The organism is Lentisphaera marina (assembly GCF_028745505.1).
Classification (GTDB): domain Bacteria; phylum Verrucomicrobiota; class Lentisphaeria; order Lentisphaerales; family Lentisphaeraceae; genus Lentisphaera; species Lentisphaera marina.
The window spans coordinates 1,903,160-1,960,830 of sequence record NZ_JAQZZL010000001.1; the positions used below are offsets into that span (position 1 = coordinate 1,903,160).

Sequence of the window (57,671 nt, forward strand, 5' to 3'; positions counted from 1 at the left end):
GATCAATACCTAATGAACCCTTTCTAAATAAGTTCGTTAGGCATGATGACCATCTTCGGGGTGATGATCATCACTTAGGTGTTCTTCATCGTATACCGTTTTGTAGTCGATAGAATAAGTACCTGAACCACGCACCGTAAAAAAGCATATAAGGATCAAACTAAAGATAGCGAGATAAGCTTCTGCGGCATTTGCGGCGATATGTTGACTAAGGAGGGCAGGGAGATGGATGAGGAAGACGGCGGCGCCCAAAATGGGCACTTGCAACATTGCTGCCCAACGCGTTCCCATACCACCGATGAGGCAAATGCCACCAAATAAGTGAGCCAGAAAAACGTAATGTAAAGCGGCTACAGGGGTGAACCATATGGGACCAATGTTATCAAAGTACTGATTAAAAACACTTTGATTAAAAAAGAATTCTAGACCTTTCCACAAAAGTAGAAAACCCAAGTAGATTCTGACACCAGCAATAATGGTGTCTGCGGATCTTAATGGGCTATTATCATAATCTGCGAGATGTTTCATAGTGTGCTCCTTTTTTTGCTGAGCCCACTAAGTTAATCGAGCTCAAGTTGAGTCTCGGACCTCTATCTCCTTACGATTTAATATAAGGCAAAGTCTTACAGAAACCAAAAAATGCGGTCATGAATGACCGCATTTTTACTTTGAAGAGGATTGTTACTTATTATCAAGCATGGAGTAGGGGGCATTTTTCTTTGTCTCTTGAAAAATAGCTATATACTCTTTATGGAGTTCCCTTACTAACTCTGGCATAGATTTAGCTAGGTTTTTAGTCTCTTTATGGTCTTCAGCTAGATTGTAGAGTTCTTGACCTTTTTTATTCACAATGAGTTTCCATGGCCCTTTACGCAGTGCTCCCGATCCTTTACCATTTTCCCAGATTAGCGTACGAGCATTTAGTTTTTTATTACTAAAAACTGTGGGGTGGACATCGACACCATCGAGTTTATGATTTGCGGGGATCGCAACTCCCGCGGCTTTAATAGAGCTTACGGTTATATCGAAAGTCATCATCGTTTGTTCAGAAACTGAACCAGGCTTAATACGACCGGGTGCCCAAACAAGTGCAGGTACACGGTGACCACCTTCATACATTGAGCCTTTAGCACCACGAGTATTTTCGCTTTTACTGCCATTACCGCCAGCTGCACCGTTATCGCTTAAAAACCAAACAATCGTATTTTTATCAATATCGAGTTCAACAAGTTTATCGAGGATTTGATTGACTCCCTCATCAACAGGCATGGTAAAATGTTTCATTAGCCAGTTATCGTCGCCTGGAGTGTTGCTGTACTCCATTTTTGGTGCCCAGCTGGGAACTTTTCCTTTGTCGGGGCCACGTTGAATTTTTGAGCCGCGGGCCTGAAAAGGTGAATGAGGTGTGCCATGAGCTACATAGAGAAAAAAGGGTTTCTCTTTATTGCGCTCAATGAAGTCAATTGAGTGTTTTGTGATAAGATCTGAATGATGACCTTCTTCATCTTTTAGCTCTTTGCCTTGCCACCAATCAAAAGTCATCATGCGGTCATAATGTGATTGTGCATCGATGTTGCCACTAATAAAGCCGACAAATTCATCGAAGCCATGATTCATGGGGTGAAACTCGGCTTTGTACCCAATATGCCATTTGCCAAAAATTGCAGTGGAATAACCAGCTGACTTCATAGCCTCCGGTAAAGTCCATTCTTCGTCGCGAATGCCACGAACATGATCGGGGTGTTTGGGGTCGGCGTTAATGACCACATCACAACCACTGCGTTGTTGGTAGCGGCCGGTCATTAAAGCAGCACGAGTAGGACTGCATACGACGCCGTTGGAGTGGAAGTCAGTAAGTTTCATACCCTCGATTGCCATGCGGTCAATACCGGGCGTTTTAAAGTGTTTGTTATCAAATGCGCTTATACCACCCCAACCCATATCGTCGACCATGATGACAATGATATTGGGTTTTGCTGAGTCAGCAAAGAGACTTAGGCCGCAACAAATTAAAAATAAATATTTCAAGATACTTAGTCCTGTACGAGTTGTGGGAATTTAGCGAGGATATCTTTCTTAAAGGGGATGGCACCTTCGTTGCTTTGCTTTGAACCAGGAGTAGAACGACCATCTTTGATTTCTTTTGCTAATTGATTGACGAGTTTCTCAACAATTTCTGGGTGAGCAGCCTGAAGATTGTTTTTCTCCGCTGGATCAGCATCTAGGTCATAGAGCTGAATGAGTGGCATGCCTTTTGTATTATTTGGACGTGGTTCACTCCAGCCACCAGAACCGGCACATAGATTGAGCTTCCATTTACCTTGACGAATAGCAAAGCTACCATTGATTGAGTGATGAATTGTAAAGGAGCGTTTAGTCTTACCTGTTTGAGTGAGGTCAGCATAAAAAGAAAAGCTGTCTTCCGCGATGGTATCTTTTATTGAACTAGTAAGTTGAGATGCGTCTGCGGCAGTCGCAAAAAAGTCAGTTGTGCAGATAGTCGAATCAGATGTTGTCTGACCTTTAACTTTTGCAGGCCAACGAACGAGGAAGGGAACGCGGTGGCCACCTTCAAAGATATCAGCTTTGTGACCACGCCATTTACCGTTAGAATAATGACCTAATGCGATATGTTCTGGAATACTTCCTGTTGGCGAACATCCATTATCAGCTGTAAAAATAATGAGAGTATTATCAGCAATCCCCTGTTTATCGAGTTCAGCCATAACTTCGCCAACAACCCAATCAGTTTCCATGACGAAGTCACCGTATTCAGTTTTTGTGGGAGATTTCCCTTTGAAGTTTTCAGATGGCATAATGGGAGTGTGGGGAGATGTGAGAGGAAGGTAGAGAAAGAAGGGTTTTGATTTATCACCTGCCTGTTGAGCGATGTATTTACGTGATTTATCGGCAAAAGTCATGAGGCAATAAGTGGCATCGAAACTTGGGCCAGTTGCACCAGGACGGTAGGGGGTTGCGAAACCGCGTTCATGAGTCGCCATTTCTACAGCTTTATCATTTTCTATATAAACATAGGGAGGCATGTCTAGTGAGGCAGCAATACCATAGAAATAATCGAAGCCATTATGCACAGGTGTAATAGCGGGCTTACTGTAATCAACTTTCCAAGATTCTGCATGTCGGCTTTTTTTAACTTTGTAGCCTTCTTTAAGAAAAGATTTTTCAGGTTTCTTAGCTTCATCTAACATCTGCCAACCAATTCCCAAATGCCATTTCCCCACCATACCAGTGTGGTAGCCTTGGTCAGCTAGGAAATTAGCGATAGTTACGCGGTCTTGAGGTATAAGAGCAGGTGAAGTACCTCCAAGGACTGATTTTTTTAATTTTGATCTCCAGTTATAACGACCAGTCAAGATTCCATAACGTGTAGGAGTACAAACTGAACTAGATGTATGAGCATCAGTAAACTTCATGCCTTCGTTTGCCATACGATCGAGGTGTGGCGTAGGGATAAGGCCACCTTCGTTACTCATGTCGCCATAGCCCATATCGTCAGCTAAAATAAAGATGATATTGGGTTTGTCTTGAGCACTGAGCTCGAGACAGAATAATGAGAAGAGAAGTAAACTAATTTTTTTAATCATGCGGTCATATCCTTGGTTTTTATTGACTGTAATAGCTCAATACGTGTGAAAGAAGTATACTTGACTTAATGACTAATTTTTTATTCACATTTGTAATATTGAGCTAGAAAATTAGTATGAAATGAACAAGTAAGGTGTTTTTATGTCCGATGAATTTCATACAAGAATGACCCTGTTAGGACGTTTGAGAAATCAGCATGATGAAACTGCTTGGCAGGAATTTGTCTATTTTTACGAGAAATATATTAAGGCCATCTTAAAGCGATTGGGCGTGCCTAGCCAAGAACTTGAAGATCAATCACAAAAAGTATTATTAGCCCTTTGGAAAAAGCTTCCAGATTTTGATTATCAGCCACAGAACTGTAAATTCCGAACTTGGATGAGTCGCATTATACGTAACAAGGTGAGTCATTTTTTTGAAAAACAACAACGTCATAAAAATGATATTAAACGAGCTGAATTAAGTCAACTCAATAAACCTGATAGTGACGAAGTTGAGATTTATCAGATTTATGAACAAGAATGGAAAATACACGTTGCGGATTTGGCTTGGTCAAATTTGCGAGATGAGTTTTCTTCGAGTGCACTTAAATGTTTTGAGGAATTAGCTAAGGGCAAGAAAGCTAGTGAATTAGCTGAGGAATTATCCTTGAAAGTGAACTCAGTCTTTGTTAATCGCAAAAGAGTTCAAGAAGCCTTTCACCGTGAGATTCGTCGCCTCAATGAGGAGTTGAGTTAATGGCGGATGATCGTGCTTGGTTACTAGAGAGTTTTGAAGACGCTTTAGGAGATGATGATGCTTTACTCAAGGATTCCTCTTTAGTTCGAGAAATCCAAGATATCGGTGGTCGTTATGTTCTTGGTTCAGCTCTTGGCCAAGGTGGTCAAAAGAAAATCATTACTTGTCAGGATAAATTTACGCAGCGTAACTTGGCTATGGCTGTCTTGCGAGATGGCGAAAAACTATCTAATAATGAAGCCTTTATTAATGAGGCGAGAATATCCGCTCATTTGGAGCATCCTAATATAGTTCCGCTTTATGATTTAGGTTTAAATGAAGATAATAAGCCTTATTTTACGATGAAATTACTTAGTGGATCAAACCTTCAAGAAATCATTGAGAATAAGAAACAAACACTTAATGAGGGCTTAGAGATTTTTCTCAAGGTATGTGATGCAATGGCCTACGCTCATTCTCAAGGAGTTTTGCATTTAGATTTGAAACCCGAAAATATTCAAATTGATGATTTTGGTCAGGTCTTAGTTTGTGATTGGGGTTTAGCTCAAAAAATTAATCAGGCTAATGAAGAAAATTTGGGCAAAGTTAAAGGCAGTTTAGCTTACATGGCACCTGAGCAACTAAGTGGTACGACGCTAAGTGTATGTAGTGATATATATGCATTAGGTGGTGTTCTATATTCTTTGCTCTTAGGTGAGTCTCCGTATTCTCCCAGCGAATTGAAGAAACGTTTGAAAGCGAATGATTTACAGCCTGAATGTTTGAGCTCAAAAAAACTGGCTAATTTACCTAAAGGTTTACAAGCAGTTTTTATCAAAGCAATAGAACATAAAGCAGAAGATCGCTATCAAAGTGTGACTGCACTATCTTCGGAAATTCGTGCTTATATTGCTGGTTTTGCGACTAATGCTGAAAATCCTAATATACTGACAATTTTGAAAAAAATCATTATTCGCCACAAAGCTCTAAGTTCAGTATTACTCTTATCTATAGCCCTAGTCAGTATTCTCCTTACTTTATCAATTTTAAGAATTAATAATGGGAAAAAATTGGCGAGACAAGCTCAGGTCATAGCTGAGAAATCTGAGTTAAAAACTCGTGTGCTTTTAGCGGACTTAAAAGTTGAAGAGAATAAGAATAAAGCCATATCAAGATCAGCGGCTAAAGCATTTTTTAAGATTGCAATGGCTGACTATACTAAAGGCAAGTACGAAGATTCCTTAAAGGCAGTTCAAGAAGCTTTGAAATTAGATAATCAATTAAAATCAGCCTGGGATTTACGTGGCAAGTTAGAGTTTGGTTATTTACGTTTTAGTCAAGCTAAACAAAGTTTACGTAAAGGTAGTCAGAGCTCTAAGCAACTGTGGTTAATCGAGTTGGCAGATAAAGGGGCAAGTAAAGAAGGGGAAAGCAAACCAAGTGCCAAGCAAATTTATGATGTACGTCGAGAAATTGTAAGAGGGAAATTTAAATTCAGCGGTTTGCATGCCTTAATGTTTTATAATATGGTCAAAAACTACTCTATAGAAGAACGTTGGATGTTTGCCGAACAAAGCTATCGCGATAACCACAAATTTTTTGCAGGACGCGATGATGAAGCAAATTTTAAACGTATAGAAAAAGGTGGTTTATATAGCGTAGATGCGAGTGGTAACGAAGGAACGAGAATGACTATTGTCCTTCATGAATTACCAATAGTTTCTTTGGACTTAAGTTCATCTGGAGTCAAAACCTTAGGAGGCTTGAAGGGCATGCCACTCAAAACATTGGACATCTCCAATACAACGGTATCTTCTATCGAGCCCCTAAAAGCTAGTGCAATAGAAAAGCTGAATTTGTTTAATTGTAATGTTTTTGATTTATCTCCACTGAAGGAAACGAAAATCAAGCATTTAATATTAGGAGGTAGTCCAGTGGATATAAAAGTTCTTAAGCATTGTAAATCACTTAAGAACTTAGAGTTACCGAAAAATGTTTATTCGGAAAAACTATTAGAAGAACTGCAATTAACCGGCAAGGTTACTTACCGTTAAGAGATCACTCACTAATGAGGATTTGAAAAGCATTTTTTTGAGTTTTATAGACTTTTAATAAGTTAAAAAGTATAAAGCCTACAATCAAAGATAGGATGATAAACGGTCTGGCAAGCATACTCATACTAGCAGTGAAAAATACGAATAGGCTTAAAACGATGGGAGCAAAGCCCAGTTTTGGTTTTTCACTTTGCCATGGTTGACTAAGGTTTTTACAAGCAATCGCTTTAAAATCACCCGCATCTGGAAGACCAACAATTTTCACTTTGTCTCCATTTTGGATCATTGATTCACTGCAAGATTTGAAGAGTACTCTTTCTCCATCGACCTTAAAGGAAGCTTTGTGCGTTAAGCCGGATCTTTTGTCGGTACCGCTTACTTCAGTGTTTTTTTCGAGTGCAGAAACTAGACCTTCTAGTGTTTCTAACTTCATTCTTATCTCCGTGAATTATCTTGCAAGATTTTAGTTAAAAAAGGTAATAAATCAAGTTCAATTGATAAAGCATTAAAAAGTTAAACACAGCGAATCTTTAATATGAATCTTAAAGCTAATAGTGGGCTTAACTATGAACAATGTTTATTAATAAATTTTTTAGCATCTTGCTTTATGATTGCCAGTTTATCTTCATCCATCTTCTCCAAGTTTCTATAAGGCATAAATAGTCGATGGTTGGCAGATAACTTTTCTTTATTTCTATCTAAAAAGTCCCAATAAAGATAATTAAATGGGCAGGTATTTGGACCTGTTTTTTCTTTGACATTATAATGACAAGACTTACAGAAATCAGACATTTTATTGATGTAGTTGCCACTGGCTGCATAAGGTTTAGTGGCTAAAAGTCCCCCATCTGCATATATGCCCATCCCGTAAGTATTAGGCAATTCGACCCATTCATAAGCATCAACATAAACAGCTAAATACCATTCATGAACTTCTTTAGGTTCTATACCCATAAGCAGTGCTAGGTTACCAGTTATCATTAACCTTTGTATATGGTGAGAGTAGGCATATTTATGTGTATCCGAAACAACTTTTTGAACACAGTTCATCTTGCATTTTGCCGTCCAATAAAAATCGGGTAATTTATTGTGGGTTTCGAAATAATTACTCTCACTATATTGAGGCATTTTCAGCCAGTAAATACCACGTATATATTCCCTCCAACCAATAATTTGTCTAATAAAAGCTTCGATTGAATTTAAATCTTCTTGATTTGAAATAGTGAAGTGGGCAATAGCGTATTCACATACTTCACGTGGGTTCAATAGACCACAATTAATCAAGTGTGATATGCGACTATGAAACATTAGGTGCTCGTTGCGCAACATGGCGTCTTGATACTTTCCAAAGTTAGGAAGAATGTGTTTAACAAAGTGCTGTAAACTCTGAAGCGCATGACTTCTTGTACATGCTTCGTTGAAGTGATCCATATTTCCAAAACGTTTTGGGAAATGAGTTTTGATGAGGGAGTAGACTTCTTGAGTGGTCTGATCCGCTGCAAAATTTAATCGTTTTGGGATGGGCGTTTCACTATCATATTTTGATCTATTATTTTTATCATAATTCCATTTGCCACCAAGCGGTTTATTATCATCCATCAAGTAGCCTAGTTTTTTTCTCATCATATGATAAAAATCTTCCATAAGTAAAGACTTTCGATTTTCAGCGAATTGAATAAAATCATCACGACTTATGAGAAATCTTTGATCTTCACAAATGGTAACTGGGACTTCGATAGTTTCTTCCCAAGTGGTCATTTCGTTTTGCAAGCGCCATTCGCCAGCTTCGCACACGATGAGTGAATTGATGTTTTTTTCTTCCACTATAATTCGCATGTTTTCTACAAAGCAATGATGGTTGTCCTCAGCATCTAATGGAATATATATCGTTTGATAGCCAGCTTCTTTTAGGGATTCATTGAAGTGGCGCATCGCTGAAAACAAAAAAAGCATTTTACGGCAATGATGAGGCACATAATTAGTTTCATTCTTGATTTCCATCATGACGACCCAATCATGTTCTTTATTAATTTTATTTAAAGAACTGATTTGGAGGTCTAATTGATCTCCCAAAATTAAACATAGTTTGGGCATGTTAATTTAAAGCTTTTTTATAAGTTTCAATGGCGCGTTCACGCGCAAATTTATGTTCGATCATGGGCTCGGGGTAGAGCATTGTATTATATTCAGGAATCCATTTCTTTATGTATTCTTCATCTTTATCAAAACGCTCTTGCTGTGCAGTGGGGTTAAAAACTCGGAAATAGGGTGCCGCATCACAGCCGCAACCAGCTGCCCATTGCCAATTACCGACATTTGCCGATAAATCATAATCCATTAATTTACGGGCAAAGTACTGTTCGCCCCAACGCCAATCTATGAGCAAATGTTTTACTAAAAAACTAGCGGTAACCATACGAACTCTGTTGTGCATGTATCCAGTGGCATTTAACTCTCGCATACCAGCATCTACCATGGGGTAACCTGTTTTACCAAAACACCATTTCTTAAAATTCTCTTCATCATGTTTCCATGGGACGGCGGAATACTTTTCTTTAAATTCATTATTTGCCGAATCAGGAAAATGGTAAATGATCATCATAAAGAATTCTCGCCAAATTAATTCATGGAGATAAGTCACTTCATGTGCGAGACTCTGTTTGACTAATTCGCGAATGCTAATGGTTCCAAAGCGCAGTTGTACCGATAATCGAGAACTTGCATCAAGTGCAGGGAAATCCCGGTTGGTTTTATAGTCTTTTAGCAATGATGTATCCAAATTTTGAGCACCTTGAGAAGCTTCGGATGTTTCAAAACCAAGCTGAGCTAAGCTAGGGATAGGAGGGCATTCCTGTGTATCAAAATTTCTGTGGCTTTCTGAAGGGAAGTTAGTAAGTAAATCTTCAGAAAAGTGTTTTTCCCAAGCTTTACGGTATGGTGTGTAGACCGTGTATGGAGTACCATCAGCTTTTAAAATATCGTCTTCCTCAAAAATCACTTGATCTTTGAAGGAATTAAAATTTTTGCCCATTGTGCGAAGAAGTTCCTCTACACGTAAATCTCGATCAATTGCCCGTGGTTCATAATCACGATTACAATAAATATTTCCCGGAGATTGTTTAAGTAATGTTTGCCAAACTTGATCAACTTTGCCATAATAAACAAAAAGTCCTGAGCCTCCTAATGCTTTAATTTGTTCATCTAATTCAGATAATTTGTTGTGAATAAAACAAAGGCGTGGATCACTAGTGGAGGTGAGTTTATCTAGTATATCTGTATCGAAAATAAATATAGGTCTGACGACTTGTGAGTTTTGTAAAGCCGCATGTAATCCGTGATTATCGTGAAGTCTTAAATCACGACGAAACCAGAAGTAGTTCATCATTATGGGGTCCTTTGTTAAGCCTAAGATTATTCTAAACTTGATTGAAACAAAGTAAAAGTCTTAAAATGTATATAATTTCCTGTATGATATGATGTTTTTTATGGGGCTATTTAGTGGCAAGTTATATATTGCAGCTAAGATATAAGGATATTAGTGAAAGAAGAAAGAACAAAAACTACAGTAGAAACCCCGACCATGAAAATGGAGAGGGACTCTATAAAAGTTTCCTCTACTGATAAAATCATTCCCATAAATCCAATTAGTCAGACCAAAGAACTCGATAAAGATCCTGTAGATACACACGTTTTTTGTGAACAGATTTCTACGACTAATATCTCTTTTGATGAGCATTTGCTAGATAAAGGAGATCACCCAGAACATGTAGATGTCAACTTGATTTATGAAGTAAAAAAAGCCTTTACGGAAGGAGCTCAAGGTTCAATTCATAATGCTGAAGATAAATACCTTGGCCGAGAAGTCGTGGTTAAAAAATTAAAAGAAAACCACATGCGGCGCTCTTTCGTAAAAGAAGCACAACTTACAGCACAATTAGACCACCCAGCGATTATTCCCATATATAGTCTTAATTCAGATGAAGAGGGGGCGGTTTATTTTGCGATGAAGAAGGTCAACGGAGTTACTCTAAGTGAGTACCTAGAACGCGTTGCAGATCTATATTATTTCCAAGGGTTTAAGCAAAAGAACGAAAGTACATCGCTTATTACCCGCTTAGAGCATTTTATCAAAATATGTGAAGCGATTGAGTACGCACATTCAAAAGAAGTTATTCATCGCGATATTAAGCCAGACAATATCATGATAGGGGAATCCCGTGAGGTGTATGTAATGGATTGGGGGATTGCTTATTGCATGAATGATCCGGAAAATAAACGTCCAGAAGTTATTGAGCACATGAAGAAAAATGTCTGTGGATCTCCAGGCTATATAGACCCTCAAATCCTATGCAATCCATTTCCTGATCGCCATACCGACGTTTATTCATTGGGAATGCTACTTCATGAAATGTGTACGCTTCAACGTGGTTTTAGCGGTTTCAATACAAATGAACTTTTTGAGCAAGCAGTTCGTAATACTTTTCCAGAAATAAAACACCGTTTTAGCAAGGGGCTTATTGCCTCAGAACTCAAGGCGATTATTGAAAAAGCGAGAAATCCCAACATTAACTTTCGTTACCAATCAGTTGAAGAACTCGCAGAAGATGTTCGACGCTTACTGCGTAATGATGAACTCAGCTGTTTGCCAGATAAACCGATTAGAAAAGGGATGCGTTGGGCGCAAAAAAACCCCTATAAAATGACCATTCTTATGATGAGCCTTATCGTGAGCTTATCAACAATTGCTATTTTTAGCTTACTCAAACAGAACACATCCATTTCAGATGCTAGACAACGTGAAAATGTCTATGCAGAATTACAAAGTAATGTTGCCCATAAAGCGCATTTAATTGACACTCAAATAACCAAGCTCGAGCAACTTTTGAGTCGTTTGAGTGCGAGTTTATTGAGCGTGCCATCGCTGCGTAATGAAGATATAAAATTATATTCTTCTAATGATTTTATGAGCGCCAAAACAAAACCGCCGGGTACGGTTTATTCCTCGATTTTTGGGAAAGAGGTCAAGGTCAATACTTTAGTCTACAAACTAGCTCCAGGTACGGAATTATCGGAAGTGGAGAAACAATTGGCCTACCTCTTTTCTTTTCGAGATGATTTTGTGCAGATAATGCTCAAGAGTGATCTTGCTAGTCCAAGCCATTTGAGTCGACATGACATTAACGAAGAAAAGATTTTACTAAAAGCTCTGCCAGTGCGCTGGATTTATTGTGGTTTAGAAAATGGAGTTTTTGTTTCTTATCCAGGGAAAGGGGCGTATCCGAATGAGTATGACCATAGAAGTAGACCTTGGTACAAAGAAGCAAAAGGTAAAAGAGGAATTCATTGGGCTGAACCCTATTATGATATAAATGGCTTGGGTTTAGTCTTGCCATGTACAATCAGCTTATATAATAAAGAGAATAAATTTAGTGGTGTATTAGCCTTAGATTTAACTTTAGATTTCATTGCAAGTCAATTGATGTTTAAGCAAGAGGATGACCACAATCAAGCATTAATAGAGTCAGTCATTCTCAATGCAGATGGTGAGATCCTTGTCAGTAGTTCTTTATTGAAGAATAATAAGAAAACTAATGCGACGATCAATAGATCAATTAAGCGGCGTGCATACCCAAATGAAGTCATTCAAGAAGCTGTGAGAACTAATGATGATGATATATTTCGATATAAAGAAGGTGGAGAGGAAGTTATCTACACAATAAACCGTATTCCAACACTAAATTGGTTTTATTTAGAAAAATATAAATCAAAAAAAGTACTAGACAAATAAGAGAGCTTTAATACTTAGTCACTTCTTTGCACAGCGTTTCATATATTTATTTTGATGATAATCTTCCGCAGGGTAGAAGTCTTTTGCGGGAAGTATAAGAGTTAGAGTTTCCTCGTCATCATATTTTAAACGCATCTTTTCAAAGAGTTCTTTTTCTTCAAGTGTATGGTAGAAAAGCCTACCGCGAAATTTTTTACCATGCATTTCATTTTGAACTTTTATTCTCTTTGTAGGGTACTCATCAAAAAAGAATTTCAGTAGGTCTTGGTAATGCTCACTTTTAAAAGTTATTTTGACTGCCTCCACATGACCATCTTTTTTAGCATTTTCATAAGTGGGTGAAGCACTTGTCCCACCGGTATAGCCACATATTGAATCACTAACAAATTCGTGTTGGTCGAAAAACTTCTGGACATTCCAAAAACAAGCTGAAGAGATGATCAAATGCTTCTCATCTTTCTGCGAACAAGAAGATATCAAAAAAATTGATAAATGCTCTGATCCTTTTGCAAAAGTCCTGAATTAGAGTGATTAAAAAGTTCATCCAGGATAAATCTTAAGATCTCGCTCACATGTATCTCGAAATTGGATACATGTGAGTATAAACAAGCCAAAAATGGACGCAAGTTGATCATGACGTATAGTTTTATGTTAGTTGCTAAATAGTCTTGAAGAGTTGGTTTGCTGTTATTGCAATAATGCCAAACATTAGATGAGTCATGACTTTTGCATGTCCTCGTACTCTGATCATCCTACCACCATAGTTGTCTTTTAAGTTCGAAAAGACTCTTTCAACAGATGACCGCTGTTTGTACCGTTCTTTTTCAGGCGGGTCAAAAATCTTTTTCTCCCCAGTTTTTCTAGGATTGTGATCAATAATAGATTTATGTCCTAAAAGATGGCTGAATTTATGGATAGAAGGTGAATCATAGGCTGCATCCATTAAATCATATAAATTAGTTATGCGTTGTGCGCTAATCTGTGCTAAAGGGATTGCCGCTTGGCTGTCGTGTAAAGACGCTGAACTCAATAGGCCTGCGACTGGTATATCTCCATCAATACAATCTAAGTGAAGCTTGTAGCCTTTCCATGAAACTTTATAACCATTACTGTTTTTCTTTGTCCCTTTATTACAGTGCGTTGGGAGCTCTTTTAAGTTTTCTTCAAGTGACCGGTCGACCTGCTTTTCCACTACGGTTTTTTCTTTAATTCGGATCTCACCTTTTTTAGGCCGCCCTCGTTTCTTAGGGGCTTTAGGCTCAGCCCCTGGTTCAGACATGACTTTTTCTCTAGCTTCAATTGCTGAAGAATCTCTACTAATGTGCGGTACTAAGGTGTCTCCACAATGTTTTACCACTAAGAATTCATGGATTCTTTGGCAGAGCTGAGAGGCGGTGATTTCTGCAAATACTCTAGAAAAAGTACTTTCATGAGGAAGCTGTTTTGCAAATTCCCAACCACATAAACGACGTATCTTTGTACTTGATTTGAGAAAGTCTATAAAAGATCTTGTTGTATCGAAGTTATAAACGGATTTGGCTATGTAAGCTTTCACTATATTAAAATGATCTTTCGGAGGTCGCCCAAATCCACACCATTCAAATTCATGGCTGAACTGATCAAGCTCAGTTATTGTGCAGATGCGAACAAACTCTTTCTCTTTGTTAGTTAATTCTCCGCCTAAAAGTTCTTCTAAGCCTGGAAATAAATACTTTTCTATGGTATCCCATAAGCCGGGTAGATTCATGTTTTTTCTCTTTTTGTTTTGGTAACTATTGAGATAACATGTTTCTACTTTTATTCAGCTTGTTTTATGACTTTTGCAAAAGGCTCATGAGGATAGAGTCCCGTTGTTTCTGTAAATTGGTGTTGACCAATTTTAGTTAAACAGACAGATAAACTCTTTTTGTAGCTATCCAGGTTTCATCTAATTCCATAAGAATAGCGGACGCTAATCTAAGCAGTGAAGCTTCATTTGGGAAAATAGACACGGTTCTAGTTCGCCTTAGAATTTCTCGATTCTGTCTTTCAATCATATTGGTGGTTCTCAGTTTTGTCCAACAAGAACGATCTAAATCAAATACAGAAAAGCCTTCAGGAAGTGCGGATTCCATCCATTCAGATAATTGAGAAGCACTGTTTTCATACTTTAAGCAAGTAAGCTTTAAAAGTCTTTCGGCGTCCTGTTTTGAAGGGGTATTAAAGATATCTCGAATGTCTTGTGCAACTTCTGAACGCATCGCTTTCTTAGGCACATAAGCCCCCGCATTCTGCTGTAAATGAAATTGACACCTCTGCCATGGGATTGACCCAAAGACAGTTGTTAAAGCGGCTTTCAGTCCCGAATGACTGTCGCTCGTGATCATCTTAAGACCATGAAGTCCTCGAGCATTCAATGATAGGAAAAAGTTTCTCCAATGAACCTCAGCTTCACTTAAAGAGACACTTGTACCTAAAACTGAGCGTTTTCCTGATTCATCTATCCCATAAGCAATTAACAAAGCACAATCTCGAACAGTCTTATCTACTCTAACTTTTTCGTATCTCGCATCCACCAAAAGGTAATGATATTTCCCTAAAGGACGGTTACGCCACTTTTCTAAGCTTTCATCTAGCTCAGATACAACTCGTGACACCTGTGATTTACTCACGGAAAGACCACACATTTTCTCTAGAAGTTTCGTGACTTTTCTTGTCGAAGTTCCCTGAATATAACTCTCGGCCATAGCTGTCATCAAAGCTCGCTCACTTCGTAAGCCTTTTTCTAAAGAACTTGGATAAAAATCGATTTCACCTCTGACTTGAGGAATGTTGAGCTTCATTGCTCCAAGTCGAGTGTTTACGGTTTTGTTTTTATAGCCATTAGCATAACCTAAGCGATTTTCATTGCGTTCATATGGAGCAGCATCAAGAGAATTACTTCTCTCTACTTTCATCGCTTCATTTAGTAATACTCTCATAGCTTCAAGCATTCCGCTTTCGCCGTTTTCTGTGACTTGGTGGATCATTTCTAATAAGACACTACTGTTCTCGTGTGTAGAGTGGTGCATAATAATTCCTTGTGGGTTGTTTTGGTGCAACACCACTCTGCATCTTCTTTACCCCGAGTTACAAACAACTTCCTCAATTTCGCTCCGACGAGAAAGTTCCCATTCTCGCGAAGTCTCGGAAGCTATTCATAACTCTTAAAGTAGAGCTATAGCAGAATTTACAGAAAATTTGGGACACTACCAGTTATTGCCCGATTTTAACTGCTTAAGCACGTCGTTTACTTAAAGAAAATTTAAATAGCTTATGCAAAACTAGGTATAGAACTGCAAAGCTTATTGTGCCTGCGAGAGATACAATGGCATTATCAATAAAGTTAATGGAACTTGTGAGGTGGCTTAAATAATTGTTTATAAGGCTATCTAAAAGTATGAATGTTAAGAAAGCTGATAAGAGAGACGGTATTGAGTACTTTGTGATCTCATTTAAAGATACAAGATATTTTAATTTCTTTGCCTGTATAAGGAGAAGGGAGAAGTTTAAAAAAGCAGTGATGGAACTGGCCATAGCTAGGGACCCATGGCTTAAGAGAGGGATAAAGCTTAAGCCTAGTATTAAATTTAAGCAAATCATGGCTAAGGATATTTTTAATGGTGTCTTGGTGTTCTTATTCGCATAATAAAGCGGCAATACGACCTTGAGGGCAGTAAAAAAAGGTATACCTGGTAGAAACCAAACGAAAGCTTTTAGAGTGAAGTTTAGGCTCTCAACATCAAAAGCGCCTCTCAGAAAGATGGCTTTCAGAATACTGTCGCCACATAAATAAAAAAGAAAACTGCATGGGATGGATAGAAATAAGGCCTGCGACAAGGCTTTGTGGAAATCTCTTTGAACGTCTTGCTTGTTGCCTTTGGCTAGAGATGAGGATAATGATGGTAAACAAACTGAGCCTAGTGATACACCAAAAATCCCAACTGGTAAATAAATTAGCAACTCACTGTAGCTAAGAGAACTAACAGCATGGGGGCCTATCCATAAAGCAATAGTTTTATCAAGTAAAGTTGATATTTGCTGTGCCGAAGCACCAATAACAACAGGGAGAAAACTAATCCAAAAAGATTTTAATTCAGGTGCTTTTAATCGGCATGTCTTAAAACGAAGTTTTATAAATTTACCTGATGCATGTAAGAGAATAAAGACCTGTAAAACACCAGAGAAGACTAAACTTACAGCTAATAAATAAATACTTTGTTTATCAGATAAGTTAGCAAAAATAGCAAAACTAGCACTAGCAATTAAGCATACATTCATAGCAGAGGACATAAGTGCTGGCTTTGAGTATTGACCATACAGGTTCAGAATACTTCCAAGTAGGCCAGCTAGACATATTAGTGGTAGATAAGGCAACATAATACTGCCTAAATAAACTAGGTCCTGGCTTTCTTGAGATAGCACCTTTAAATAAGACAAAGAGAATAGTATGCCTATACCTAAAATGGCTAAGAGTGAATTAAAAATAGTTGTGAGAGTTAAGATTTTAGAAGCAAGGTCATTGCATCTTTCTCTATCGTCATTTTTGGCTTCTGCAAGCAGGGGGATAAAGGCATTTGCCAAAGCACCTTCACCAAATATTCTTCGAGCTAAGTTAGGCAAAGCTGCGGCATATTTGAAGTAGCCAATTAATGGCGATGTACCAAATAGGTAAGCATACAAAACTTCCCGCAAGAGACCGCTTAATCGTCCTGCTAGGTTTCCAGCCCCAGATATGAGCGCGTTGATAGTGTTTTTTCTAGACATCTACAGTTAGGGAGCTAGAAGGATAGCGTTTTTTGAAATTCAGAAGTTTTTCATTTCGTATTTTGATGAATTTTTGATTTTCGTGGCTTTGTGGATTGTGTATTTTATGAGAGCATAGCTTTTTGATTTTTGTGGCTTCAATAAAGTATTTGTGGGAATTGTCATCAAATGCTGAGCTTATAAATTTATCCATTATCAACTCAGTAGCTTCATCGCTAGGGTGGGTCATGTCAGTGGAATAAAAACGGTAATCTCTTAATTCATCCATCATAATTTCATAGGAAGGGAAGTAAAAGCAATTTTCTTTTGTCTTGATGATTTCGTCAATCGCTAAATGCAGGGTTGACTTGCTAATCTGATTTTCGCGAAAGTCATCACGAAGGTGACGCACGGGGCTAACTGTGAATAAAATTTGAAGTTTTGGATTGGCTTCACTTAGTTGATTAATTAAGTTAGACCAGGAGCATGAAATGTCATTAACGCTCAAGATTCTCCTTTCAAATAATTCCTTAGGAAGTTTGTGGCAATTTGCCACGACTTGATCGTTTTCTCTAAGGTGATAGGCCCATGCGGTTCCAAAAGTGATGATTAAAACCTGATCGGTTTCTAGGTGTGAATGCAAATCACCTTGACATTGATGAATAAAATCAATAGGCTTAGGATGTTCACCTTGGATATATGGCAAGATATTTACCCCTTGTTTGTCGATGCAATCACTTTTAGTCCATTCTTTTAAGTCAAGACTGTTTTGAATTAAGTCTGCAATGCTCTGTGGATTGTAGAGTACTCCAGTTGGGTTTGAGCAAATCTTTATTCCTTTGCTTTTTAGTTCTTGTGCTACTTTATCGGCAAAGCAAGATCCAAGTGAGGTGAAAGAGTTCTGCCAATTGATTTTCTCGGAAAATATTTGTTTTGGAATAATTTCTGTTCTGAAAAGTTTCATGCTTTTTTTAAGTCCCGAGTGAAAGTTAGCAAGTCAGCTTTATCTTAGAGGCATTTTTCAGAGAATAAACTCAATTTTAGGTAAGGTAATGAAAATACTTGATAAAATCAATGCCCCTGTGAGCAAAGTCAAACCCTATCAGCCAGGAAGACCTATTGAAGATGTAGCTAGAGACTTTGGTTTATATCCAGAAGACATCGTAAAATTAGCTTCAAACGAAAGTGTTTTAGGTGTGTCTCCTAAAGCTCAAAAAGCACTGATTGACTGTATTGCAAATTTACATCGTTATCCAGATGCAGGTGCTTGGGAATTGCGAGATAAACTTTCTCAAAAAATGGGTATGGATACGGATCAATTCATTTTTGGTGCTGGATCGAATGAAATCTTGGTTTTTTTAGCACAGGTATTCTTAGCTCCTGGCAAGTCAGTTGTGGCATCCGCACACGCTTTTGTTATTTATAAAATCTTGAGCGCTATGATGGGGGCAGATTTTATTGAAGTCCCCGTTAAAGACGGTTTAGAACACGATTTAGAAGCGATGGCAAAAGCTATAAGGCCAGAGACTGCTTTAGTTTTTGTATGCAATCCAAATAATCCAACTGGTACACTGATTTCACAGGAAGAGATTGAGCGATTCATGGACCAAGTTCCCGATGATATTTTAGTTGTATTCGATGAAGCCTATGCAGAGATTTGTTTAGGAGAAATGCCAGATACACTATCTTTCGTTAAGCAGGGAAAAACTTGTATCGTATTACGTACCTTTTCAAAAGCCTATGGTTTGGCAGGGGTTCGTATTGGTTATGGAATGGCTTCTGCTGAATTGATAAGTGAATTAAATAAACCTCGCCAGCCATTTAACGCTAACTTAGCAGCTCAAAATATGGCCTTAGCAGCTTTAGATGATGATGAATTTTTACAAGACTCGATAGCCGTTTATAAATTAGCTAAGCAGTATTATGAAGATCTGTGTGATGAATTGAATTTAGAATACATTCCTTCCTACGCTAATTTCATTTTAATTAAAACTGGAAATGGTGGCGATGTGACAAATAAGTTAATGTCTTTAGGCGTTATCGTACGTCCAATGCAACCCTATTTATTAGACGAATGGATTCGAGTTAGCTTTGGTACTGCTGAAGAAAATGAAGCCTTTGGAGTAGCTATTAAAAAATTACGTCAAGAAAATAATGTTTAATTATAAATATATAAATAGTCACGAACCCAATTCCGAGTTTCAGTTTGATGGCCATAGCGTTTTTTTGAAAGCAAAAACCTATGCAGGAGACTTTATTTTTTCTGAATTAGGCGACGAACACGAAGATCTGTATGTATTAGTTGACAAGGCTAATAAACATCCAGCCTTACACTTTCATGTTCATCCAGAATTACCCATGGGGAATCGTTCAGACTTATTAGATTGCCCCTGGATTTTCGATAAGGGTGATTTTGAATCTGATGTTTTTGCCGAAAGTATTTATAACCAGATTGAAAAACAGAACTTCACTTATAAAAAGCAGGACGAATCTCGTGGCATAGGTAAGATTGATAGTTGGGAAGGAGAGGGGGAGTGTCCCTTTGCTTTCGCACTTTATTTCTGTGAGAAAAGTCAGAGTTCTCCTTATTTTATCATTTGCGAATATGGCGATGGAGCCGAATCACAAATTTGCTGTATGATTGGTGATCATATTGTTTCACCATAAACTTCTTTTTTTACGATAATTGAATATATTAGCAGTAGCATTTGAACCTCGGCAATTATGAGTTAAGTAATGCACCTAATTTTAGATAGAATTAATAGATTTATGCAAGAATTAAAAGATATAGATAAAGCTTTACAAGAAATCAAAGCAGGCCAATGTGTCATCGTAGCTGATGAAGCTAATTACTTCCTCATGTTTGCGGCACCCGCATGTACCTCAGCATATGTAACTTTTATGATGAACGAATGTAGAGGGCAAGTACAAATTGCCTTAAAGAAATCATCGCCTTTGAACTCAACATTAAATCGTCAAACCTTTGAACTTAATTCTAGCTTAAAAACGGGAATAAATGCCAACGATCGTTGTCATGGCATCCTACGTATGTTGGATGAGAATGTAGTTGCAGAAGACTTCGTAAGCCCTGGTTTTTTTAAAGTTAATTGGATATCTCACGGTGCAGTCTTGGTTAAACCTGGTATTGCGGAAGCCGCATATGATTTAGCTCGTTTAGCAGATTATCCAGAAGGAGCCGTTTTTTGTCAGCTTCTCGACGATCAGGCAAATAGTTTGAGCAAAACACAAGTTAAAGACTTTGCTAAAAATAATGACATGGCAATAACTGATTTAAATGACATCATCGAATACCGTTTAATAAAAGAGCCTTTAGTTGAAGCTTTAAACATAGTTAACATGCCCACAGATTACGGTGATTTTCGTTTGCATGTTTATAACGTAATTTACGATCCTGCTCGCGGAATTGATTTAGTATTGACTTGTGGCAAAGATAAATTTGAAGAAGATGAGACAGTCTTAGTTCGCGTTCATAGCGAATGGTCCATAGGCAATATCGTTAATAGATTAAAAAATGAAGAGGGCTCATCTCTAAATAGAGCCATGAAGCAAGTAGCTGACGAAGGCTGTGGAGTCATTGTATTTCTTAGGAATACCCCCGAGCAAGCAGCTAATTCAGGACTCTTCACTAAATCGAAAAGGCCCACAGATATTTGGATAGAAGACGGAGAAGTAAAAACTTTAAAGCCACAAGATGGTATGGCTTATGGTCTAGGTGCTCAGATTTTACGTGATTTAGGTGTGCGCAAAATGAAATTGATGAGCAATAGTCCTGCAAGTTTTACTGGCATTAATAACTACGGTTTAGAAATTGTGGAGCAAGTGAATTACTAATGAATCAATTAAAAGATAGACTTGAGAAAAAGCTAGATCACTTGCGCAGAGGTGAAATCCTTTTTTACAAAGCAGAGAATGAAAATGAAATTTATGCCTTTTGTTTTCTAAGCAATAGCTCCGAGAAAAACTTAGCTGAATTGATGACTTATGGTGGTTCTTTAGCTTTGTTAGTCAGTGATCAAAGTCAGATTTGTAAATCACGCGAAGTTGTGGAGTCTTGTTCAGTTTTACCCTGTGATTTCACTCCCAAAGGTTTGAATTCAGTATTAGAAGCAAGTTCACAAGAAGCTTCCGACCGCATACTCCTAAGAATAGTTGGAAGTAAAAATATTTTGACTGATTTGTCGATCGAAGGAAGGATAGTTGAATTCGCCTCAAATCTTGAGGGAGAAGAGCACTGCTTAGTCTACACAAAGATGCATAATGATGTGAATTTTGATTCAAGCTTATTGTTAAATGAAGAAGACGTTAAACTCTCTCGCTTTTTTAATCCTCGTTTAATTGAAATGACAGGAATGGCCGAAGTTGAACTCCAACAAGGGAACTTCAAACTCTACTCTTTTTATTCCGAAATAGACGCTTGTTATCACTGGGCATTTGTCTGTGATGACAAAAAGAGCGAAAAGGAAATACCTTTAGTCAGAATTGAGTCAGAGTGTTTAACTGGACATGTTTTTGGATCCTTATTATGCGATTGTGGTGATCAGCTGAGTAAAGGCTTAGAAGAAATTAAAGAGTACGGCTATGGATCTTTAGTTTATCTTCGACAAGAAGGTCGTGGTATCGGCCTAAAAGCAAAGTTAGATGCCTATTACTTACAGCAATTTCATGGTATGGACACAGTTGATGCCAATTTAGCGGTTGGAATGCCTGAGGATGCTAGAGACTACTTGATTGGTGCGCAAATCATCAACTATTTGAAATTTGAACCTCTCAAACTTTTGACTAATAACCCTGCTAAAATCACTGGTTTGAACCGCTATGGTTTATCAGTAGAACAACAAGTTTCACATATTATCCCACCATCGAAGCACAATAAGCGTTATTTAGATACCAAGCGTGATCGCATGGGTCATAGAATTTAGTTTTTTGAACTCTTTCTGGAGGTAGTCTTGTTTAATTCCTTTCGTGATGATTTTAATAAAACGCTAAATTACCTTCCTCAAAAAACGGAATTAAACTTAGCTGATGAGGAGTTATTGAATCTAGCTCTTATGAGTCAGTTCAAGAATCAACCAAAAGTCATTTGTGTTTTTGAAACATCTACGAAAGCTGAGTTGTGCTATAATGAGTTTAAGAAATATAAAACAGCCTCCTTATTAGCTGATACCTACTTACTGCATTACCCAGAAACGAATTCGGATCAAGTTGAGTATGATATTGACCTAGAGCGCTCACGTGTACTCAATCAATTGTTAAATTACCAAGATGGGCAGCAGTTATTGATCTGTTCAGTTGCGTCTCTCTTAAAGGCTGTTACACCACCGGACTTATTGAACTCGCAAAGTCTTAGTTTGTCTGTGGGAGATGAAAATTTTTCTCCTGAACAACTTTGTCAGATTTTCACGGAAATGGGTTTCGATAATGAAATGCAGGTCAGTTTACCTGGGGAATTTAGTTTGCGCGGTGGAATTCTAGATGTGTTTTCACCAGACCAGAAATTTCCCGTGCGCATTGAGTTTTTTGACAATGAAATTGATTCTTTGCGTTTGTTTGACGTAGACTCTCAAAAATCAATTGCGGATATAAAATCTTATCAAGTTTGCCCCCTAGAGAAAATCGGTTTAGATCCAAAAGGAATTCTAGAGTATTGCCAAGGGTTTAAACTCTGTTTGATTGATGAAAATGCCATTGAAAAACATCTTGAATCATATCAGAATTTTGAACAAAATGAGCTTTGGTTGGAGCTTAAATCATCTTTGGAAACAATTGCTAAGATCAATTATTCTGCAGAATTTGGGATAGAAGATTTTCCTGCAGCGGCTCTGGCTCCCGTGTATCGGAATTCCTTAGCTGAAGTCGAACGCAGTATTAATCAGGCCCAACAGAAATTTTTAATTGATCGTATAAAATCTTGGCTGAAACAATCTTGGAGAGTCCATGTTTTCTGTGGAAGTGAAGCTGGAGTCGAACGCTTAACAGAGGTTTTGGATCTTAAGAAAAAGAATAAGCTTTTACTTTATCCAGAATCATTGCATTATGGCTTTATTGTTCCAGGCATAAAATGCGCATTTCTTAGCGAACAAGAACTTTTTGGTCGTCCCATAGAAGAGTTGAAAGATGTTTCTTATAGTTCTCAATTACAGAAAAACTTAGAGTATGAGCCTGAATTAAACGAAGGGGATTTTGCGGTTCACGCAAACCATGGGATTTGTAAGTACTTGGGGATTGAGATTAAAAATGCGCAAGAGTTTCTTCTTTTAGAGTTTGCTGAAGATCGTAAGCTTTACCTTCCACTGGATTCATCACATTTGTTAATGCGCTATATCGGTGGTAAAAAATCAATTCCAAAACTAGCGCGTTTGGGGACGGGTTTCTGGCAGAAATCATTAGATAAAGCAGAGGGCTCTGCAAGGGATTATGCAGCGGAATTGCTACGTCTTCAAGCAGTCCGTGAACACAGTCAAGGGATTGTCTTTCCAAAGGATAATCATTGGCAAAACCTCTTTGAAGAAAGCTTCCCATATGAGGAAACTCCAGATCAATTGAAGGCGATTGAAGAAGTTAAAAAGGATATGGAAATGGCAAAACCAATGGATCGCTTACTTTGTGGTGACGTTGGTTTTGGTAAAACAGAAGTGGCAATGAGAGCGGCATTTAAGGCAGTTATGAGTTCATATCAAGTAGCATTAGTTGTTCCTACAACGGTCTTGGCTCAACAACACTTTCATTCTTTTGTACAGAGGATGTCAGACTTTCCCATAAAGATTGCCACTTTGAGTCGTTTCATTAGTAAAAAAGAACAAAAACAAGTTCTGAAAGAAATGGCGGCAGGAGATGTAGATATTGTCATTGGTACTCACCGCTTATTACAAAAAGATATAAACTTTAAGAAGCTTGGCTTACTCGTAGTGGATGAAGAACAACGTTTTGGGGTAGAGAGTAAAGAGTCTCTTAAACGTATGCGTGTCAATGTTGATATACTATCTATGTCGGCGACGCCGATTCCACGTACGCTTTATTTATCGATGACGGGTTTGAGAGATTTTTCTACTATTTTGACCGCTCCTCATAATCGTAAACCCGTACGTACTATTGTCAGTAAAGAGGATGATGAGATTATACAAGTTGCGATCAACCGTGAGCTCGAACGAGGTGGGCAGGTTTATTACCTACATAATCGTGTGGGCACCATTGAAAATGTAGCGTTGAAATTGAAGCGCCAATTCCCCGATGCGAATATCTTAATTGGCCATGGTCAAATGGATGAAGAAGAGCTCGAAATGGTGATGAACGAATTCACTGATGGTGATGGGCAGATATTAGTTTGTACGACTATAATTGAGTCAGGCATGGATATTCGCAATGCTAATACCATGATTATTGATAGAGCGGATCGTTTTGGTTTATCCTCCCTTTATCAACTAAGAGGACGAGTAGGGCGTGATTATCGTCAAGCATATTGCTACTTATTAATGCCACGTGATGAAATCATTGTTGATAACGCTAAAGAGCGCCTTAGCGCACTTCGCAAACACACACATCCAGGAGCCGGTTTTAAATTGGCCATGCGTGATCTAGAAATTCGTGGAGCAGGTAATATGCTAGGCTCTCAGCAAAGTGGTCATATTGCCGCAGTAGGTTTTGAGCTTTATTGTCAATTATTAAAAAAATCTGTGGAAGATTTAAAAGGCGATATAAGTCAAGAAAGCACTGTGTCTTTCAGCGCCAGCTTTATCCATTATGGTTTTCAAATAATAGATAATAAAGTCCCGGTGGCATTGTTGCCAAGTTATATAGAATCAGATGATGTGCGACTGGAAATGTACAAGCGTTTTTCCAACTTAAGCAAGTTTGAAGAATTACTTCAACTGGAAGTGGAATTAAAAGATCGTTTTGGTCAATTCCCAGTGGAAGTGAAAGCCTACATAACAATTCATAAAATAAAAAAACTATGTGCCTTACTTAATTTCCATTCTTGTGAAATTAAAGACTCATCTTTGTATCTTGAGGGGGATGAGGGCTTGTTCCGGATAAATCGAAAGCTTCCAAAACTAAAAAAACAGTCTTACGAAGCCTTAGATGAGGCGGAGTTATTCCTAAGAAACTTAGCTAAACGCCAAAACTTAAAGATTTAAATAGTGTATTTCGATACCTAAATTCAAATGATGACTATAAAGAAAGTTTCTGATACTCCGGGATAGTGGGAAGCTTTATATTTTCATTTTCTAGAGTGAAACGACAAAAGTACATTTCTTGACTGTGGCGTTTTAATTCCTCAAAACTACAATCCCGGACATCAATGCCAAGGCGTCGCCATGAAAAGTGTTTGAGATCAATTTTCAACTCATCTGCGGCATCGAATAAACAGGATTTTAGGCGAATTGGGCAATGGTAGATGATGTGTTCACAATCTTTATATGTTTCACTATTTAAACGTTGAGAAATTTCATCGAAAAAAGCTTCTGATTCTCGAAGGCGTAGACGTGAACCATAGCGAGATTTACCTTTAGTTTTCAGATGGTTAAGTTGTGACTTTCCCTGTTTCTTTCTGACCATGTATTTACGGATGTTTTTATGGTCAATAACTTTACCACTTTCAAAAACTCCTATGGCAGCCCTTCCACTCTCCATTAATAAGAGTGTGTATCTTGGGACTTCATTGGTGATTTTAATTCGTTCTAGATATGACCAAAGAGCCTCTTGTTTTAAAGGGCTAGGGTAAAAAGGAGGTAAGCGAAAAGAGAAAATTTTGTTTCCATTTTCAATACATTCAAAGCTATGCTTTTCATCATCACCTAGAATAAGCAATTCTAATTTGACGAGTTCGGCAAAAAAATTAGCACATAAGTGGTGTTGAAATTTATAGAGTCGACTCATAATTCTTGTTGAAGGCAACAGCGTCTGAGTATTTAATTTGTGTACCACCAAAAATATCCAAAGCACTACCAATGGTTAAATGTACGCGATTGTTACTAATAGAGCTTATATCTTCAAGGTCTTGAATGGACTTGGCACCTCCAGCATAAGTAGAAGTTAAAGGTGAATTGTCAGCGAGGAATTTGACGAGTTGCATATCAACTCCTTTGCACATGCCCTCGACATCTACGGCGTGAATTAGGAATTCATCACAATACTGAGAGAAAAAGTGAAGGCTTTCAGCATTGAGTTCTGTTTCCGTAAACTTGGTCCATCGGTCAGTAACAATCCAATATTTCCCATCGCGGATTCTACAAGACAAATCAAGAATGAGCTTGTCTTTTCCCGTGATCTTTACCAATTCATCTAATTTGTCCTGGCTAAATTTTCCATTTGAAAAAACATGTGAAGTTACAATCAAATGAGAAGCTCCTTGATCTAACCAATAAGAAGCATTCTGATCATTAATACCACCACCTAGCTGCAAACCACCTGGCCATGCGTTTAAAGCCTTCTTCGCGGCATTATCATTGCCTGGGCCTAGCTTAATCACATGTCCGCCTAAAACTTGGTCCGACTTATATAGTTCGGCAAAATATGCGGAATCATTTTCCGATACAAAATTGGTATCGGGATTTTCGGAATCGTCGAGTGTACCACCGACAATTTGTTTAACTTGTCCGTTATGAAGGTCTATGCAAGGTCTGAACATTTTCTATATCCATGTCGTATCGTGTTATATTTTCTTGGCTAGGAGCATTGTAAAGAGGAAGAAAAATAAAAAACTCAGTTCCCTTATCCAAAGCACTCTCAAGGTGAATCCATCCGTTGTGACTAGAGGCAGTACCGAAAACCATAGATAATCCCATGCCTGTGCCTTTACCTACTGGCTTTGTAGTAAAAAAGGGTTCAAAAACTTTACTCATTATATCTTCAGGGATACCGCTACCGTTATCCTTTACTCGAACACAACAGTAATTACTTGCGGATAATTCTTCTGCGGCATGTTCCCAACCGGGCAAGTTTTCATAGGCAATTTCACATCGCATGGTGATTTTTGCCGAAGAATGACCTTCCAAGGCATCGCGGGCATTGATCAGCAAGTTGAGAATCATTTGCTCGAGCTGTGTGCGGTCTCCGCGAATATAAATAGGATCTGGAGAATTGAGAAATTTAATTTTTATACTTTGAGTACAACTAGGTTTAAACAATTCCCAGCTTGAGTTTAGTACATCATCTATTTTGAGTTTTTTAAGTTCAAAATTTCCTTTTTTAGCAAAACTAAGAAGTTTGGAAGTTAAGTCGGAAGCACGACTAACTGCGTGGCGAATATTGCCAACGATTCGATCTTTTTCCGCAATGTCAGATTTGTTGTCAAAGGAATCTAAAGATCCTTGAATAGAATGGAGCAAATTATTAAAGTCATGAGCTACACCTCCTGCTAAGCGTCCTACAGATTCCAGCCTTTGAAGGTGGGACACTTGATCAGTCAGCTGATCTCGTTGATGTGTTAATTGATGACGAGCAGTTGTTTCACGTCCAGTAAGAAGAATAAGTTTTGATTTACCTGCATAGAGAATTGAAGCAATGAAATCAATAGAGATAAACTCATCATCGGAAGATTTTATGATAGACTCGAAATTAAAATCTCGCATTTCAGGGGATTCTTCTGTTGCGGACCAAATTTCATCAAAACTCATGCGTTTTTTTATGATATCTTCAAAAATATCGTCGGGGCACTTGTCTTGATCTAGTAGGATATCATCCATATGCGTTTCTTGCAGTTCATGGAAAGGGTGTCCAGACCTTAAAATGAGCCTTTTATTAACATCAGTAGGGTAGCCTTTGTCATTAACTAAAAAGATTAGGTCAGGGCTGTTTTCCACAAAAAGAGCAAAGCGGCCCTCCCAGTCACGTGAGTGTTGGCTAATTAAGTTTCCGTAGGAATAAGTACTTAACACCGCACGTAAAAAGTCCATGGGGTTACGATCTTCTTCACCTTTCTTGCCATATTCATTTAAACGTAAATAAATTGTCACAATAACGCTGAGCCAAATAATGATGAAGGCTCTCGAAATAAAGAGCTGATTCATTTTTAACCAAAATTGCTCGGAGTGGTAGTTAGATATTAAACTATAAACATAAGTATCGACTACTTGCGTCAATAGAAAGGAAATGACAACACTGAAGTAAGTGCCAAAGTTACGGTTTTTAAAGATCTGAAAAACTACGGGTAAAACCAATAAATCTGCGACAATCGCACCCAAAGTTGCCGCAGTATTAATCCTAATTTTTTCAAAAAAATCAAAAAAGAATTGACGTTTATCTTCTTCTACGACGAAGCCAAACCATTGCGTTTGAGTTTGGCTTATAGTATTGAGCAAGAAAAAACTTCCCGAGACCACAACGGCAGCAACAGTAAGACGTTGAGCGGCAATAGGACCATCTAGGGTATAAGTGATTAAGAGTGACGCCATAAAGGTAGTGAGCAATAATGAAGAAGATATATTCATTTGTATATCTAAGAACTCATAGACCAAACTAATGTCTGCCGCATTAATAAGTTGAGCGAAAACTAAAATAAAGCTAACGACCATGTAATAAGAGGTAAGTCCAATGACTTTTCTCAAGGAATGCATAGTGATAATTAAAACGGCAAGGAAACTTAATTCCAAGAAACAAAGCGCAAGTGCTGGAAGCATTTCAGTTAGGTGAGAACTCATTTTTGACATCCTGGGCAATAAAAACTAGAGCGTCCCGCTTGAACAACTCTCTTGATTAATTTATCGCATACGTGGCATTTTTCGCCAGTACGGCCATACACATTGAGTTCTTGGTGGAACCATCCTTCAGAGCCGTCTGGCGCCTGAAAATCAATAATCGTTGTTCCACCAGCAGCAATGGCACTTTTTAGTACTTTTTGGCTTTCTACAACTAAATTAAGACAATCCTTTTTCTTTAGTTTTTGCGCTTTACGCAAAGGTGAAACGCCACAGCGAAATAAAGTCTCACTCGCATAAATATTACCAATACCACAGACTGTTTTGGGATCCATAATGAAGTTTTTTACAGGCTTAGTTTTATTACGAGATAAATTCCATAAATAAGCTTGCGAATAAGCTTCGTCAAAAGGCTCTGGACCGAGGTGGGCAAGTGCTTGTGGATCATTATCTCTATTTGTGGGAGCGCTTATGATGCGAAATTCCCCAAAGCGCCTTGGGTCGCAGTAGCGTAGGTCCTTTCCATCTTCTAAGAGTATAGAAATATGCTCATGTTTTTTTCGTTCTTCCCTTGCAGGACATAAACGCCAACTTCCCGTCATACCTAAATGAGAAAGGATCCATTTTTGATGATCAAATTCGAAAATAAGGTACTTTGATCGTCTTTTTAAACGGGTGATCTGTTTACCTGAAAAAGCCTTGTTAAATAAATCTACATCTAAAAATTGACGCAATCGCTCAGTATAAAAAGATATACTTTTTATAAACTGACCCTCTAGATGTGGTGCTAAGGCGTTTTTAACTGTTTCAACTTCAGGAAGTTCAGGCATCGATTAATTACTTCTTTAATGAATCGGGAGGAAAATGAAGTAGCATTTCATTTACGATTTTATTAAACTTTTCCTGTGAAAAGGTAATCGCATTAAAGCCATAAGAGGTGGCCTGCCAAACGACTTCATTTTTCTTGCTATCGACAAACTCAACTACTAAATAACGTTCTTGGCTCTCAACAAAATAAAAGTCGGTTCCTGCGTAATAACTGCGGTGATATAGGCCACCATGAGCCGTAACCATACGTTCTCTATTCACGATTTGGTAGCGAGGTTTAATAACTAAATCTGCTGGATCGGCAGCAAAGGCATCCGCTTTAAATACTAAGCCCTTTAGTTCAAGACCATCAATCAGCGAAGCCTCTAAACGTTGACGGTTGAGGCTTTTGCTCTTGGTATTGGGCACAAAGGAAAAACTTTTGTATTCAGTAAAGTCGACCCCAGGTTGGTAGTCATACTTTACTGAACTACATGAGCTCAACAATATAAAGCTTAGTATTAAAACTAATTGTTTCATTTTTTGCTGAGAGGCTCTCCTAAAACAATTCTAAAACCAAGTACAAAATACTTAGAATCAGGTGGGTTGATGAATCGAGCAGAAGGGCGACAAGCAGCTGGGTCTAAAAGCCAGCAACCACCCTTAGCAATCTTGTTAGCACCATCTTTATTAAATGGGTTTACTGCATCATCAATATCAACTTTTTGTAATTGATGGGCAGGATTCTCGTAGTATTCGAGTTCTTGGAAGTCACAGCCATCCATAACCCATTCCCAAACATTGCCCTGCATATCATAAAAGCCCCAGTTATTAGGCTCTTTTGTTCCAACTACATGCGCACGTTCATTGGAGTTTTTGAAGTACCAAGAAATCGTTTCGATATCTTCAACAAAATCTTCATCAGAACCACCGCGACATACGTATTCCCACTCAGCTTCAGTTGGTAAACGGTATACATAAGGTTCTGGTAAACGACCCGCTTCACGCTCAAGTTCAGTTAGTTTTTTACAAAAAGTTACGGCATTATCCCAGCTTACTTTCTCAACGGGGTAATTGGCTGAACCTTCTTGATCTTTGAACATACTAGGGTTCTTTTTAATGACTTCTTGGTACTGAAACTCTGTAATGGGGTGGATACACATCCAAAAAGTTCTTGTCATGTGAACACGGTGATGCGGACGCTCATTGACATGGCCATCGTCTTTACCTTTGTAGTATGAACCAGGCAAAATTTTCTTCATTTGGATTTCTACATCTTCCATTTCGAAAAAATCACCAAAATCTTCTCTGGGGTAATCATCAACAATTGAGGGGCCAACTGGACCTGTGTTCTCTAATTCCATCATTATTTTTATCCTTTTTATTTTGAAATCTGCACACTTTAGCACGACTTATTAGCAAACCAAATTTCTTAATTGTATTTTAATCAAATAAGGGGTTAACCCTACTTAAAAAATATAAGCCTAAGATTTTTTTATACCCTTGCGTCCATAAATACTACAAATTGGGCAAGCGACTGGATCATGGCCGCGTGCGGGACAGAATTCACGACCAAAATAAATGATCTGCAAATGAAGATCTATCCATGTTTCTTCTGGGAATAAACGCTTTAGATCTTTCTCTGTTTGTTCAACGGATTTGCCGGTTGATAAACCCCAACGATAGGCTAAACGATGGATGTGAGTGTCTACGGCAAAGGCGGGCACTTCGAAAGCTTGAGACATGACTACTGAAGCAGTTTTATGTCCAACACCAGGGAGTTCTTCTAAAGCATCAAAGTCACAGGGGACTTGTCCCTTATGTTTCTCTACTAAAATACGCGACAACTCACTAATGGCTTTGGACTTTCTTGGCGAGAGTCCACAAGGTCTAATGATGGCCTTTATATCCTCTACATCCTTGTGCATCATATCCTGAGGATTATCTGCTAGTTCAAAGAGAGCAGGCGTAACTGTGTTAACACGTGCATCGGTACATTGAGCCGATAAAAGTACGGCTATGAGTAAAGTGTAGGGGTCTTTGTGGTCTAATGGGATAGGGGGCTTAGGGTAAAGTTTTTGCAGTATAGCGAGTATATCAGCGACTTTTTCGGATTTCTTCATTTGGCAAAGATAGGTAATTTTTCAATTATAGGTGCACGCCCACTAGCTTCAACAAAATCTCCAGAGAACTCGGGGTCTTTTAAATAATGATAACCAAGGCCAGCAATCATGGCGGCGTTGTCGGTGCAATATTTTGGTGGAGTAAGAATAAGTTCTTTGCCACTTTTGATGGCCATTTTATGGACACGGTCACGTATCGCACTATTACAGGCGACTCCACCGCAGAGCAATAGGGTTCTAGCTCCGTAACTTTCGGCTGCCATAATTAATTTTTTAGAGAGGACATCAACAATGGCATCTTGATACGAAGCTAATAAATCAGGTAAATCCTCATCGGGAACCACACCATCTTTCCAGTTCTTTTTAACCATATTCAAGAGTGAAGTTTTGACGCCAGAGAAAGAGAAGTTGAGTTTGTGTTCCTCGCTATAAGAGCGTGTTTTGGGAAGGAAGGAACGTGGGAATTGATATTTGTCTTTATTTCCCGTTTTTGCTAATCGATCAATGATGGGGCCACCTGGATAGGGAAGGCCAAGTATTTTTGCGGCTTTATCAAAAGCTTCGCCTGCAGCATCATCTATTGTCGCGCCCGCTAACTCACAGTCGCCGTTAGCTTTGATAATGAATAACTGAGTGTTTCCACCGGAGATTAGCAAAGCACAAATAGGGAAAGAGTTAAGATCTTCAAGAACATCTTGTCTTTCAATAAGTCCTCCATAAATGTGTGCGGCGAGGTGGTTTATCCCACAAACTTTCTTGCCCAAAGAGAGGGAGAGGCCGTTGGCAAAACCTGCGCCAACTAAGAGCGCGGGTAGTAGGCCAGGTTGTGCGGTGACCGCAATACCATCAATATCTTCTAATTGTAGATCTGCTTTTTCTAAAGCTTCATTGAGAGTGGGGCGAACATTGTTTAAATGTTCACGAGCAGCTAACTCGGGGATGACACCTCCATAGTTAGCGTGATCTTTAATCTGAGAAGATATGGCATTAGCCAAGACTTCGTGACCGTTTTTCACTAGTGAGACAGCGGTTTCATCACAACTGGACTCGACTCCTAGAATAATCATTTTTTTCCCTTAGTAATAATATATCTTGCAAGATATAAACAATTACTCATGTGTCAACAAACTTACTTATTTAGAAAAAAGAATAAAAAGTCGACTTAATACGTGAAGATTAGTTTTTAGCGAGTCGATATTTATTGACATTAGTCCTGCAAGCTTCTAGTGTTGCTGAGTCTAAAAAAATGCGGAATTACTGTGAACAAAACTTTAGCTTTTATTATTTTATTTTTATTTAATTTCTTTGCCTTCTCAGAAACGCCAGAATCTATGTGGCGCCATGCCTTTAAAGAGTTTGACCAAGCAGAGATTCACTTCAAGAAAGCAGAGTACTCAAAAGCTGACTCTGCTTATAGTACTGCTTTGGCACAATTTCTGAAAATATCTGTTGACTACCCAGACTGGGAAACGAGCTCTGTAAATTATCGTGCCAACGAATGTAAGGATAAGATTAGTGAGATTAAAAACCTTCAGACGGGCAAGGAGAAAACAACAAAAACAATTTCAGTTCAAAATGAAGATTTATTAAAAATTAGAGCCGAAAGAGATAAGTACGCGAAAGCGATGCTGAAGGTGTATAAGGAAAATAAGAAGAACATTCGTGAATTAGAAGTCACTAAAGCCCTTTTGAAAAGAGCTCAAATGTCTGCTGGGCACTCATCGCAAATGGATAGCGAACTTGAAAAAACTATTTTAGAGAAACGTAAATTAGAGCTTACTATCAAGGGTCTAGAAAAAGTATTGGAGGAAGCCAAGAATCAAAAAGCCAACTCTAGCAATCAGGAGATTAAAAAGCTCCAAGTAAAAATTGATGATATCTTATTAGCCTCTCAAAAGAAACAAAGAGAGTTGGAAGCAACAATAGAAAATAATAATAAGGACTTACTCGAAAAAAATAATTCATTGATGGATCAAAAACGCCTTTATGCTGAACTCAAAAAGATTTCATCCGATAGTGAAATCGAAAAGAAGAAATACCTAGATCAAATCAATAAACAAAACATTCAAATCACCAAACTTAATAAAGATTTAAATAGCCTTAAAAACACCACAATGAATTTGCGGAGTTCCTTGAGTATCGCGCAAAAATCAGCAAGTACCAGTGTTGATAGGGAGAAAACTACAAATGCAAAATTATTTAAACAAATCGAGGCACTTCAAACTAAAAACATTGGACTCGAAGGCGAAATTCAAACTCTTAAACAGAGAATGATAAAAAGTTCTGATGATACAGATAAAACCGTTCTAAAAAGTGAAATAGACAAAGTTAACAAAAGCTTAGATCTAGAACGTAAAAAATCCGCACAAATGAAGACTAAGCACGACAAAGACTTACTGGCACTCAAAAAAATAGCAGACAAGACAAAGACTGAGTACGCAGAGCTAGAAATTAAAGTTAATAATCTCAGTCTTGAAAATAAAAAACTTCTTGTGGAAACAAGCAAAGCACGTACAGAAAAAAATACCTTGGCATTGAAAAATACTCAGTTAAAAGAACAGCTTATTGAACGTGAAACTAGCTTTGTCAATCAACTGAAAACTAAGTCTGCTCAACAAGCTGAAGAAATCAAAAAACTTAATAAAGATTTAAAAGAAAAAAGTGACTTAAATAAAATTTATGAAGCGCGTTTAGATTCTTCTAACATAGCTATGGCGTCACTTAATGCAGAACTTAGTAAGTTAATGAAGACTTCGAGTGCAGCACCATCTAATAAAGAGAATGATGCAGAAAAATTAGAGTTAATCACGAAATTAGAATCTAGCGAAAAATTGAACAAAAAGTTGAATAAAGAAATTATTTCTTTACGACAACGCTTTATACGGTTAAATGCCATGAGTGGGCAGAAAGATGATGAAATCATTTCTCGTTACGTGAAGCTCAAAAAGGCTCATGAGGAGTTACAAAAAGATTTTAAAAATTTAGTTAATCGTATCCCTCAAGAAGGACAGGTAAATAAAGGCTTTACTGATGAATCTACAGAAAATATTACTAGAAAAGTAGAGACATTAATTTACGATGCCTATAAAGCCTCAAATGAAGGGAAACATCAAGTCGCACTTGGCCTTTACTCACAAGCATTAGAATTGGATAGCAAAAACCTAGATGCTTTGATGAGAACAGGTGTACTTTATTATCAGCTGGGACAACTTTCTGAAGCAGAGCGTTACCTAAATCAAGCATTTTACCAAAATCCTGATGATGCCAATATATTAATCCCTCTGGCCAAGTCTGTGTTAGATAAGGCCGATTATCACCTTGGGATATCTTTACTGAGTCGTGCAGTAGCACTCAAACCAGATAATGATGAACTTAGAGTGAACCTAGGTGTTGCTTTACAGGCTTTGGGCTGGGAAAAGGCCGCTCTAGCAGAAATGGAAAAAGCTTATGAGATCAATGATAAGAATGCGCAAACTGCACTGAACTTGGCTGTTCTATATTTATCGCAGACACCCAAAAAAGTCAATCAAGCAAAAATAATGTACGATAAAGCCTTGGCCATGGGAGCTAATAAATCTCCACTACTTGAAGAGCTCTTAAAATAATTAAACATTCAAGTGTTGTTACACTTTTGTAAGATTTTGTATATTTTTACACAAAAGGTAAAAATTGACTTAAACTAGTAGGTCGATGCGGTTGATTTTATGACAAAACTTTATATCTTACAGGACTTTTTAAATCTAAGACAATTCGAGGAGAAATAATGTCTGAATCAGCAACGCTAAACCTCGCGGGTAAAACCCTAAATCTACCCATTTTAGAGGGTACTGAAAACGAAAAAGCAATTGACATAAGCGCACTTCGCAAAGAAACAGGCTTTGTCACTTTTGACCCCGGTTACGGAAATACATGTCCGTCTAAAAGCTCAATTACTTTTTTAAATGGTGAAGCAGGTGCTTTGCGTTACCGTGGCTACACAATTGCAGAACTTTGTGACAAGCACACTTTCGAAGAAGCTTCTTACCTTACTCTATATGGTGAACTACCTACAAGTGAGCAGTTAGCTGAATTTACAGCTAATATCAATGAAAACTCCAAGATGCCAAAGCAACTAGAAAAAATCTTTGATGCTTACCCTGATTCAATTCATCCAATGGTAATGATCAACGTTTTAGTATCTTCACTTTCAGCTTACTACCCAGATTCAACAAGTATTTCTGATCCAGCTCAGGTTGAGAAAGCTACTCAGATTGCTCTTGGTCAGATGTTAACTTTTGTTGCTTTCGCTTACAGAAAGAGTATTGGCGCAAGCTTTGAATACCCAACTGAACCTTGTTCTGCGGCAGCTGGCTTATTAAAAATGATGTTCGGTAATGACTACGTAGTAGATCCTGACGTTGAAAAGGTAATTGATGAATTACTCATTCTTCACGTTGATCACGAGTTTAACTGTTCAACATCTACAGTTCGTTTAATCGGTTCATCACAAGCTAATTTATTCGCATCGATTTCTGGTGGTATTTCAGCTCTTTGGGGACCTTTACACGGTGGTGCTAACCAAGCTGTAGTTGAAATGCTTCAATACATCCACGAAAACGATATTGATCCACAAGAGTACCTAGAAAAAGTTAAGCGCAAAGAAGACGGTATTCGTCTAATGGGCTTTGGTCACCGCGTTTACAAAAACTATGATCCACGTGCACGTATCATCAAAAAGACTTGTGACCGCGTAATGGCGAAGCTAGGCCAAGAAGATCCATTACTTGCAATCGCACAAAAACTTGAAGCGGCAGCACTTTCTGATGAGTACTTCACAAGTAGAAAACTTTACCCTAACGTAGATTTCTACTCAGGTATTGTTTATAGAGCCATCAAAATTCCAACAGAGATGTTCACACCTTTATTTGCTTTAGGTCGTTTACCTGGTTGGATCGCTCACTGGAGAGAGCAAAACTCTGATCCAGGTGCTAGAATTGGTCGTCCTCGTCAAATCTACACAGGCGAGACACAGCGCTAATCTTTATTTAAAGATTCCCAAAAGGCCAGCTTAAAAGCTGGTCTTTTTTATTTTAAGGATGAGTGGTTTGCTCAACAAAAATCATTGTTAAACAAAAAAATAGCCTGTGCTTAACAGGCTATTAAATTTTTCTACTTAACTTTAAAGTAAGTTGAGAAAGTCAGGGATGCGACCTATGTAGTAGAGGTAACAAAGAAATACCATGATGCAAAAGAAAGTGTAGACAGCAAATCCGAGTCCACTATTTTGTCTTCTTATGGTTTTGTTAGCGGCTGCTGTATGCTGGACAGTCGCCTTATTGGCTTTGATGGCATTTTTCTTTTTCTCGGGAGTTTTAGTTTGCCTAGTAGGCTTGTCAGGGTTTTCACTATCAAGAGCTTTATCCAAGAGTGAAATGAGTTTCTCCCAGCTTTCGTAGCGATCTGCGGGGTCCTTAGCAGTCATTTTACCGATGATAGTTTGCATTTTATTAGAGAATTTTTTACCTGAAGACAGAGACTCCAAGCTTGGAATAGGGGAGGAAACTTGCATTTGCAAGACTTCTTGTGGAGTTCCTTGGTAAACTCTTTTTCCTGTCAAAGCATACATCATAACTAAACCTAAAGAGTACATGTCAGTTCGAAAATTCACTTCTTTCATGGTAGCTTGTTCGGGGCTCATGAAGTCAGGTGTACCATTGATATAACCCGAATCATCTATACCACCTTGCATTGCAAGGCCAAAGTCCATAACGAGGTAGCGACCCTTACTGTTATAACGAATGTTTTCTGGCTTAATATCACGGTGAATCATGTTGTGATCGTTCCATGCGTAAGAGAGTGCCTGAGCAATCTCTTTAGCTAACACTAGTGTTGCTGTTTCATTTAGAGTATGATCAGCAGTAACTACGTCGGATAGGTCTTGCCCATCAACATATTGCATGGTGATAAAGAAAATATTATTTTTACAGCCCGCATTATATGTCGTTACAATATTGGGGTGTTGTAATGCGGCAGAGTTTTGTACTTCTTTAATGAATAGATCTACAGTGCCTTCCGCGTGTAATTGATCGGGACTAATTGTTTTAAGAGCAACTTGTCGATTCATGAGTAAATGTTCTGCGAGGAACACAAAACCCATTGATCCCTTTCCTATAAACTCCTTGATGATATGATCATCAATAATATTACCAACCTCTAATTCATCCTGGAGCGGTATTTGAAACTCAGATGAACAACTTGGGCAATTAACTGCGTGACCGCATTCCGCGCTATCAGCAGCGAACATTTCTGCACATGCAGGGCATGATACTTTTATGAGCATATCCATTTCCAAATAAGTGTTTAAATCCGTATAAATTTTAGCACCATCTAACAAAAAAACTATTAAATTTGAATTCAATTTATTCTAAATCTAGAATAGCTAGTGCATAATTAATACAAAAACTGATTAAATTTTATGCTCTTTGAATGTTTAGATCTCATTATGTTTCGTAATAACGTGTCCCCATAATGGCACTACCTATGCGCAAAATATTCGATCCACTGGCAATAGCTTCTTCATAATCTCCCGACATCCCCATGCTTAGTTTTGCTTTTGAAGGAAAGAATTTTTCATATTTATCAGCCAGCTCTTTAAGTTCTTGGAATACAGATAAGTTTTCTTTTTTACTTGCACTCAATGGCCCCATAGTCATTAAGCCAACAAGTTTTACGTTTTTAAGTCCAGAGCACGTCACTATGAGTTTTTCTAAAGATAAAGAACTCACACCACTTTTTTGAATTTCTCCAGTTAGGTTGAGCTGTATAAAGATATTTATGACTTTGCCTTCTTCAGCAGCAATGCGGTCAATTCTTTGCGCTAAGGCAATATTATCAACAGAATGAATTGTTTGTACTACTTTAACTGCCTGACGTACTTTGTTAGATTGCAGTGGACCAATTAAATGCCAATGAATATCATCGGGTAAAACTTGTGATTTTTCAATCATTTCTTGAACGCGGTTTTCTGCAAATTGCCTCTGCCCGTGTTTATATAGAGCGTAAATTTTATCGGCGGGATGGTTTTTTGTTACCGTAAGGACTTGTACTTCAGAGCTGTCACGTTGGTGGTCTTTTGCACAAGTCGCAACATGATCAAGGATGTCATCATAGCGCTTGGGGATTTCTAGGTTGCTATTCATAGTCTCTAAAATATGTTTAACCATATAACAAGAATTTTCTGCAACTAATGGCAGCAAGCTATTAAAGTCACAAGCAGCATTTCCATCTGCGCGGTCTGAAATTGTACGAATAACTAAAAAAGGAATTTTATGTCTAGAGGCAACAAAGGCTAAAGCCGCACCTTCCATTTCCACTGCATCACCAGCTAATTCTTCAGTAAAGTAGGGTTTTACATGCTCATGAGTAATAAACTGATCACCCGTTAGGATACGCCCCTTGAAAATCTTATGTTCATCCGTTGTAAAACTTTCGGCGAGTTGAGTTAAAAATTGACAAGAATGAAAGATTTTTTCATTGGTATACGGTATCTCGCCACGTTCAAATCCTAGAGCATTTAATTCTAGATCATGCTGAATGAATTCAGTACCGATGACAACATCGCCCGTATCATAGCTCTCGTTTAATGCTCCAGCGACGCCAGTAAAAATAAAATAATCAGGCTGCCAAGTATCAGCAATATGTTGGACTAACATCGCAGCCTGGACTTTGCCAATGCCAGAAAGACTTAATAAGCATTTTATATTTTTATACGAACCTTCTTGGTATTGAAAAGGACCATTAGAGATATCATTAAGGTCAGTGAATTGCGGTCTTAATTTTTCTAATTCTTCTGGTAAGGCACCTATTATGGCAATGCGTACTTGCTCGAGAGACATGGATCATTCCTATAATTTATTTTTTCGATATTATAACCTCATTTCCACATAGCGAAAAAGCATAAAAATTATTAGTTCAACTTTATCCTTTACATTGTTTATTTGGTGAAAGGAAATTGATTTCTGTGATTACTTTAGATTTAACAGTTTTTTGTGTCTTATAAGTAGGCAAGATAGGCTGAGGCTATAGTTTTTAAGACAGTTAATTTAATTAAACAATGGAAAAAGATAATGAGTCATTACGAAAAGATTTGGTGGTTAGAAGATAATAAAATCGGTGGAATGCCTAAGCCACCAGTTGAAGAAATAGCTAATCTAAAAAAATCTGGATTAGGGGCAATAGCTTCATTTTTGGAAGGTCAAGATAATTTAGAAGAATACAGAGAAAATGGCATTGAGTTCTTTTGGTCTCCAATTGTAGATGACGAAGCACCAACAAAGGAGCAGGTTGCAGAATTTGTTAAGTTTGTGGAAAAGACTCTGGAGCAAGGCTTATCACTTGCGGTTCACTGCAAGGGAGGAAATGGACGTGCGGGAACCATGTTAGCGGCATATTACATGTCTAAAGGCAAAAGTTCCGAGGAAGTACTGAAGTTCATGAGAGGCATCAACCCACGAGCAGTTGCCACAGAAGTACAAGAGCAGTTTTTGAATAGCTTGAACTAAGACCTAGTAAAAATGATTTCTTTTCTATACAAAAAAGATATAGCCGTTTTTGGACCTCACAAAAACTGCATGCTTGGGTCATCTTTGGCTATAGAAAAGGATATTCAGCAAAGTAGTAAACTCCCAAAGAATTATCAGCTGATTCCAACTTTCAGCGATAGTCATGAAGCCTATGTTTCTATGCCTAAAGTCAATGAACATGGAAGTTTTCCTGTGCGTCAACGTACGAGTTTCCCTAGATTAATTGATTATGATTTTTATGGTACAGGGGAACAGTTGGGGAAACTGAGGAAAAATGACTCTGTCATTCCCGTATATAATCGCGATAACTTTATGTATGAACAGGGGGATAACCTATATCAATCTCACCCTTGGGTTTTAGCTGTAGGTCCCTGTGGGAAAAGCTATGGCTTTTTAGCTGACACCAGCTATCGCGGCGAGATTGATTTGCGGAATCAGCAAATATGTTTTGAGTTTGAAGGCGAGGGTCATAGAGTTCTTGTTTTGGAAGGAGAAAGTCCACAAAAAGTCCTTCGCTTATTATCTGAATTAATTGGCACTATAAGCCTCCCTCCAAAGTGGGCATTAGGCTATCAACAATGCCGTTACTCTTACATGAATGAGCAAGAGGCTAAATCTATTATAGATAATTTTCGCTCACGTCAATTACCCTGTGATGTCATTTGGTTTGATATTGATTACATGGACCAATTTAAAATTTTCACCTTCGATAAAAAGGCTTTCCCTCAGCCCAAACGAATGAATGATTATGCTCATCAAAACAACTTCAAAACAGTATGGATGGTGGATCCTGGAGTGAAACTAGAAGAGGGCTACCATATTTATGATGAATTACGCAAAAATTCTTACTATCTAAAACAAGAAAGTAATGACTCAGCAAGCCATGATATAAAAGTTTCACTTAAGGTCAGTTCTAACAAAGAGCAGATGGCTAATCTCATTGATGGCGATATGACCACTGTGTGGTCTGCAGAGCATAATGATGTAAAGCCGTCTATAATTTTGGATCTGAATTCATTAAGTGAAGTATTGAGTATTGATTTGTTTTGGCGACAAAATTTCCCTGCAGATTACAAAGTCCACATCTCAACAGATCAGCAACATTGGCAACTGTTTGCTCAAGGTAAAGACTTCATTTCAGCGGGTCATCATTGTTTGAAATCAAATAAACAAACTCAGTGTCGTTATATAAAAATTAGCTTTTTATCTCCAAAACAAACTTATGCCTTAGAGCAAATTATGCTTAATGGTGAGAGCTTTCATCCTCTTAAAGATATTGCGGAAGCAGACATGTATATTGGCAATGTATGGCCGGGTAGGTGTGCTTTTCCAGATTTCACTAGTCAAGCTTGCCAAGATTGGTGGAAGCAGCTTTACCCAGACTTTATTGCATGTGGAATTGATGGGGTATGGAATGATATGAATGAACCTGCTGTATTTGGTGGAGGTCCACTTATGACTATAGCAGATGAAGTTCAGCACGCTGGTGGGCTCAGGATTAATGATAAGGTTTTAGATCCAGGCCCCCACAATAAGTATCACAATGCTTATGGAATGCTCATGGCTAAAGCTACTCGTGAAGGAATGTTATTAGCTCAACCCAATAAACGTCCCTTTGTGCTCACTAGAGCTAATTACATAGGAGGTCAACGTTATGCGGCGACTTGGACTGGGGACAATAAGTCTACCATAAAGCATATGAAATTAGCCACGCCAATGTGCTTAAATTTAGGAATGTCAGGGCAGAGTTTTGTGGGTCCCGACCTCGGTGGTTTCGCAGGCGATGCTCGTGGGGATTTGTTTGCACAATGGATGGCAATTACGGTATTTTACCCATTCATGAGAGCCCACTCATCAAAAGGGACAAATAGAAAAGAACCATGGTCTTTTGGGACGAAAATAGAAGATTCTTGTAGGCGATCACTACAGCGACGTTACCGACTTTTGCCCTACTTATATACGCAATTTTACTTATCATCAACTATGGGGCAGCCCATCATGCAAGCGGCTTTTTTTGCGGATCTCGCAAATAAAGCACTGCGCCAAGAAGAAAATAAATTTCTATTAGGCAATGATCTACTCATTGTACCACCGTGGGATAAAACAAAACGTTTTCCGCGAGGCAATTGGGCTTTAGTGGAACTCTTAGGAGATGATTACGAAGATGAATTCCAGGTCAAAGTATATTTAAGAGAAGGGTGCATTTTAGCTTTGGGAAATAAAGCGACATACGCAGAAGAACAAAACCCTTATCAACTAGAGCTGATTATCAACCCAGATAAAAATGGTGAGGCTAATAGTTCTGTGTATATAGATTCTGGTGATGGGTGGTCTTATAAAGATGGTGATTATGATTTAATTTCAATCACTTATCAAAATGGGCAATTAGAAACACCTAATAAGAAAGTAGACTTATCTGTCCTCGATATTATCTCTTGATTCCTAAAAAAGATATTTGGTTTACCTGAACTTAATCACTTGGAATTAAATTGTTTACGGTACTCACGAGGAGTCATGCCTTTGATTTCCTGAAAGCGGCGATTGAAGTTAGAGAGGGTGTTGAAGCCTGAATCGTAGCAGATAGTGGAGACACTGTCTTTTGATTCTGTGAGTCGACGACAGGCCTGGGCAATTCTGAGCTCATTGACGTAATTTACGAAGGTTTTACCTGTGTTGCGCTTAAAAAAACGAGAGAAGGATTTAGGGCTCATCATACAGATTTCGGCAGCATCATCTAAACTGATGGTCTTTTCGAGGTTGTTGGAGATATGACGGGTTATGAGGTCAACCTTGTTGACGGTTTCTTTATTGAGACTTGGTGAGTAGAGCGGGCTCACCAATTTTTTTCTTTCTGAGCGTGGAGCCTTTGACATCAAATCAAGTATTTTTAAAAGTTCTGTGTAGCATTGAAAATCATTTAGTTCATTCATAGCAAGCATAATCTGATGAATTTTATTTCTTGATTTGCCGAAAAATTCAAATGACCTTGAGCAATCATTAAGGAACTTATTTATATGCATTAGTTCAGGCCTCTCGAAAAGTTTATCACCCATGGATTCTCGTGAGAATTGAAGTACTGCCATAGCTGGCCTATCAGGATCGTTTTCATTTGCTTCAAAGGGGTGAAGGGCATGAGGGAGGTTAGGTCCAGTTATGATAAGTGTGCCTGGTTGAAGTTCTCCAATATAATCGCCGTTAATATAATGACCTGTATTTTTTAGAGTTAGAAGAATATCGTACTCAGGATGATGGTGCCAAACAGGCCACATATTGGTATCTAATTTATAAATGAATGAACGTGTTTGTAAATCGCTGAGTATTTCAAGCTGTGCTTCCATAATTCTTCCTTTAATACAAAATCAACTGTAATATAAAGTGTTTGTTAATTGTAACGGGCAGTGTCCCAAATTTTCTGTAAATTCTGCTATAGCTCTACTTTAAGAGTTATGAATAGCTTCCAAGACTTCGCGAGAATGGGAACTTTCTCGTCGGAGCGAAATTGAGGAAGTTGTTTGTAACTCGGGGTAAAGAAGATGCAGAGTGGTGTTGCACCAAAACAACCCACAAGGAATTATTATGCACCACTCTACACACGAGAACAGTAGTGTCTTATTAGAAATGATCCACCAAGTCACAGAAAACGGCGAAAGCGGAATGCTTGAAGCTATGAGAGGATTACTAAATGAAGCGATGAAAGTAGAGAGAAGTAATTCTCTTGATGCTGCTCCATATGAACGCAATGAAAATCGCTTAGGGTATGCTAATGGCTATAAAAACAAAACCGTAAACACTCGACTTGGAGCAATGAAGCTTAACATTCCTCAAGTCAGAGGTGAAATCGATTTTTATCCAAGTTCTTTAGAAAAAGGCTTACGAAGTGAGCGAGCTTTGATGACAGCTATGGCCGAGAGTTATATTCAGGGAACTTCGACAAGAAAAGTCATGAAACTTCTAGAGAAAATGTGTGGTCTTTCCGTGAGTAAATCACAGGTGTCACGAGTTGTATCTGAGCTAGATGAAAGCTTAGAAAAGTGGCGTAACCGTCCTTTAGGGAAATATCATTACCTTTTGGTGGATGCGAGATACGAAAAAGTTAGAGTAGATAAGACTGTTCGAGATTGTGCTTTGTTAATTGCTTATGGGATAGATGAATCAGGAAAACGCTCAGTTTTAGGTACAAGTGTTTCTTTAAGTAAAGCTGAGGTTCATTGGAGAAACTTTTTCCTATCATTAAATGCTCGAGGACTTCATGGTCTTAAGATGATCACGAGCGACAGTCATTCGGGACTGAAAGCCGCTTTAACAACTGTCTTTGGGTCAATCCCATGGCAGAGGTGTCAATTTCATTTACAGCAGAATGCGGGGGCTTATGTGCCTAAGAAAGCGATGCGTTCAGAAGTTGCCCAAGACATTCGAGATATCTTTAATACCCCTTCAAAACAGGACGCCGAAAGACTTTTAAAGCTTACTTGCTTAAAGTATGAAAACAGTACTTCTCAATTATCTGAATGGATGGAATCCGCACTTCCTGAAGGCTTTTCTGTATTTGATTTAGATCGTTCTTGTTGGACAAAACTGAGAACCACCAATATGATTGAAAGACAGAATCGAGAAATTCTAAGGCGAACTAGAACCGTGTCTATTTTCCCAAATGAAGCTTCACTGCTTAGATTAGCATCCGCTATTCTTATGGAATTAGATGAAACCTGGATAGCTACAAAAAGAGTTTATCTGTCAGTTTAACTAAAATTGGTCAACACCAATTTACAGAAACAACGGGACTCTATCTTTTTTGCTAAATATTGTACGTTTTTTTACAAAAAAACATCATTGGCTTACAATACTTAATCCGTCCTGTAAATACATTTAGATATAAATAGAACTGAGGTTTCTTGTTACGGATACCTTTAGACCTTAAAATTTGTATCAACACTTAATTAGGATTTTTTATGAAAGCAACGCTGTTTAGTTTACTTATCTTGTTGTCTCATTGTCTGTACTCGAGAGGGGTACAAGCCGATCGAAAAACACCTTTAACACCAGAGCAGCAAAAAGCAGCGTTTAAGTTAGCCGATGGCTTTGTCATTGAGCTCGTTGCCTCAGAAGAAAATGGTATTATCAATCCCATAGATATGACCTTTGATGATAAAGGTCGTTTGTGGACACAAACCGCCAAGATGTATCCATTGGACCCTGTGACTGGGATTAATTTTGGCAAGGCAATGGCGATGATGAAAGATACTAAGCTTATTAACAATGATCCTCGCTTTAAGAAAATTAAAAAATTATACACCTTGGAAGAGCGTGGAGAAGATAGCATTCTCATAATTAAAGATCCCACCCAAAGGCTTAAAGGAGAAGCTCATAAATGGGCTGAAGGTTTAACGATTCCTCAAAGCATAATGCCTTATGAAAATGGTTGTTACGTAGCTCATGGTTCTGAATTATTTTTTCTAAGTGATGAAAACGGCGATGGTAAGCAGGACACAATGACACCTGTTTTGAGTGGCTTTGGATTCTTTGATACTCATACAATGTCTCATTCAATTGTTCGAGGACCTGGTGGCTGGATGAATTTTTCTCACGGTGCAATCAATTCAGGTGTGGTGAAAGCGGTAAAGTCCGGTCAGGAATTGGAAGTCACCTATAGTAAGAATGTGCGTTTTTCTACAGATGGAGAAAAAATTGAATTAGTTAATTGTCATAGAGATAATAATTGGGGCTACCAACTTCGTGCTAATGGTCAGTGGTACTCAACGTCTGCCAATGACGGAGGACAATCAGTTTTTCCATCGGAACCACAAAGTAGTATCTCTGGAATCGGTAATCAAAAAATCCGTTCTTATTCGCCATTCCAACCACCACTTCATTCTTTTCGTGTTGGTGGTACAGGGATATCCGGCTTAGCATTTTCCGAAGATGGAGAGAATGGCTTTCCTGCTGAATGGAAAGATGTTGCTATTCTTGCAAATCCAATTACAAGTTCCATTAACTGTGTTAAAATTGTTAGAAACCCAGATGGGTCAGTAGAATCAAAGCACCTAAGTGACCTTCTTAAGTCTGATGATAAATGGTTTCGCCCCGTAAATATAGAGTTTGGTCCAGATGGTTGCCTCTATATAGCCGATTGGTATAACAAAATTATTTCACATAATGAGTTATCTACCGATCACCCTGATCGCGATCGAAAGCACGGTCGTATTTGGAGAATTCGTCACAAGTCTCAAAAAGGCTTTGCTATTACAGATATGACGAAAGTTCCAAATCAACAATTAGTCAATCATTTGCTAAATGGAAAAACTTTATGGGAAAAGCGTGCCGCCTGGAGTCAAATTGAAGCTCGTAAGGCAAAAGAATTGGCACCGGAATTATCTAAGTTAGCCTTAGATACAAAGATAAATAAAAGCAGCCGTATTTTAGCTTTGTGGTCTCTGGAATCACTGAAACTTTTCGACAAAGCTTTAATGCAGAAGTGTATCAATGACCAAGATGGGGATGTCCGTAGAGAAACTATTCGTTCTTTAGCTTCATTTAATTTGGAAGCTAAAGTAGTAGGGCAGTTACTTTCTTCATCAATTGAAGATTCCAATGCTATGGTTCGCTCCCAGGCTTTAAGGACGCTTGATGAAATTAAGAAGGCAGATCAATCGACTATTCACTTACTACTTAAGGCCTGTAAAGAAGCGGCTCCTAATAATCGTATGGGTGGGAATTATGAACGTAATTTTGAACGCTTTCTAGCTCGTAAAGCTTTGGAGAACTATCCCGATGAATTAAAGAAGTTTTTGGCCAGTTCTGTAGCTGCAGATATAGCAGTTAGTAATGTTTTGTGGGGGATTCAGTCTTTGCCACAAAAAGACCTTAGTGAAGCCTTTGTGAAAATTTGGACTAAAGCTTCATCTGGAAAAATCGATGGCAATACTTTTGTGGCTATTAGCCATATTCTTAATAGCCCTGACGTGAGAAAAGTGGTCACTCCAACTTTTAATACTCGTCAAAAAGAATTCTTCGAATTGGCTATTGAAAACATCGATCAAATCAACATTCCTAATATCACGAGCTTTTATATTCAAGACATAGAGGAAAAACTCAAATCGGATTCACTTCTTCAAAGAAGTCGAGCTCTTGATGATATTCTGATATTAAAATCGCCTCATCACAATGCAACTATACTTAAAATTCTTCAGGGAGAAGATAATGGAGATAATAAAGACAAACTCCTTCAAGCACTCGGTCACAGCGACCATTTGAAGTTTGATGATTATCGTCAGCTATTTTATCAGGATGAGTTTAATTTTTCGCAGAAACTTTCGATAATGACGACTTACGCTATTAAAAATCAAAAGTTAGCAATGAAGGATTGTAAAAAATGGATGTCTCATTTGAATGAAAGTCAAAAGCGTCAGTTAGTTCAGCGCTTATCTCCTTCAATACAGGGGAGCAGAATATTGAGTGAGCTGTGGGAGATATCCTATATAAACACCTCACACTGGGACTATAAATCTGCTCAATTAGTTATGAGGTTTAATCAAAGAGACTGGCGGGCCAAGGAAATATTTGCTGCTATTAATAAGATTCATAATAAAGAGATTCATAAGCAGAAAATACAGGTCGAAAAATTGGTGCACGTTCTACCAAAAATGAAGGGGGATGCACGAGTAGGTAAAGCCATATTTCAAAGCTGCCTAGCTTGCCACAAAGTGGGAAGTAAAGGACAGACCATTGCACCGCCTTTAGATGGTTCGGCTAATCGGCAGCTTGAGCATTTGCTTACAGCAATTGTAAAACCAGATGAGGCAATTGAAGGCGTGTACGGGCTCTATTATGTTGTTCGCAAAGATGGATTATACAGAGAAGGTTACTTAGCTAAGAAGGGTGAGCATGGCTTTACTCTTGCCATGATGGGAGGGGAGAAAGTCTTCATACCTAAAGCGTATATTATGTCTCATGGATCAATTCCCAAAAAATCATTTATGCCTACTGGCTTTGGCGAAATGTCCAAGCAAGCCATGGCTGATTTAGTCACTTATATAAAAACACTTAAGTAAAGGAAATGGGATGATGACATTAATATTAAATACACTACTTATACTTTCTTTTTGTACTTTAAATGCATCTGAGCAATCATTATTTGATGGTAAATCTTTAGATGGTTGGGTTCCTGTTAATAAGAATAATGCCAAGTATTGGTCGGTAATTGATGGTGTGATTACTGCAAGTAATAATGGTAAAAAGATGCCTGTTAATACCTATCTTGCAACAGAAAAAATGTATCAGAACTTCGAGTTTAAATGTAAGTTTCGTTTGAGTGGAGATCACAAAACGGGCTTGATAAACAGTGGTATTCAGTATCGTTCACTCATGAAGCGCGTCCAAGGTAAGAATGACGTACATAAAATCATTGGTTATCAGGCTGATATAGGCAAAGGCTGGTGGGGAGGTATTTACGACGAACATCGCCGAGGTCTTTTAGGAAAAGGCAATACCAAAGAACTCTTCAAAAACTTTAAAGAAGATGCCTGGAATGAATACATCATTAGATGTGTTGGCAACAAGCATGAACTTTTTATTAATGGTCACAAAACGATTGAGTATATTGAAAAAGACTCAAACATAGAGAGCTACGGTGTTATAGCTTTACAACTGCATAGCGGTGGAATAGCGAAGATGGAGTACAAAGATATTAGCATAAAAAAACTGCCTCCCAGCGACATGAGTCTACCACTTTTTCTTGGGCCTCAAGAAACTGAAATTAATGGTAAAACTTTAGCACGTCGTGGAAATATGATCGTTTCCTGGAATAAGACAAATGAGTTTTTGGAATGGAAAATTCCAGGATATTTTAAGAGTGGTCACTACAAAATTATTTTCCACTACATGAATGATAAAAATCGTCAGGGTTCGGAAATGAAGTTCACAGGTGGGCTGCAAGAAAAAGTTTTTCTAACAAAAAGTCAACGAAGCAAATGGGGGCCTGAACAAGAAGAACTTGGTGTTTTTTTACTTCAGCCAGGCAATAGGCTTCAACTCTTCTGTACAAAGTTGAAAGCAGACTGGGCACTGGATTTTTTGCGTTTGGAATTCATCTCAGTCAATAAGGGCGAAACTTCTAAACTTACTTTTTCTATTCATGATACAAAAATTCATGGTCAAACTCTTAAAAGAGCGAGAGGGATGATTGTATCCTGGAATAAAACAAATGAGTATCTCGAATGGGTCTACCCCGAGTCATTTAAGAAAGGCTCTTACAAGATCACCTTGAAGTATATGTGTGATAAAAACCGTCAGGGTTCGGATATGGTGTTTAGCGTTGGCTCACAATCCCTTGAATTTAAAACAGAGAGCGCCCGAGATCAATGGGGAGAAGGACTTAAGAGTTTAGGTAAATTTCAACTGAATCCTGGAGACAAAATACAGCTGCGTTGCAAAAAACTCAAAGCCGATTGGGTACTCGATTTTCTCAAGCTTGAGCTGCAATTCAAGCCATTAATTAGGATATGATAAATGAATAAATTAGGATATGATAAATGAATAAATTAAAAAAGTTCACACTCATTGAATTGTTAGTTGTTGTTGCCATTATTGGCATATTACTTTCGTTGGTTTTGCCTGCTTTAGGGAAAGCTAGAAAAAAAGCCTTTCAAGCCCAATGTTTGAATAATCAGAAACAATTACTTAATGCACAAGCCAATTTTCTCACTGACTCAGAATATTTTCAAACTGCATGGCATAATGGTCACCTGCCTGAGGTGGAACGCCCCGCAGGTATGACCGCAGATGCTAAGATTCATGTTTGGTTATGGGCAGTATATCCCTATTTCATCAACAATGGTGATATGTCCAACTTTCATAGTGATACCCTGTTTTGTCCTTCACGTGAAAACGGAGAAAGCTTACATAGTAATTATGGCTGGAACTGGATGGGGGAAAATGAAGATACAGTGTGGGACGGCATGGGACTTTCGTATAATGGTCAATATAATCGTGGTGCGGCTGTGGCCGTAAGTGATGTAGGGAAACCGTCTAATACTATTTTGTTAAGCCCATCTTGGTCTAGAGCTCCAGCTGGTAACCTTGATGACTGGGTGGCGGTTCCGAGAGACAAGCTAAATGACACTCCAAGTACAGGCGGAAGCTTCACACCCCATAAAGGTGATAGTTCTGCTAATATAGCTTTTATCGATGGTTCGGCTCGTAGCTATACAGTAGAAAACCTTAGTTCAGATGAGACTTTGTGGAATAGAGATAAATGAAATTATAGAGAAAAAGCTATAATAATACTTCAGCTTAAACTGTCGTTATTTTACATAAATGTGTATGTATTGAACAATATTTTTAGTCCTAAACATGGTACACTGAGTAAAAGTTTTACTTAAATGTGAGTTTTTAAGGACTTTCTTACTCGCAAAATTTTACATATTATTTTCAAATTAGATAGAAGAAGGAGTTTTAAATGCCAAATCCATGGACTGGACAGGGGAATCCCTACACAAGAACTGAAGTGCTTGAACGTTTACATGATACACTGGGACGCAATGAACCCATTATTGTAGGTGGAGCAGGTACTGGCATTAGTGCCAAATTTATTGAAAAGGGTGGTGCGGACCTCATAATTATTTATGCATCTGGGCGTTTTCGTATGGCTGGTCACGGCTCGATTGCGGGCATGATGGGCTATGGTGATGCTAATGCCATTGCGATGGATATTGGAGAGTATGAAGTTCTTCCGGTAGTGAATGAGATTCCTGTGATTTGCGGTGTTCATGCTTCTGATCCCAGAAGGCGTATGTGGCACTGGCTCGGTAAAGTAAAAGATATGGGTTTTTCAGGTATTAATAACTTCCCAACTCACACGATTATTGATGGCAACTTTAGGACCTCCCTAGAAGAAACAGGTATGGGTGTTCAAAAGGAAATTGACTGTGTAGCGCTAGCTCGAAAAATGGACATGTTTACCATTACTTATGTCGCAACAGCAGAAGAAGCGAAAAAGATGGCTGAGGCTGGTGCCGATGTTATTATAGCCCACGTAGGTTGTACTGTTGGCGGTTCTATTGGTGTAGATACTGCAGCCGATTCCCTCGACTATGCTGCACAGCGAACACAAGCCATCATTGATGGTGCAAAATCGGTGCGAGATGATGTGATTTTTCTTAGTCATGGTGGCCCAATTGCGACTCCCGCAGATGCCGCATACATCAATGAAAAAACAGACACAGTGGGGTTTGTCGGTGCCTCGAGTATTGAGCGCTTGGCTGTTGAAACGGCGATCACAAATCTAACTAAAGAATTTAAATCAATTCCCGTTAAATAAGACAAGGAAAACATTATGGCAAAAGTAAGACATTTAGGTTTTTTTAAATTTAAACCAGAAGTTACTCAAGAAACTCTCGACGAGTCTTTTGAGTCTTTCTTAAAGATGCAGGAAGATATACCGGGCGTTATTAGGATTGAATATGGTGAACACAATTCTGATGAAGGTTTGGATGATGGCTTTACCCATTCTTTTTTAATGACTTTCGAGTCAAAAGAGGCCCGAGATACATACCTTACTCACCCAAAGCATTTGGAAAGAGTTGAGATCTTTCAAGCACTTCTGGAACGTGTCATTGTTATGGATTTTACTGTTGATCCAAAAAAATCTATTGGTGAAACTGGGCACGTTCACTTTTGATATAAGTCATTAGACGTAGATATTTTTAAATTAAAAAAATGGTAAAGAGCCAAAATCTCTCCAATTAATAAAGGTAATAAATCATGGCGACTATAGCAGTTTTAGGGACATTAGATTCCAAAGGTTTCGAGCACGAATACGTGGCAAATATCATCCGTAAACGCGGTCATAAGGTAAAGTTTATTGACTTGGGTACGGGCGGTCCTGCTCAAATTCAACCGGACTATAGTCGTTTTGATGTGGCAGAATCTGCAGGCCTTAATTTACAGGAATTCATGGACAGGAAGGATCGCGGAGAATGTGTAGTCGCCATGTCTAAAGCTGCCCCCGTTTTCTTAGCGAAGCTCGTTGAAGACAAAGTGATTGATGGTGTTATTTCCCTAGGTGGCGGCGGAGGGACAGCTCTCGCCACTTCCGCCATGCGAGCACTTCCCATCGGTTTTCCTAAGCTTATGGTATCCACACTCGCCAGTGGTAATACCGAGCACTATCTAGGTACGAAAGATATTGCTATGATGCCAAGTATTGTAGATGTTGCTGGCTTAAACAGTATTTCTAAAATGATTTTTTCACGTGCCGCAGGTTCTATCTGTGGTATGGTTGAAGCTGAAATTGAAGCAAATGAAAATAGCAAGCCACTAATTGTGGCGTCTATGTTTGGAAACACAACTGAATGTATCAATATCGCTTCTAAAGTCCTCGAAGATGCAGGTTATGAAGTTCTCGTTTTTCACGCTACAGGCACTGGTGGTCGTACAATGGAAGACCTTATTAACACAGGTATGGTCACTGGAGTTCTTGACGTAACTACCACAGAGTGGGCTGATGAACTCCTTGGCGCCACACTTTCTGCCGGACCAACACGTCTTGATGCAATGACTAAAGCAAAAGTTCCAGCTGTTGTTGCTCCAGGTTGTTTAGATATGGCGAATTATGGTGAACTTGAAACTTTACCGGAAGAATTTAAAGACCGCAATATTTATATCCACAACCCGCAGGTGACTCTGCTTAGAACAAATGCAGATGAATGTGCTAAACTCGGTGAAATTCTTGCTGAAAAGTCAAATGCGAATTCAGCACCAACTAGCATTCTTTTACCAACAAAAGGCATTAGTGTTATTTGTCAGGAAGGTCAGTCTTTCTATGATAAAGAAGCCGATGATGCCTTATTTGATGCGATTCGTGCAAATGCTGAAGTAGAAGTTCTTGATTATGAGGTGGATATCAACTCTGAAGTTTTTGCTAAAGCTGCAGCTCATAAACTGCTTGAGCTTATAAATAATTAGTGATTTGAATTTAGCTGTTTAATAAATTTACCATAAACTCAGTATTTTATAAACTGAATAAGAATTTTTTAGCTATTATTTAAAATTGATAATCTGTGTTAAATAGTAGTATTATTGATGAATTGTTTGTAAATTGAATTTGAATCTGTAGACCTAGATTTTAATTATATTTATAAATATCAAAGTTGGAATTCAATTTTTATGGCTCGCCAAACATCGGATATAGAAAATTGTGTATTATCACAAAGCTTTCTCAGTCTATTTGAGGACATCAAGAATGTTTTATTTTTTGTGAAAGACAAAGAAGGAGCGCTTGTTCACGGTAATTTGCGATTAGCAAAACATATGGGCTTTTCTCATCCAGATGAAATTATCGGTAAAACCGATTTTGATATATTTCCTGTAGAAATGGCTCAAGGCTTCCGTAATGATGATGCTATGGTGCTTGAGTCAGGAGAAGAAAAAAAGAGTATTATTGAACTATTTCCCAATTATCTTGGCGACCCTTCTTGGTTTAGTACTCACAAAATCCCTTTATTTGACCGCAAAGGAAAAGTTTGGGGACTGTGCGGTATTTTACAAAGGTATGAAGATTCTTTAAAGCTTATGCGTCCTTTTGATGACATTCAATCAGCAGTTGATTATATTAATGATCATTTTAAGGAGAAAATAAGTAATATTGAGCTAGCGCAAATGACTGGTATGTCTGTACGTCAGTTCGAGCGTAGGTTCAAAAATGTTTTTTCTACGACGCCTCACAAATACGCTATCAAACTTCGAATATTTAAAGCCTGTGAATCTCTAATAAACAAGAATGTCACTATTGCTGAGCTCGCATTGGAGCTTGGCTTTTATGATCAAAGTGCGTTTTCCAACACTTTTAAAAAGCATGTCGGACTTTCTCCATTGCAGTACGTTTCTAAAAATCGTAAATAAGTTAACTTTACAAAAGTACACTTGAACTTGGCAAAGCGATTATATTTTTACTTGTCTAGATTACAACTGTACTGCTACTGGCTAATATAAAAAGCAGGGTGTTTGCCGTTATTTTGCATAAAAACGTTCTTCTTTAACTATTTTTTCCCTTGATGAGTTCATATATTTAAGTGATTTTATTACTTAAATTCGGAGAATAGAATGAAGTTGTTCCTGTTATTGATATCAATATTTCTTAGTACGATTTTAGCTGATGTTAAAAATGTGCATATCATCTACGGTAAATCGAGCCATGGTAAAGATGCTCATAATAATACTGAGGTAGCTAAATTGATTAAGTATAAACTTGAGCGATCTAAGTATACTGACAAGTTTAACGTGACAATGAGTTTTCATTATCCTAAAGATGAATCATTAGTCGAAAATGCAGATTTACTTATTCTTTCCTGTGATGGTGGTGATCGTCATGCCCTCGCAGTAAAAAATGACCTTACGAGAGACACAAAAAAAATTGATGCGATAATGAAGAAAAAGAAGACGGGGCTCATAGTTATTCACTGGGCAACCGATGCTCCCTCAGAGGGAATGGGGAAATATCACACAGAAAATGATGCTATGTTTATTGACTGGATTGGCGCCGTCTATTGCTGGGGCTGTGATCACAAAAAGCATTTACCCTGCAAAAGCTGGACATTAAAGCCTGTGCCCCTGAAAGTAAAAACTAATAAAGATCACCCTATAGCTAATGGGGTGGATCCTGAGTTTGATTTTATGGATGAAGTCTACCTCAATTTCTTCACTCCGGGAGCGGATTCAAGAAATCCAAAAACTGATAAAGTGACCTACATCCATAAAGCTTTGACCCCGAGACATAAGTCTGACATCAAAAATAAAGAAAAGTGGACTGAACAATCTTTCTACTGGTGCTTTACTCGTGAAAATGAAGGTAGATCCGTTGCTATGACATCGGCCCATTACTATAAAACATGGACTGATCGAAATTTTTTTCAGACTTTTAGCAATAGCATCTTTTGGACTTTAAATATGGAGATTTGCAAAGAAGGGGTTGATATTCCTACTCCTACACAAATGGAACTCGATCAAATGAGAAAATAAAATTTTAGTCGTATGCGTATAGGTCGTTATCAACTTAAATATCTTATTTAAAGTTGTTTATGGTTATTTTAATTTGTTTATAGTAATAATGGAAAAAAAAATGTTTTATAAGATAAATACTTTAATATTAATTTGCTTTTTACTGAGTTTTAAACTTTCTGCAAATTCGGAAAAACCCAATATAATTCTGATTAATGCGGATGATTTGGGCTATGGTGACTTGAGTTGTTATGGTGCAATAAAAGTTCAGACGCCAAATATTGATGATTTAGCTAAAAAAGGTCGTCGTTATACAGATGCTCATTCACCTTCTGCAGTTTGTTCACCATCCAGGTATGGCCTTCTTACTGGAAAATATCCCATCAGAAAAAATTTCTGGGGCCCTACGCCCAATACTCAGGCGCTGACTATTGAACGAGATCAGGAAAATATTGCCAGTTTAATGAAAAAGGCGGGCTATGCAACAGCGGTGATTGGAAAATGGCATTTAGGTTTTGGAGAGAAACGCTGCGACTGGAATAAGCCATTGAAGCCAGGGCCATTGGAAATTGGTTTTGATTATTATTTTGGAATGCCCACAGTCAATAGTGGTTCACCTTATGTCTATGTGGAAAATCACTCTGTAGTGGACTATGATCCCAAGGATCCTTTTGTAAAAGGTAAGCCAAAGACTCAAAAATGGCCTGAAAAGGGGATGGGTAATATAGGAGGTGCAGAAAAAGCTCACTTACTATATAGAGATGAGTATGTAGGAACAACTTTTGCTGAAAAAGCAGTAGGCTGGATTAGAAAGCATAAGTCAGAGAAAGCAGATCAACCTTTCTTTATGTATCTGGCAACGACTAATATTCATCACCCATTCACACCACATCCGCAATTTCAGGGAACGAGTCAATGTGGTATATATGGAGACTTCATCCACGAGCTTGATTGGATTGTGGGTCAAGTGACTCAAACTCTAGATGAATTGCAGTTAGATAATACCTTGATCGTTTTTACGAGTGATAATGGTGGAATGCTCAATCAGGGTGGTCAGCAAGCCTGGAAAGCAGGGCATAGAATTAATGGTAATCTCTTAGGTATTAAGTTTGGTGCTTGGGAAGGTGGTCACCGTGTACCATTTATCGTTAAGTGGCCTGGTAAAGTACCAGCTGGAACGGTGTCTGATACTTTAATAAGTCAGCTCGATTTATTTGTTACTTTTGCGGAGATCACAGGAGTAACAATCCCTGAAGGTAATAAACATGATAGTATTAATCAACTTCAAGAACTTCGCGGTGAGTCCACGAAACCATTACGAAATGAGCTTCTCATATGCCCCAATAGTCCAAAACATTTATCGATTCGAAAAGGAACTTGGGTTTATATTCCTCATCAAGATGAAGGAGGCTTTCAAGGAAAAAAGATTGGAGAGCATTTACTAGGTGGAGCCGCTGCCCATAAATTGACCAAACAGATTAATAGTGATGTAGAGAATGGCAAAGTAAAAACTGATGCGTCAAAGGCTCAACTCTACAATTTAAAAGAAGACCCTTATCAATCACGTAATGTTCATGATGACTACCCTGAAAAAGTTCAGGAATTGAAAGCTTTACTCAATAAATGGAAAGGTGAAATTCCGAGTACCCCAAGACTTGGCTGGATTAACCTCAAACAAAAATAAGTTTTGCAAAAAATTTTAATGCTTGAGTCCAAAAAGGAAGTTTGTTTGCGTTAAACATTTAAATGGGCCCCGATTTGAGCTAAACTAAGCATGAGTCAAGGAGACTTGTTGATAATAATGAGGTAGTAAAAGTTTATGAATCAGACGCGGCAGACTTTAATAGAGCGTTTACGTGATAAGCATGATGAGGAGTCTTGGCAGACTTTTACCGATATCTATCAACGCTATATCTACGTAGTTATTCGGCGCATGAATGTAAGTCATTCGGAGACGGAGGATTTAGTTCAGGAAATTCTTTTTAAGGTTTGGAATAAACTGCCTGAATTTAACTACAATCCGGATAAAGCGCGTTTTCGAACCTGGCTGAGTACAGTTATCAAAAATAGGGTGGTGACTTATATAAGATCAGCTCAAAGCCATGCAAATAAAATTGACAAGGCTTCTATGGAGCCGGTACAAGCTTATTCAGAACACGATATGGATGAGATTATGCAGAAGGAATGGGAAAGTTATATCACCAACATGGCGATGAATCGAATTAAGCAGAACTTTCCGGGGCAGGCTATAGAGGTATTTGAAATGACTCTTGAGGGCAAAAGTGTGAGTGACATTGCTCAGGAATTGGGGCTTAAGGAAAATAGTGTTTATAAGTCCAAAAACCGAGTGAAGGCGCGCTTGATAGAAGAAGTTAAGGTTTTACGTCAGGACTTGGAGTAAGCCTAGGAGATTTTTTATAAAATTCCTTGAAATCAAAATCATTAATCTCTTCGACTGATAAGCTTGTGTTTTTATCCTTATCAGCAATAAAATGAAAAGCTCTTAATTCGCGTTCTCCATAAGCATTGGACGAATTTAGTAGTTCACTTAAAGAGAGTTCACCACTTTTATCTAAGTCCACGGCTTCGAAAGATTGGAGCAGCCT

The 57,671-nt window shown here is 38.2% G+C and carries 46 protein-coding genes (1 of these 46 cut by a window edge); 23 read left to right on the forward strand and 23 right to left on the reverse strand.

Annotation, left to right across the window (positions count from 1 at the left end):
* Positions 1-36: 36 nt before the first annotated feature.
* From PQO01_RS07850 to PQO01_RS07860, 3 genes are all read right to left on the reverse strand, one after another.
* Positions 37-528 carry a DoxX family protein gene (locus tag PQO01_RS07850; protein WP_274313469.1) on the reverse strand — a complete coding sequence of 164 codons (492 nt, stop codon included), beginning with the start codon at positions 526-528 and terminating at the stop codon, positions 37-39.
* A 153-nt stretch (positions 529-681) separates the two neighbouring features.
* Entirely contained in the window at positions 682-2,028 is a 1,347-nt protein-coding gene (locus tag PQO01_RS07855; RefSeq protein ID WP_274313470.1) for a sulfatase-like hydrolase/transferase, read from the reverse strand.
* Between the two features lie 5 nt (positions 2,029-2,033).
* Entirely contained in the window at positions 2,034-3,605 is a 1,572-nt protein-coding gene (locus PQO01_RS07860) for a sulfatase family protein (RefSeq protein WP_274313471.1), read from the reverse strand.
* Between the two features lie 142 nt (positions 3,606-3,747).
* Here PQO01_RS07860 and PQO01_RS07865 point away from each other — a divergent pair, with 142 nt between their 5' ends.
* Together PQO01_RS07865 and PQO01_RS07870 are read left to right on the forward strand one after the other, a co-directional pair.
* Positions 3,748-4,344 carry a sigma-70 family RNA polymerase sigma factor gene (locus PQO01_RS07865; RefSeq protein WP_274313472.1) on the forward strand — a complete coding sequence of 199 codons (597 nt, stop codon included), beginning with the start codon at positions 3,748-3,750 and terminating at the stop codon, positions 4,342-4,344.
* A complete protein-coding gene (locus PQO01_RS07870; RefSeq protein WP_274313473.1) occupies positions 4,344-6,377 on the forward strand; it encodes a serine/threonine-protein kinase in 2,034 nt (677 codons plus the stop codon). The genes PQO01_RS07865 and PQO01_RS07870 overlap by 1 nt, the downstream gene beginning before the upstream one ends.
* Before the next feature lie 4 nt (positions 6,378-6,381).
* Here PQO01_RS07870 and PQO01_RS07875 read toward each other — a convergent pair whose 3' ends face one another.
* From PQO01_RS07875 to PQO01_RS07885, 3 genes are all read right to left on the reverse strand, one after another.
* Positions 6,382-6,810 carry a hypothetical protein gene (locus PQO01_RS07875; RefSeq protein WP_274313474.1) on the reverse strand — a complete coding sequence of 143 codons (429 nt, stop codon included), beginning with the start codon at positions 6,808-6,810 and terminating at the stop codon, positions 6,382-6,384.
* A 131-nt stretch (positions 6,811-6,941) separates the two neighbouring features.
* Complete coding sequence (locus PQO01_RS07880) at positions 6,942-8,471, reverse strand: cryptochrome/photolyase family protein (protein ID WP_274313475.1); 1,530 nt, start codon at positions 8,469-8,471, stop codon at positions 6,942-6,944.
* 1 nt (position 8,472) lies between these two features.
* Complete coding sequence (locus PQO01_RS07885; protein ID WP_274313476.1) at positions 8,473-9,762, reverse strand: cryptochrome/photolyase family protein; 1,290 nt, start codon at positions 9,760-9,762, stop codon at positions 8,473-8,475.
* Between the two features lie 153 nt (positions 9,763-9,915).
* Between PQO01_RS07885 and PQO01_RS07890 the strand changes: the two genes are divergently transcribed.
* Positions 9,916-12,165: a serine/threonine protein kinase gene (locus PQO01_RS07890; protein WP_274313477.1), complete on the forward strand. Its 2,250-nt coding sequence runs from the start codon at positions 9,916-9,918 to the stop codon at positions 12,163-12,165.
* Positions 12,166-12,183: 18 nt separating this feature from the next.
* Here the strand turns inward: PQO01_RS07890 and PQO01_RS07895 are convergent, their stop codons facing one another.
* The 5 genes from PQO01_RS07895 to PQO01_RS07915 form a co-directional block, all read right to left on the reverse strand.
* Entirely contained in the window at positions 12,184-12,609 is a 426-nt protein-coding gene (locus PQO01_RS07895; RefSeq protein ID WP_274313478.1) for a peptide-methionine (S)-S-oxide reductase, read from the reverse strand.
* A 214-nt stretch (positions 12,610-12,823) separates the two neighbouring features.
* Positions 12,824-13,912, reverse strand: coding sequence for a transposase (locus tag PQO01_RS07900; protein ID WP_274313479.1), 1,089 nt, complete (start codon positions 13,910-13,912; stop codon positions 12,824-12,826).
* 136 nt (positions 13,913-14,048) lie between these two features.
* The gene (locus PQO01_RS07905) at positions 14,049-15,215 is read right to left on the reverse strand and encodes an IS256 family transposase (RefSeq protein WP_274312071.1); all 1,167 of its coding nucleotides are present in this window, start codon (positions 15,213-15,215) and stop codon (positions 14,049-14,051) included.
* A 205-nt stretch (positions 15,216-15,420) separates the two neighbouring features.
* Positions 15,421-16,950 carry a murein biosynthesis integral membrane protein MurJ gene (murJ, locus tag PQO01_RS07910; RefSeq protein WP_274313480.1) on the reverse strand — a complete coding sequence of 510 codons (1,530 nt, stop codon included), beginning with the start codon at positions 16,948-16,950 and terminating at the stop codon, positions 15,421-15,423.
* Positions 16,943-17,893 carry a GSCFA domain-containing protein gene (locus PQO01_RS07915; protein WP_274313481.1) on the reverse strand — a complete coding sequence of 317 codons (951 nt, stop codon included), beginning with the start codon at positions 17,891-17,893 and terminating at the stop codon, positions 16,943-16,945. The genes murJ and PQO01_RS07915 overlap by 8 nt, the downstream gene beginning before the upstream one ends.
* An 88-nt stretch (positions 17,894-17,981) precedes the next feature.
* Between PQO01_RS07915 and hisC the strand changes: the two genes are divergently transcribed.
* The 5 genes from hisC to mfd all read left to right on the forward strand — a co-directional run bounded on the left by hisC (position 17,982) and on the right by mfd (position 25,082).
* On the forward strand, positions 17,982-19,091 hold the full coding sequence (gene hisC, locus PQO01_RS07920) for a histidinol-phosphate transaminase (RefSeq protein WP_274313482.1): 1,110 nt from the start codon (positions 17,982-17,984) through the stop codon (positions 19,089-19,091).
* On the forward strand, positions 19,084-19,596 hold the full coding sequence (locus PQO01_RS07925) for a hypothetical protein (protein WP_274313483.1): 513 nt from the start codon (positions 19,084-19,086) through the stop codon (positions 19,594-19,596). The genes hisC and PQO01_RS07925 overlap by 8 nt, the downstream gene beginning before the upstream one ends.
* A 69-nt stretch (positions 19,597-19,665) precedes the next feature.
* Positions 19,666-20,781, forward strand: a complete 1,116-nt coding sequence (locus PQO01_RS07930; protein ID WP_274313484.1) for a 3,4-dihydroxy-2-butanone-4-phosphate synthase — start codon at positions 19,666-19,668, stop codon at positions 20,779-20,781.
* Positions 20,781-21,869, forward strand: coding sequence for a GTP cyclohydrolase II (locus PQO01_RS07935; RefSeq protein WP_274313485.1), 1,089 nt, complete (start codon positions 20,781-20,783; stop codon positions 21,867-21,869). Before PQO01_RS07930 ends, PQO01_RS07935 begins: the two co-directional genes overlap by 1 nt.
* 27 nt (positions 21,870-21,896) lie before the next feature.
* Positions 21,897-25,082: a transcription-repair coupling factor gene (gene mfd, locus PQO01_RS07940; protein ID WP_274313486.1), complete on the forward strand. Its 3,186-nt coding sequence runs from the start codon at positions 21,897-21,899 to the stop codon at positions 25,080-25,082.
* 34 nt (positions 25,083-25,116) lie between these two features.
* Here mfd and PQO01_RS07945 read toward each other — a convergent pair whose 3' ends face one another.
* The 8 genes from PQO01_RS07945 to tsaD form a co-directional block, all read right to left on the reverse strand.
* On the reverse strand, positions 25,117-25,824 hold the full coding sequence (locus PQO01_RS07945; protein WP_274313487.1) for a hypothetical protein: 708 nt from the start codon (positions 25,822-25,824) through the stop codon (positions 25,117-25,119).
* Positions 25,808-26,575, reverse strand: a complete 768-nt coding sequence (gene hisA / locus PQO01_RS07950) for a phosphoribosylformimino-5-aminoimidazole carboxamide ribotide isomerase (protein ID WP_274313488.1) — start codon at positions 26,573-26,575, stop codon at positions 25,808-25,810. Before hisA ends, PQO01_RS07945 begins: the two co-directional genes overlap by 17 nt.
* A complete protein-coding gene (locus tag PQO01_RS07955; RefSeq protein WP_274313489.1) occupies positions 26,547-28,586 on the reverse strand; it encodes a PAS domain-containing sensor histidine kinase in 2,040 nt (679 codons plus the stop codon). Before PQO01_RS07955 ends, hisA begins: the two co-directional genes overlap by 29 nt.
* Entirely contained in the window at positions 28,583-29,413 is an 831-nt protein-coding gene (gene mutM / locus PQO01_RS07960) for a bifunctional DNA-formamidopyrimidine glycosylase/DNA-(apurinic or apyrimidinic site) lyase (RefSeq protein WP_274313490.1), read from the reverse strand. Before mutM ends, PQO01_RS07955 begins: the two co-directional genes overlap by 4 nt.
* Positions 29,414-29,420: 7 nt before the next feature.
* Positions 29,421-29,930, reverse strand: coding sequence for a DUF4136 domain-containing protein (locus PQO01_RS07965; RefSeq protein WP_274313491.1), 510 nt, complete (start codon positions 29,928-29,930; stop codon positions 29,421-29,423).
* Positions 29,927-30,757: a formylglycine-generating enzyme family protein gene (locus PQO01_RS07970; protein ID WP_274313492.1), complete on the reverse strand. Its 831-nt coding sequence runs from the start codon at positions 30,755-30,757 to the stop codon at positions 29,927-29,929. The genes PQO01_RS07965 and PQO01_RS07970 overlap by 4 nt, the downstream gene beginning before the upstream one ends.
* A gap of 117 nt (positions 30,758-30,874) precedes the next feature.
* A complete protein-coding gene (nth, locus tag PQO01_RS07975) occupies positions 30,875-31,513 on the reverse strand; it encodes an endonuclease III (protein WP_274313493.1) in 639 nt (212 codons plus the stop codon).
* Positions 31,510-32,580: a tRNA (adenosine(37)-N6)-threonylcarbamoyltransferase complex transferase subunit TsaD gene (gene tsaD / locus PQO01_RS07980; RefSeq protein WP_274313494.1), complete on the reverse strand. Its 1,071-nt coding sequence runs from the start codon at positions 32,578-32,580 to the stop codon at positions 31,510-31,512. Before tsaD ends, nth begins: the two co-directional genes overlap by 4 nt.
* A gap of 192 nt (positions 32,581-32,772) precedes the next feature.
* Between tsaD and PQO01_RS07985 the strand changes: the two genes are divergently transcribed.
* Together PQO01_RS07985 and PQO01_RS07990 are read left to right on the forward strand one after the other, a co-directional pair.
* Complete coding sequence (locus tag PQO01_RS07985) at positions 32,773-35,118, forward strand: tetratricopeptide repeat protein (RefSeq protein WP_274313495.1); 2,346 nt, start codon at positions 32,773-32,775, stop codon at positions 35,116-35,118.
* A 158-nt stretch (positions 35,119-35,276) separates the two neighbouring features.
* Positions 35,277-36,530 (forward strand): citrate synthase, encoded by a 1,254-nt coding sequence (locus tag PQO01_RS07990; protein WP_274313496.1) that lies wholly within the window; start codon positions 35,277-35,279, stop codon positions 36,528-36,530.
* 141 nt (positions 36,531-36,671) lie between these two features.
* On the opposite strand, the gene PQO01_RS07995 is transcribed toward PQO01_RS07990, so the two are convergent.
* Together PQO01_RS07995 and PQO01_RS08000 are read right to left on the reverse strand one after the other, a co-directional pair.
* Positions 36,672-37,832 (reverse strand): serine/threonine protein kinase, encoded by a 1,161-nt coding sequence (locus tag PQO01_RS07995; RefSeq protein ID WP_274313497.1) that lies wholly within the window; start codon positions 37,830-37,832, stop codon positions 36,672-36,674.
* 160 nt (positions 37,833-37,992) lie between these two features.
* A complete protein-coding gene (locus PQO01_RS08000) occupies positions 37,993-39,387 on the reverse strand; it encodes a 5'-methylthioadenosine/adenosylhomocysteine nucleosidase (protein WP_274313498.1) in 1,395 nt (464 codons plus the stop codon).
* A 231-nt stretch (positions 39,388-39,618) separates the two neighbouring features.
* On the opposite strand from PQO01_RS08000, the gene PQO01_RS08005 reads away from it, so the two are divergent.
* On the forward strand, positions 39,619-40,053 hold the full coding sequence (locus tag PQO01_RS08005; RefSeq protein WP_274313499.1) for a phosphatase domain-containing putative toxin: 435 nt from the start codon (positions 39,619-39,621) through the stop codon (positions 40,051-40,053).
* A gap of 12 nt (positions 40,054-40,065) precedes the next feature.
* Positions 40,066-42,513 (forward strand): TIM-barrel domain-containing protein, encoded by a 2,448-nt coding sequence (locus PQO01_RS08010; protein ID WP_274313500.1) that lies wholly within the window; start codon positions 40,066-40,068, stop codon positions 42,511-42,513.
* A gap of 35 nt (positions 42,514-42,548) precedes the next feature.
* On the opposite strand, the gene PQO01_RS08015 is transcribed toward PQO01_RS08010, so the two are convergent.
* Positions 42,549-43,412 (reverse strand): AraC family transcriptional regulator, encoded by an 864-nt coding sequence (locus PQO01_RS08015; RefSeq protein ID WP_274313501.1) that lies wholly within the window; start codon positions 43,410-43,412, stop codon positions 42,549-42,551.
* Positions 43,413-43,650: 238 nt separating this feature from the next.
* Between PQO01_RS08015 and PQO01_RS08020 the strand changes: the two genes are divergently transcribed.
* From PQO01_RS08020 to PQO01_RS08070, 11 genes are all read left to right on the forward strand, one after another.
* Positions 43,651-44,817 carry an IS256 family transposase gene (locus PQO01_RS08020; RefSeq protein ID WP_274313502.1) on the forward strand — a complete coding sequence of 389 codons (1,167 nt, stop codon included), beginning with the start codon at positions 43,651-43,653 and terminating at the stop codon, positions 44,815-44,817.
* A 206-nt stretch (positions 44,818-45,023) separates the two neighbouring features.
* On the forward strand, positions 45,024-48,122 hold the full coding sequence (locus PQO01_RS08025; RefSeq protein ID WP_274313503.1) for a PVC-type heme-binding CxxCH protein: 3,099 nt from the start codon (positions 45,024-45,026) through the stop codon (positions 48,120-48,122).
* 10 nt (positions 48,123-48,132) lie between these two features.
* Positions 48,133-49,575, forward strand: coding sequence for a 3-keto-disaccharide hydrolase (locus PQO01_RS08030; RefSeq protein ID WP_274313504.1), 1,443 nt, complete (start codon positions 48,133-48,135; stop codon positions 49,573-49,575).
* A 26-nt stretch (positions 49,576-49,601) separates the two neighbouring features.
* Positions 49,602-50,327, forward strand: a complete 726-nt coding sequence (locus PQO01_RS08035; RefSeq protein WP_274313505.1) for a prepilin-type N-terminal cleavage/methylation domain-containing protein — start codon at positions 49,602-49,604, stop codon at positions 50,325-50,327.
* 200 nt (positions 50,328-50,527) lie between these two features.
* Positions 50,528-51,388, forward strand: coding sequence for a phosphoenolpyruvate hydrolase family protein (locus PQO01_RS08040; protein WP_274313506.1), 861 nt, complete (start codon positions 50,528-50,530; stop codon positions 51,386-51,388).
* Between the two features lie 15 nt (positions 51,389-51,403).
* Entirely contained in the window at positions 51,404-51,748 is a 345-nt protein-coding gene (locus PQO01_RS08045) for a Dabb family protein (RefSeq protein ID WP_274313507.1), read from the forward strand.
* 83 nt (positions 51,749-51,831) lie between these two features.
* Positions 51,832-53,034 (forward strand): Tm-1-like ATP-binding domain-containing protein, encoded by a 1,203-nt coding sequence (locus PQO01_RS08050; protein ID WP_274313508.1) that lies wholly within the window; start codon positions 51,832-51,834, stop codon positions 53,032-53,034.
* A gap of 201 nt (positions 53,035-53,235) precedes the next feature.
* Positions 53,236-53,970, forward strand: a complete 735-nt coding sequence (locus PQO01_RS08055) for an AraC family transcriptional regulator (RefSeq protein WP_274313509.1) — start codon at positions 53,236-53,238, stop codon at positions 53,968-53,970.
* A 201-nt stretch (positions 53,971-54,171) separates the two neighbouring features.
* Positions 54,172-55,086 (forward strand): ThuA domain-containing protein, encoded by a 915-nt coding sequence (locus PQO01_RS08060; RefSeq protein WP_274313510.1) that lies wholly within the window; start codon positions 54,172-54,174, stop codon positions 55,084-55,086.
* Positions 55,087-55,186: 100 nt separating this feature from the next.
* Positions 55,187-56,749 (forward strand): sulfatase family protein, encoded by a 1,563-nt coding sequence (locus PQO01_RS08065; RefSeq protein WP_274313511.1) that lies wholly within the window; start codon positions 55,187-55,189, stop codon positions 56,747-56,749.
* Between the two features lie 135 nt (positions 56,750-56,884).
* On the forward strand, positions 56,885-57,466 hold the full coding sequence (locus PQO01_RS08070) for an RNA polymerase sigma factor (RefSeq protein ID WP_274313512.1): 582 nt from the start codon (positions 56,885-56,887) through the stop codon (positions 57,464-57,466).
* Here the strand turns inward: PQO01_RS08070 and PQO01_RS08075 are convergent.
* Positions 57,438-57,671, reverse strand: the end of a protein-coding gene (locus PQO01_RS08075) for a serine/threonine-protein kinase (protein WP_274313513.1). The gene runs 1,953 nt beyond the window's last position; the window shows 234 of its 2,187 coding nt (coding positions 1,954-2,187); its start codon lies off the right edge, out of view; the stop codon is at positions 57,438-57,440. The genes PQO01_RS08070 and PQO01_RS08075 overlap by 29 nt on opposite strands.

What these genes read in the sequence shown, in the direction of transcription:
- PQO01_RS07905 (WP_274312071.1), bottom strand. Translation starts at nt 15,215, where the DNA reads ATGCACCACTCTACACACGAGAACAGTAGTGTCTTATTAGAAATGATC.
- PQO01_RS08025 (WP_274313503.1), top strand. Translation starts at nt 45,024, where the DNA reads ATGAAAGCAACGCTGTTTAGTTTACTTATCTTGTTGTCTCATTGTCTG.
- PQO01_RS07865 (WP_274313472.1), top strand. Translation starts at nt 3,748, where the DNA reads ATGTCCGATGAATTTCATACAAGAATGACCCTGTTAGGACGTTTGAGA.
- PQO01_RS07860 (WP_274313471.1), bottom strand. Translation starts at nt 3,605, where the DNA reads ATGATTAAAAAAATTAGTTTACTTCTCTTCTCATTATTCTGTCTCGAG.
- PQO01_RS08050 (WP_274313508.1), top strand. Translation starts at nt 51,832, where the DNA reads ATGGCGACTATAGCAGTTTTAGGGACATTAGATTCCAAAGGTTTCGAG.
- PQO01_RS07945 (WP_274313487.1), bottom strand. Translation starts at nt 25,824, where the DNA reads ATGAGTCGACTCTATAAATTTCAACACCACTTATGTGCTAATTTTTTT.
- PQO01_RS07885 (WP_274313476.1), bottom strand. Translation starts at nt 9,762, where the DNA reads ATGATGAACTACTTCTGGTTTCGTCGTGATTTAAGACTTCACGATAAT.
- PQO01_RS07990 (WP_274313496.1), top strand. Translation starts at nt 35,277, where the DNA reads ATGTCTGAATCAGCAACGCTAAACCTCGCGGGTAAAACCCTAAATCTA.
- PQO01_RS07935 (WP_274313485.1), top strand. Translation starts at nt 20,781, where the DNA reads ATGAATCAATTAAAAGATAGACTTGAGAAAAAGCTAGATCACTTGCGC.
- PQO01_RS07875 (WP_274313474.1), bottom strand. Translation starts at nt 6,810, where the DNA reads ATGAAGTTAGAAACACTAGAAGGTCTAGTTTCTGCACTCGAAAAAAAC.
- mutM (WP_274313490.1), bottom strand. Translation starts at nt 29,413, where the DNA reads ATGCCTGAACTTCCTGAAGTTGAAACAGTTAAAAACGCCTTAGCACCA.
- PQO01_RS07965 (WP_274313491.1), bottom strand. Translation starts at nt 29,930, where the DNA reads ATGAAACAATTAGTTTTAATACTAAGCTTTATATTGTTGAGCTCATGT.
- PQO01_RS07870 (WP_274313473.1), top strand. Translation starts at nt 4,344, where the DNA reads ATGGCGGATGATCGTGCTTGGTTACTAGAGAGTTTTGAAGACGCTTTA.
- PQO01_RS08055 (WP_274313509.1), top strand. Translation starts at nt 53,236, where the DNA reads ATGGCTCGCCAAACATCGGATATAGAAAATTGTGTATTATCACAAAGC.
- PQO01_RS08065 (WP_274313511.1), top strand. Translation starts at nt 55,187, where the DNA reads ATGTTTTATAAGATAAATACTTTAATATTAATTTGCTTTTTACTGAGT.
- PQO01_RS08005 (WP_274313499.1), top strand. Translation starts at nt 39,619, where the DNA reads ATGAGTCATTACGAAAAGATTTGGTGGTTAGAAGATAATAAAATCGGT.
- murJ (WP_274313480.1), bottom strand. Translation starts at nt 16,950, where the DNA reads ATGTCTAGAAAAAACACTATCAACGCGCTCATATCTGGGGCTGGAAAC.
- PQO01_RS08045 (WP_274313507.1), top strand. Translation starts at nt 51,404, where the DNA reads ATGGCAAAAGTAAGACATTTAGGTTTTTTTAAATTTAAACCAGAAGTT.
- PQO01_RS08020 (WP_274313502.1), top strand. Translation starts at nt 43,651, where the DNA reads ATGCACCACTCTACACACGAGAACAGTAGTGTCTTATTAGAAATGATC.
- PQO01_RS08000 (WP_274313498.1), bottom strand. Translation starts at nt 39,387, where the DNA reads ATGTCTCTCGAGCAAGTACGCATTGCCATAATAGGTGCCTTACCAGAA.
- PQO01_RS07915 (WP_274313481.1), bottom strand. Translation starts at nt 17,893, where the DNA reads ATGAAACTTTTCAGAACAGAAATTATTCCAAAACAAATATTTTCCGAG.
- PQO01_RS08035 (WP_274313505.1), top strand. Translation starts at nt 49,602, where the DNA reads ATGAATAAATTAAAAAAGTTCACACTCATTGAATTGTTAGTTGTTGTT.
- PQO01_RS08040 (WP_274313506.1), top strand. Translation starts at nt 50,528, where the DNA reads ATGCCAAATCCATGGACTGGACAGGGGAATCCCTACACAAGAACTGAA.
- PQO01_RS07995 (WP_274313497.1), bottom strand. Translation starts at nt 37,832, where the DNA reads ATGCTCATAAAAGTATCATGCCCTGCATGTGCAGAAATGTTCGCTGCT.
- PQO01_RS07970 (WP_274313492.1), bottom strand. Translation starts at nt 30,757, where the DNA reads ATGATGGAATTAGAGAACACAGGTCCAGTTGGCCCCTCAATTGTTGAT.
- PQO01_RS07925 (WP_274313483.1), top strand. Translation starts at nt 19,084, where the DNA reads ATGTTTAATTATAAATATATAAATAGTCACGAACCCAATTCCGAGTTT.
- PQO01_RS08010 (WP_274313500.1), top strand. Translation starts at nt 40,066, where the DNA reads ATGATTTCTTTTCTATACAAAAAAGATATAGCCGTTTTTGGACCTCAC.
- PQO01_RS07930 (WP_274313484.1), top strand. Translation starts at nt 19,666, where the DNA reads ATGCACCTAATTTTAGATAGAATTAATAGATTTATGCAAGAATTAAAA.
- tsaD (WP_274313494.1), bottom strand. Translation starts at nt 32,580, where the DNA reads ATGATTATTCTAGGAGTCGAGTCCAGTTGTGATGAAACCGCTGTCTCA.
- PQO01_RS08070 (WP_274313512.1), top strand. Translation starts at nt 56,885, where the DNA reads ATGAATCAGACGCGGCAGACTTTAATAGAGCGTTTACGTGATAAGCAT.
- PQO01_RS07900 (WP_274313479.1), bottom strand. Translation starts at nt 13,912, where the DNA reads ATGAATCTACCCGGCTTATGGGATACCATAGAAAAGTATTTATTTCCA.
- PQO01_RS07850 (WP_274313469.1), bottom strand. Translation starts at nt 528, where the DNA reads ATGAAACATCTCGCAGATTATGATAATAGCCCATTAAGATCCGCAGAC.
- PQO01_RS08015 (WP_274313501.1), bottom strand. Translation starts at nt 43,412, where the DNA reads ATGGAAGCACAGCTTGAAATACTCAGCGATTTACAAACACGTTCATTC.
- PQO01_RS07880 (WP_274313475.1), bottom strand. Translation starts at nt 8,471, where the DNA reads ATGCCCAAACTATGTTTAATTTTGGGAGATCAATTAGACCTCCAAATC.
- hisC (WP_274313482.1), top strand. Translation starts at nt 17,982, where the DNA reads ATGAAAATACTTGATAAAATCAATGCCCCTGTGAGCAAAGTCAAACCC.
- PQO01_RS07955 (WP_274313489.1), bottom strand. Translation starts at nt 28,586, where the DNA reads ATGAGTTCTCACCTAACTGAAATGCTTCCAGCACTTGCGCTTTGTTTC.
- PQO01_RS08030 (WP_274313504.1), top strand. Translation starts at nt 48,133, where the DNA reads ATGATGACATTAATATTAAATACACTACTTATACTTTCTTTTTGTACT.
- PQO01_RS08060 (WP_274313510.1), top strand. Translation starts at nt 54,172, where the DNA reads ATGAAGTTGTTCCTGTTATTGATATCAATATTTCTTAGTACGATTTTA.
- nth (WP_274313493.1), bottom strand. Translation starts at nt 31,513, where the DNA reads ATGAAGAAATCCGAAAAAGTCGCTGATATACTCGCTATACTGCAAAAA.
- hisA (WP_274313488.1), bottom strand. Translation starts at nt 26,575, where the DNA reads ATGTTCAGACCTTGCATAGACCTTCATAACGGACAAGTTAAACAAATT.